50 protein-coding genes (1 of these 50 only partly in view) are annotated in these 57,097 nt (G+C 72.2%); 26 read left to right on the top strand and 24 right to left on the bottom strand.

Annotation, left to right across the window (positions count from 1 at the left end; translation table 11 throughout):
• Positions 1-157: 157 nt before the first annotated feature.
• From ACIBA9_RS17690 to ACIBA9_RS17700, 3 genes are all read right to left on the bottom strand, one after another.
• Positions 158-949, bottom strand: a complete 792-nt coding sequence (locus tag ACIBA9_RS17690) for a S1 family peptidase (RefSeq protein WP_399363905.1) — start codon at positions 947-949, stop codon at positions 158-160.
• Positions 950-1,156: 207 nt separating this feature from the next.
• Positions 1,157-4,036: an ATP-binding protein gene (locus ACIBA9_RS17695; protein WP_399363907.1), complete on the bottom strand. Its 2,880-nt coding sequence runs from the start codon at positions 4,034-4,036 to the stop codon at positions 1,157-1,159.
• Between the two features lie 178 nt (positions 4,037-4,214).
• Entirely contained in the window at positions 4,215-5,045 is an 831-nt protein-coding gene (locus tag ACIBA9_RS17700) for a response regulator transcription factor (protein WP_399363909.1), read from the bottom strand.
• Positions 5,046-5,231: 186 nt separating this feature from the next.
• Between ACIBA9_RS17700 and ACIBA9_RS17705 the strand changes: the two genes are divergently transcribed.
• Positions 5,232-6,905 carry an AMP-binding protein gene (locus ACIBA9_RS17705; RefSeq protein ID WP_399363911.1) on the top strand — a complete coding sequence of 558 codons (1,674 nt, stop codon included), beginning with the start codon at positions 5,232-5,234 and terminating at the stop codon, positions 6,903-6,905.
• Positions 6,902-8,509, top strand: a complete 1,608-nt coding sequence (locus ACIBA9_RS17710; RefSeq protein ID WP_399363913.1) for an AMP-binding protein — start codon at positions 6,902-6,904, stop codon at positions 8,507-8,509. Before ACIBA9_RS17705 ends, ACIBA9_RS17710 begins: the two co-directional genes overlap by 4 nt.
• A 23-nt stretch (positions 8,510-8,532) precedes the next feature.
• Here ACIBA9_RS17710 and ACIBA9_RS17715 read toward each other — a convergent pair whose 3' ends face one another.
• Positions 8,533-9,342 carry a hypothetical protein gene (locus ACIBA9_RS17715; protein WP_399363914.1) on the bottom strand — a complete coding sequence of 270 codons (810 nt, stop codon included), beginning with the start codon at positions 9,340-9,342 and terminating at the stop codon, positions 8,533-8,535.
• Between the two features lie 249 nt (positions 9,343-9,591).
• Here ACIBA9_RS17715 and gcl point away from each other — a divergent pair, with 249 nt between their 5' ends.
• On the top strand, positions 9,592-11,379 hold the full coding sequence (gcl, locus tag ACIBA9_RS17720; RefSeq protein WP_399363915.1) for a glyoxylate carboligase: 1,788 nt from the start codon (positions 9,592-9,594) through the stop codon (positions 11,377-11,379).
• A gap of 68 nt (positions 11,380-11,447) precedes the next feature.
• Here gcl and ACIBA9_RS17725 read toward each other — a convergent pair whose 3' ends face one another.
• From ACIBA9_RS17725 to ACIBA9_RS17745, 5 genes are all read right to left on the bottom strand, one after another.
• Positions 11,448-12,026, bottom strand: coding sequence for a TIGR04222 domain-containing membrane protein (locus ACIBA9_RS17725; protein WP_399363917.1), 579 nt, complete (start codon positions 12,024-12,026; stop codon positions 11,448-11,450).
• Between the two features lie 159 nt (positions 12,027-12,185).
• Entirely contained in the window at positions 12,186-12,419 is a 234-nt protein-coding gene (locus tag ACIBA9_RS17730; protein WP_362153247.1) for a hypothetical protein, read from the bottom strand.
• A 407-nt stretch (positions 12,420-12,826) separates the two neighbouring features.
• Positions 12,827-14,290, bottom strand: coding sequence for a catalase (locus ACIBA9_RS17735; RefSeq protein ID WP_399363919.1), 1,464 nt, complete (start codon positions 14,288-14,290; stop codon positions 12,827-12,829).
• A gap of 171 nt (positions 14,291-14,461) precedes the next feature.
• Positions 14,462-15,352, bottom strand: a complete 891-nt coding sequence (locus ACIBA9_RS17740) for a 2-hydroxy-3-oxopropionate reductase (protein ID WP_399363921.1) — start codon at positions 15,350-15,352, stop codon at positions 14,462-14,464.
• Between the two features lie 38 nt (positions 15,353-15,390).
• Positions 15,391-16,221, bottom strand: a complete 831-nt coding sequence (locus ACIBA9_RS17745; protein WP_399363923.1) for a TIM barrel protein — start codon at positions 16,219-16,221, stop codon at positions 15,391-15,393.
• 159 nt (positions 16,222-16,380) lie between these two features.
• Between ACIBA9_RS17745 and ACIBA9_RS17750 the strand changes: the two genes are divergently transcribed.
• The 8 genes from ACIBA9_RS17750 (at position 16,381) to ACIBA9_RS17785 (ending at position 23,578) form a co-directional block, all read left to right on the top strand.
• Entirely contained in the window at positions 16,381-16,644 is a 264-nt protein-coding gene (locus tag ACIBA9_RS17750) for a hypothetical protein (protein WP_399363925.1), read from the top strand.
• A complete protein-coding gene (locus tag ACIBA9_RS17755; protein WP_362153260.1) occupies positions 16,641-17,003 on the top strand; it encodes a helix-turn-helix domain-containing protein in 363 nt (120 codons plus the stop codon). Before ACIBA9_RS17750 ends, ACIBA9_RS17755 begins: the two co-directional genes overlap by 4 nt.
• Positions 17,004-17,163: 160 nt before the next feature.
• Positions 17,164-17,676, top strand: a complete 513-nt coding sequence (uraD, locus tag ACIBA9_RS17760; RefSeq protein WP_399363927.1) for a 2-oxo-4-hydroxy-4-carboxy-5-ureidoimidazoline decarboxylase — start codon at positions 17,164-17,166, stop codon at positions 17,674-17,676.
• A gap of 4 nt (positions 17,677-17,680) precedes the next feature.
• A complete protein-coding gene (gene uraH / locus ACIBA9_RS17765; RefSeq protein ID WP_399363929.1) occupies positions 17,681-18,085 on the top strand; it encodes a hydroxyisourate hydrolase in 405 nt (134 codons plus the stop codon).
• Positions 18,086-18,089: 4 nt separating this feature from the next.
• Positions 18,090-19,013, top strand: a complete 924-nt coding sequence (gene pucL, locus ACIBA9_RS17770) for a factor-independent urate hydroxylase (protein ID WP_399363931.1) — start codon at positions 18,090-18,092, stop codon at positions 19,011-19,013.
• 64 nt (positions 19,014-19,077) lie between these two features.
• Positions 19,078-20,493, top strand: coding sequence for a nucleobase:cation symporter-2 family protein (locus tag ACIBA9_RS17775; RefSeq protein WP_399363933.1), 1,416 nt, complete (start codon positions 19,078-19,080; stop codon positions 20,491-20,493).
• Positions 20,494-20,560: 67 nt separating this feature from the next.
• Positions 20,561-21,946, top strand: coding sequence for an 8-oxoguanine deaminase (locus tag ACIBA9_RS17780; RefSeq protein WP_399363935.1), 1,386 nt, complete (start codon positions 20,561-20,563; stop codon positions 21,944-21,946).
• Between the two features lie 264 nt (positions 21,947-22,210).
• Positions 22,211-23,578 carry a nucleobase:cation symporter-2 family protein gene (locus ACIBA9_RS17785; RefSeq protein WP_399363937.1) on the top strand — a complete coding sequence of 456 codons (1,368 nt, stop codon included), beginning with the start codon at positions 22,211-22,213 and terminating at the stop codon, positions 23,576-23,578.
• Between the two features lie 116 nt (positions 23,579-23,694).
• On the opposite strand, the gene ACIBA9_RS17790 is transcribed toward ACIBA9_RS17785, so the two are convergent.
• The 4 genes from ACIBA9_RS17790 to ACIBA9_RS17805 all read right to left on the bottom strand — a co-directional run bounded on the left by ACIBA9_RS17790 (position 23,695) and on the right by ACIBA9_RS17805 (position 28,473).
• The gene (locus ACIBA9_RS17790; RefSeq protein WP_362153278.1) at positions 23,695-24,309 is read right to left on the bottom strand and encodes a hypothetical protein; all 615 of its coding nucleotides are present in this window, start codon (positions 24,307-24,309) and stop codon (positions 23,695-23,697) included.
• Positions 24,310-24,558: 249 nt separating this feature from the next.
• Positions 24,559-25,158 (bottom strand): histidine phosphatase family protein, encoded by a 600-nt coding sequence (locus ACIBA9_RS17795; protein ID WP_399363939.1) that lies wholly within the window; start codon positions 25,156-25,158, stop codon positions 24,559-24,561.
• A gap of 123 nt (positions 25,159-25,281) precedes the next feature.
• On the bottom strand, positions 25,282-27,093 hold the full coding sequence (locus ACIBA9_RS17800; protein ID WP_399363941.1) for a trypsin-like serine peptidase: 1,812 nt from the start codon (positions 27,091-27,093) through the stop codon (positions 25,282-25,284).
• A gap of 171 nt (positions 27,094-27,264) precedes the next feature.
• The gene (locus ACIBA9_RS17805; RefSeq protein ID WP_362153286.1) at positions 27,265-28,473 is read right to left on the bottom strand and encodes a pyridoxal phosphate-dependent aminotransferase; all 1,209 of its coding nucleotides are present in this window, start codon (positions 28,471-28,473) and stop codon (positions 27,265-27,267) included.
• 87 nt (positions 28,474-28,560) lie between these two features.
• Here ACIBA9_RS17805 and ACIBA9_RS17810 point away from each other — a divergent pair, with 87 nt between their 5' ends.
• Positions 28,561-29,187: a winged helix-turn-helix transcriptional regulator gene (locus tag ACIBA9_RS17810; protein WP_399363944.1), complete on the top strand. Its 627-nt coding sequence runs from the start codon at positions 28,561-28,563 to the stop codon at positions 29,185-29,187.
• Between the two features lie 140 nt (positions 29,188-29,327).
• On the opposite strand, the gene ACIBA9_RS17815 is transcribed toward ACIBA9_RS17810, so the two are convergent.
• From ACIBA9_RS17815 to ACIBA9_RS17835, 5 genes are all read right to left on the bottom strand, one after another.
• The gene (locus ACIBA9_RS17815) at positions 29,328-30,128 is read right to left on the bottom strand and encodes a hypothetical protein (protein ID WP_399363946.1); all 801 of its coding nucleotides are present in this window, start codon (positions 30,126-30,128) and stop codon (positions 29,328-29,330) included.
• Positions 30,128-31,390, bottom strand: a complete 1,263-nt coding sequence (locus tag ACIBA9_RS17820) for a VWA domain-containing protein (protein WP_399363948.1) — start codon at positions 31,388-31,390, stop codon at positions 30,128-30,130. Before ACIBA9_RS17820 ends, ACIBA9_RS17815 begins: the two co-directional genes overlap by 1 nt.
• A 9-nt stretch (positions 31,391-31,399) precedes the next feature.
• Positions 31,400-32,164 (bottom strand): NUDIX hydrolase, encoded by a 765-nt coding sequence (locus ACIBA9_RS17825; RefSeq protein ID WP_399363950.1) that lies wholly within the window; start codon positions 32,162-32,164, stop codon positions 31,400-31,402.
• Positions 32,165-32,285: 121 nt separating this feature from the next.
• Positions 32,286-33,827, bottom strand: a complete 1,542-nt coding sequence (locus ACIBA9_RS17830) for a hypothetical protein (protein ID WP_399363952.1) — start codon at positions 33,825-33,827, stop codon at positions 32,286-32,288.
• Between the two features lie 104 nt (positions 33,828-33,931).
• Positions 33,932-35,455 (bottom strand): IucA/IucC family protein, encoded by a 1,524-nt coding sequence (locus tag ACIBA9_RS17835; protein WP_399363954.1) that lies wholly within the window; start codon positions 35,453-35,455, stop codon positions 33,932-33,934.
• 278 nt (positions 35,456-35,733) lie between these two features.
• On the opposite strand from ACIBA9_RS17835, the gene ACIBA9_RS17840 reads away from it, so the two are divergent.
• Positions 35,734-37,245 carry an IucA/IucC family protein gene (locus tag ACIBA9_RS17840; protein WP_399363956.1) on the top strand — a complete coding sequence of 504 codons (1,512 nt, stop codon included), beginning with the start codon at positions 35,734-35,736 and terminating at the stop codon, positions 37,243-37,245.
• 75 nt (positions 37,246-37,320) lie between these two features.
• Here ACIBA9_RS17840 and ACIBA9_RS17845 read toward each other — a convergent pair whose 3' ends face one another.
• Together ACIBA9_RS17845 and ACIBA9_RS17850 are read right to left on the bottom strand one after the other, a co-directional pair.
• Complete coding sequence (locus ACIBA9_RS17845; protein WP_399363958.1) at positions 37,321-38,667, bottom strand: APC family permease; 1,347 nt, start codon at positions 38,665-38,667, stop codon at positions 37,321-37,323.
• A 95-nt stretch (positions 38,668-38,762) separates the two neighbouring features.
• Complete coding sequence (locus ACIBA9_RS17850) at positions 38,763-39,605, bottom strand: MBL fold metallo-hydrolase (protein WP_399363960.1); 843 nt, start codon at positions 39,603-39,605, stop codon at positions 38,763-38,765.
• 209 nt (positions 39,606-39,814) lie between these two features.
• Here ACIBA9_RS17850 and ACIBA9_RS17855 point away from each other — a divergent pair, with 209 nt between their 5' ends.
• The 3 genes from ACIBA9_RS17855 (at position 39,815) to ACIBA9_RS17865 (ending at position 42,141) form a co-directional block, all read left to right on the top strand.
• A complete protein-coding gene (locus tag ACIBA9_RS17855) occupies positions 39,815-40,780 on the top strand; it encodes a Rieske 2Fe-2S domain-containing protein (protein WP_399363962.1) in 966 nt (321 codons plus the stop codon).
• Positions 40,781-40,921: 141 nt separating this feature from the next.
• Positions 40,922-41,836: a HipA family kinase gene (locus ACIBA9_RS17860; protein ID WP_399363964.1), complete on the top strand. Its 915-nt coding sequence runs from the start codon at positions 40,922-40,924 to the stop codon at positions 41,834-41,836.
• Entirely contained in the window at positions 41,833-42,141 is a 309-nt protein-coding gene (locus ACIBA9_RS17865; RefSeq protein WP_362153311.1) for a SelT/SelW/SelH family protein, read from the top strand. Before ACIBA9_RS17860 ends, ACIBA9_RS17865 begins: the two co-directional genes overlap by 4 nt.
• A gap of 25 nt (positions 42,142-42,166) precedes the next feature.
• Here the strand turns inward: ACIBA9_RS17865 and aceB are convergent, their stop codons facing one another.
• On the bottom strand, positions 42,167-43,792 hold the full coding sequence (gene aceB, locus ACIBA9_RS17870) for a malate synthase A (protein WP_399363966.1): 1,626 nt from the start codon (positions 43,790-43,792) through the stop codon (positions 42,167-42,169).
• A 184-nt stretch (positions 43,793-43,976) separates the two neighbouring features.
• Entirely contained in the window at positions 43,977-44,585 is a 609-nt protein-coding gene (locus ACIBA9_RS17875; RefSeq protein ID WP_362153315.1) for a nucleotidyltransferase family protein, read from the bottom strand.
• A 145-nt stretch (positions 44,586-44,730) separates the two neighbouring features.
• Here ACIBA9_RS17875 and ACIBA9_RS17880 point away from each other — a divergent pair, with 145 nt between their 5' ends.
• On the top strand, positions 44,731-45,078 hold the full coding sequence (locus ACIBA9_RS17880) for a DUF5955 family protein (RefSeq protein WP_399363969.1): 348 nt from the start codon (positions 44,731-44,733) through the stop codon (positions 45,076-45,078).
• A gap of 407 nt (positions 45,079-45,485) precedes the next feature.
• On the opposite strand, the gene ACIBA9_RS17885 is transcribed toward ACIBA9_RS17880, so the two are convergent.
• Positions 45,486-46,280 (bottom strand): IclR family transcriptional regulator, encoded by a 795-nt coding sequence (locus tag ACIBA9_RS17885; protein ID WP_393903220.1) that lies wholly within the window; start codon positions 46,278-46,280, stop codon positions 45,486-45,488.
• A 274-nt stretch (positions 46,281-46,554) separates the two neighbouring features.
• Here ACIBA9_RS17885 and allB point away from each other — a divergent pair, with 274 nt between their 5' ends.
• The 7 genes from allB (at position 46,555) to ACIBA9_RS17920 (ending at position 54,079) form a co-directional block, all read left to right on the top strand.
• Entirely contained in the window at positions 46,555-47,892 is a 1,338-nt protein-coding gene (allB, locus tag ACIBA9_RS17890; protein WP_399363971.1) for an allantoinase AllB, read from the top strand.
• A 52-nt stretch (positions 47,893-47,944) separates the two neighbouring features.
• Positions 47,945-49,060: an allantoicase gene (gene alc / locus ACIBA9_RS17895; protein ID WP_399363973.1), complete on the top strand. Its 1,116-nt coding sequence runs from the start codon at positions 47,945-47,947 to the stop codon at positions 49,058-49,060.
• A gap of 124 nt (positions 49,061-49,184) precedes the next feature.
• Positions 49,185-49,997: an AIM24 family protein gene (locus ACIBA9_RS17900; RefSeq protein ID WP_362153327.1), complete on the top strand. Its 813-nt coding sequence runs from the start codon at positions 49,185-49,187 to the stop codon at positions 49,995-49,997.
• A gap of 200 nt (positions 49,998-50,197) precedes the next feature.
• Positions 50,198-50,593, top strand: a complete 396-nt coding sequence (locus tag ACIBA9_RS17905; RefSeq protein WP_399363976.1) for a ribonuclease domain-containing protein — start codon at positions 50,198-50,200, stop codon at positions 50,591-50,593.
• Positions 50,594-50,771: 178 nt separating this feature from the next.
• On the top strand, positions 50,772-52,043 hold the full coding sequence (locus ACIBA9_RS17910) for a histidine kinase (RefSeq protein WP_399363978.1): 1,272 nt from the start codon (positions 50,772-50,774) through the stop codon (positions 52,041-52,043).
• Between the two features lie 82 nt (positions 52,044-52,125).
• Entirely contained in the window at positions 52,126-52,824 is a 699-nt protein-coding gene (locus ACIBA9_RS17915) for a response regulator (protein WP_399363980.1), read from the top strand.
• A 70-nt stretch (positions 52,825-52,894) separates the two neighbouring features.
• Positions 52,895-54,079 carry a cytochrome P450 gene (locus ACIBA9_RS17920; RefSeq protein ID WP_399363982.1) on the top strand — a complete coding sequence of 395 codons (1,185 nt, stop codon included), beginning with the start codon at positions 52,895-52,897 and terminating at the stop codon, positions 54,077-54,079.
• 10 nt (positions 54,080-54,089) lie between these two features.
• On the opposite strand, the gene ACIBA9_RS17925 is transcribed toward ACIBA9_RS17920, so the two are convergent.
• Positions 54,090-55,112 (bottom strand): Gfo/Idh/MocA family oxidoreductase, encoded by a 1,023-nt coding sequence (locus tag ACIBA9_RS17925; protein WP_399363984.1) that lies wholly within the window; start codon positions 55,110-55,112, stop codon positions 54,090-54,092.
• 130 nt (positions 55,113-55,242) lie between these two features.
• Here ACIBA9_RS17925 and ACIBA9_RS17930 point away from each other — a divergent pair, with 130 nt between their 5' ends.
• Together ACIBA9_RS17930 and ACIBA9_RS17935 are read left to right on the top strand one after the other, a co-directional pair.
• Positions 55,243-55,980: a GntR family transcriptional regulator gene (locus tag ACIBA9_RS17930; RefSeq protein WP_362153551.1), complete on the top strand. Its 738-nt coding sequence runs from the start codon at positions 55,243-55,245 to the stop codon at positions 55,978-55,980.
• Between the two features lie 197 nt (positions 55,981-56,177).
• A protein-coding gene (locus ACIBA9_RS17935) for a sugar ABC transporter substrate-binding protein (RefSeq protein WP_399363986.1) crosses the window boundary here: on the top strand, positions 56,178-57,097 show its 5' portion. Its footprint extends 85 nt past the window's final position; 920 of the gene's 1,005 nt are visible here — the first part of the coding sequence; it begins with the start codon at positions 56,178-56,180; its stop codon lies beyond the right edge, outside the window.

Here is a 57,097-nt window from a genome sequence, read left to right on the forward strand (position 1 = left end):
GGGGGCCCCCCCGGGGGGGGGGGGGGCCCCCCCCCCCCCCCCCCCCCCGGGCGCCGCGGGGGGGGGGGGGGGGGTGGGGGGGGGGGGGGGGCGGGGGGGCCCCCCCCCCCCCGCCCCCCTGGCATCTACCCGAGGGATGCTCGGGAGGACTTCCGGGTCACGAGTTGACCTGTGCGGTCACCAGGTCCGAGAAGGTGGTCAGCCGGGTGTACACACCCGGGTAACCCCCCTCCGCGCACCCCTCGCCCCAAGAAGTGATCCCTGCCAGGACGCCCCCGATGAGCAGGGGACCGCCGCTGTCGCCCTGGCAGGTGTCTACGCCGCCGGCCGGGTAGCCGGCGCACACCATGTCGGACTGGACGAAGTCCGAACCGTAGGAGGAACGGCAGCTGGAGTCGGACACGATCGGCACGGTCGCGGTCCGCAGCTGGTTGGAGGAGCTGCCGTTCTCCGAGGTGGTGCCCCAGCCGAGGATCCGGGCCGTGGTACCGGCCGCGTACACGCTCGTCTGGGAGGAGGAGACGTACGAGGCCGGGGTGTACGGCATCGACGTCGAGAGGGTCAGCACGGCCACGTCGTCGCCGTTGGTGGCGTCCGTGTAGTCCGGGTTGATCCAGATCTTGCTGACCCGGCTCACCGTGCCGTTGGTGCCGTTCAGATACGTCCGGCCACCGATGACGCGGACGCTGCTCGTGGACTCGCCGGCCATGCAGTGCGCGGCCGTCACGACCTTCTTGGGCGCCACCAGGGTGCCGCCGCAGAACTGGTTCTGGGAGGCGTCGGTGATCTGCATCGTGAACGGGTACGCGGTCGTCGTGGTCGTCGTCCCGCCGACGATGGGCTGGGGGGCGGCGCTCGCGGTGGGGGAGGCGAGCAGCGCGGTCACCGCCGCGGCGGCGGTGGCCACCAGGGTCGCGGCGGTCTGTCTGGCACGTCTTGGCCCGAACATGAGTCTCCTCAGTGGGGGTTGCACCGGTGGGGGGTCGCGCGGGTGTGGGGGGTGTGCACGGGGGGCGCGGGACCGACCCCCGTGTGCCCGGGCGAGCGGCACGCCCATTACGCTAGGACCCGGAACCCTTGGCTCCCAATGAGGGAACCCCCTAGGGGGTTGGGTGAGGGAAAACCCTCGGTCCGGTTCAGTTAACAAGGGCGGTGCTCAGTTCGCGCGCCGACCTGCCGCCAATCGGACGATGTCCACGCGCGATCGGATCCCCAGCTTGCGGTAGACCCGGGTCAGGGTCGCCTCCACCGTCTTCACACTGATGAACAACCGGGCCGCTATCTCCCGGTTGGTGGCGCCCTCCATCACGAGCGCGGCGACCTGACGCTCCATCGCGGCAAGCATGTCCAGCGCGTGCAGGGCGTCCGGTACGGCCGGCGCGGTGTCCGCCCCGGGGGTGGCGCGGATCTCGTCCACCTGGCGCAACCAGGGCAGCGCCCGGCACCGGCGGAACATCCGGGTGGCCTCCTCGAACGCGGCCGTGTTCTTCCGGACCGCCTCCACGCCTCCCGGGCCCCCCGTACCCGGGCCGCCCCCCGTTCGCTGCGGGCGGCGGACCGGCAGCCGGGCCAGCGCGAACGCGGCCCGTGCCTCCTCCAGCCCGTAGCCGAGCTTGCCGAGCCGGTCCTGAGCGGACGTCAGCTGGCCCAGCGCGGCCTCGTGGTCGCCCTGGGCGGCACGGACCAGGGCCTCGGCCCGGTCGAGGACGGCGAGGACGCTCTCCCGGCCGAGCCGCAGCGCGTGCTCGCGGCTCACGTCGATGACGTCCTGCGCCTCGGCGGGTTCACCGATGCGGACCAGCGCCTCGGCGAGGTCGCCCTGCCAGCGGCCGCGGGCCGGGTCGGTGATGCCGAGGCCCAGCTCCAGACTGCGCACCCGGCGCAGCGAGCGGACCGTGCCCGCGGGGTCCCCGGCCACCAACTGGGCGTACCCGAGGGCGCCCAGGGCCCGTGAGAGGTACATCTGGTCGCCGTCCTCCTCGGCGTGCTCCACCGCCTCCCGGGCGAGGGCCAGCGCCCGGTCCACGTCACCGCCGGAGGCCTCGGCGAGCGAGGTGAGCATCGCCGAGGCGGTCTCCCCGATCCCGGAGTCCCGGGCGAGCCGCAGGCTCTCGCGGGCCAGCTCCAGGGCCCGGCCGCAGTGCCCGGAGCGCAGCTCGGTCTCGGCGAGCCCGCGCAGGAAGTGCACCTCGCTCTCCACCGACCCGCGCCGGCGCACCTCGCGCAGCAGCGCGGTGACCGTGGTGCGGGCCTCGGCCAGCTGGTCGCCCATGACCAGCCAGCGGAACCGGGCGCTGCCCGCCCCGTTGTGATGCCAGGCCACCCGCGGATCCTGGGGTTCGCGCAGGGCGCGCTTGATCGTGCGGGGCGCCTGCGGATGGCCCATCAGGGTCTCGGTCTGGGCCTGGAAGGCAAGGGAGAGCAGTTCGGTGCGCCGGTCCGCGCCGCGCTCGGCCAGCTCGGCGGCGTGTGCGGCGGCCTGCCGTGCCTCGGTGAAGTCCCCCTCGACGATCAGCGCCCGCCAGGCCAGCTGGTAGTGCACCAGGGCCAGCAGCCGGGGGTCGTCGCCGGCGTCGGCGAGGGCCTGCGGGAAGACGGCGTCGACCTCCGCCATGGTGTGCCCCGCGGTGTCGATGACGATGATCCAGGCGCGCACCCGGTCGGCGGGCACGGTCGCCCGGGTGAGGACCTCCCGGGCGATGTCCCGGGCCAGGTCGACCTCGCCGGCGGTGATCGCGTCCTCGGCGGCCTGCAGCCGGCGTTCCTCCGGGCTCGGTACGCCGTCGGCCGGGGTGTGCCGGGCGGCGAGCAGCCCGAGGTGGGCGGCGACCGAGGGCGCCCCGCGGTCGCGGGCCAGGCTCGCGGCCGCGGCGAGCCGGGCGGCGACCTCCGGGTCGGTGCCGGTGGTGGCCAGCGCCAGGTGCCGGGCCCGTTCGATCGGGTCGCAGGCGGCGGTGGAGAGTGCCGCGTGTGCTGCCCGCCGTTCGTGTGCGGGCGCCTCCGCGTACAGGGCGGCGGAGATCAGTGGATGCGCGAACCGCAGGGTGGGAGCGTCCGGCTCGGTGGCCAGCAGGCCCAGTTCGGCGGCCTGGGCGCACTCGGCCTCGGCGTGCTCCCGGCCGGCCGCGTGCAGCAGTGCCGGGGTGGGGCGGGCGCCGGCGCTGGCCACCAGCAGGGTGCGACGGGCCTCGACGGAGAGCATGTCCAGGCGGCTGAGCACCAGGGCGCGCAGGGAGGTGGGCACCGGCAGCGGCTCGCCCGGCCGGGGTGGTGTGGGGCTCTCGGCGAGGGCCCGGCCGAGTTCGAGGGCGAAGAGCGGATTGCCGCCGCTGGTGCTGTGGATCTCGCGCACCGTGGAGCGGGGCAGGCCGCCGTGGCCGCGGTGGTCGAGCAGCTGGGCCACCTGGGTGCGGGAGAGCGGGCCCAGCCGGACGGCGCGTGTGCCCGGCGGGCAGGCCCGCAGATGGCGGTCGTACTCCTGGCTCTCCTGTCCCTCCGTGCGTACCGCGCACAGCAGTTGTACGGGGGTGCCCCCCAGGCGGCGGGCGGCGAAGCCGAGCAGTTCGGCGCTGGCCGGATCCAGCCACTGCAGATCGTCGGCGACGAGCAGTACGGGACCTCGGGCGGCCAGGGCGCGCAGGGCGGAGAGCACCGCGAGGCGCAGGGCGAGGCCGTCCCGCTGGAGGCTGGACTCGCCGCGGCCGGTGAGCGCCGACTCCAGTGCGGTGCGCTGGGCGGCGGGCAGCCGGGGCGAGACGTCGTCGAGGACCAGACCGAGCAGGTCGGCGAGGGCGAGAAACGGAAGATGCGATTCTGATTCGGTCGCCGAACAGCGCAGGACGGTGCGGGCGGTGGCCGCGTATTCCTCGGCCAATGTCCGCAGGACGGTGGATTTCCCTATTCCGGCGGGGCCGTGGAGCAGCACACTGCCGCCCGAGGCGAGTTGGTCGCGGGCGGCGGTGAACAGCTCCTCGCGGCCGATGACCAGGTCGGGGCGGCACCTGGCAGACTCCTGGAAGTCCCGTCGCACGGTCACCGCTCCCCTCGTGTGTCGTGTCCGGGCCAAATTCTAGGCAACGATCGTCGAAATTCGGACGGAAGCCGTGGTGAGGGAAATAACAACGGTCACGCATAACAAAATTCAGGTCCTCGCCGCATGAATGGGTGAGGTTCACCGCCGGGTTCCCGTCCGGGCCCCTTCCAGGCCCCGTGCCCTACGGCAGCAGTCCCGCCCTGCGGGCCGCCGTCACCGCCTCCCCTCGGGTGTGCGCGCCCAGCTTCCGCATCGCAGAGCGCAGATAGCTCTTGACCGTCTCCGGACGCAACCCCAGCCGCTCGGCGGCGGCCGCGTTGGTGGCACCCTCCGCCACCCAGGAGAGCACGTCGAGTTCGCGCGGCGCCAGGCTCGCGCCGTCCGCCCGTCGCTCCACGGTCAACAGGCCGCACGCGCTCAGCAGTTCGTCCCGCAGTCCGGGGTCGGTGATCCGCGGCGCCAGCGCCCGCAGCGCAGCGTGTGCCTCGCGCACCTGTTCCCAGGCGGCACCCCGGTCCGGGCCGGCCGGTTCCGGCCGGGCCACCGCCAGCAGCTCCCCCACCTCGTCCCGCACCACCAGCGCCTGTTCCACGTCCCGCGCCACCGCCATCGCCGCGCCCAGCGTGCGGTCGCCGAGCGGCCGGGCCGAGCGCAGGGCGCCGTACAGCACCCCGCGCACGCGCCGCCGTACGACGACCGGTACCGCCAGTACCGAGCGGATGCCCTCGGCGGCCACCGGCACGTCGTACTCGTGGCTGATCTGCCGGGAACTGGAGTAGTCCGTCACCGCGCACGGCCGGGCCAGCGCCACCGCCCTGCCGCCCAGCCCGTTGCCGGAGGTCACCGCGAGCGAGCGCAGGGCGGCCGTCGTCGTGCCGCTCAGCTCGCTGATGCGCACCCGCGGCCGGCCGGACTCGACCAGCCCGCCGAACGCGACCGGGAGCCCGGTGGCGTGTCGCAGCCGGGTCAGCGCACCGCTTATCTCCACCGCCGCGACGCCCTCTGCTGCCACCTCATCGCTCCTTCGGCACGGCTCACATGTGGACTGCACCCCCGTTCGGGGGTAGTGAGACCTGCATCACGGATTAGACGATGCCAGAGAGCGGCCCGGCAATGGTCCGGAAACACGGGAGTGAACCCGCGGGCGCGCGGCCGAGAGCGCCCGGGGTGGACGACCGAGGAAGCATGGAGGACACAGATGACGACGGCGACCGAGGCCTTCCGGAGCGCCCGGGACTTCCTGCTCGCGCACCGCGAGGACTACACCGGGGCCTACGAGGGCTTCCGCTGGCCGCGGCCCGCCCGGTTCAACTGGGCGCTGGACTGGTTCGACGTGATCGCCGCCGGCAACGACCGCACCGCCCTGCACATCGTCGAGGAGGACGGCACCGAGACCCGGCTGTCCTACGCGCAGATGTCCGAACGCTCCAACCGGGTCGCCCGCTGGCTGCACGAGCGGGGTGTCGCCGCCGAGGACCGCGTCCTCGTCATGCTCGGCAACCAGGCCGAACTGTGGGAGACCGCGCTGGCCGCCATGAAGCTGCGCGCGGTCGTCATTCCGGCCACCCCGCTGCTCGGCCCGGCCGACCTGCGCGACCGCGTCGAGCGGGGACGGGTCAAGCACGTCGTCACGCGGGCCGAGGACACCGCCAAGTTCGACGAGGTGCCCGGCACCTACACCCGGATCAGCGTGGGCGGTCTGCCGGAGGAGGGCTGGGAGCCGTACGAGGACGCCTACGCGGCCTCCGCCGAGTTCCTCCCCGAGGGGCCCACCCTGGCCGACGACCCGCTGATGCTCTACTTCACCTCGGGGACCACCGCCCGCCCCAAGCTGGTCGAGCACACCCACACCTCCTACCCCATCGGGCACCTGGCCACCATGTACTGGATCGGGCTGAAGCCGGGCGACGTGCACCTGAACATCTCCTCGCCCGGCTGGGCCAAGCACGCCTGGTCCAATCTGTTCGCGCCGTGGAACGCCGAGGCGACCGTCTTCCTCTTCAACTACGACCGCTTCGACGCGACCCGGCTGATGGCCGAGATGGACCGCGCGGGGGTCACCACCTTCTGCGCCCCGCCGACCGTCTGGCGCATGCTCATCCAGGCCGATCTCGGCCTGTTGCGCACCCGGCCCCGCGAGGTGGTCGCCGCGGGCGAACCGCTCAACCCCGAGGTCATCGAGCAGGTCCGCCGGGCCTGGGGCGTCACGATCCGGGACGGCTTCGGACAGACCGAGACCGCCGTGCAGGTGTCCAACAGCCCCGGACAGCCCCTGAAGACGGGCTCGATGGGCCGCCCCAGCCCCGGGTACCGCGTCGAACTCCTCGACCCGGTGTCCGGCGCGCCCGGCGCGGCCGAGGGGGAGATCGCCCTCGACCTCTCCGAGCGTCCGGTAGGCCTGATGACCGGGTACCACGGCGACCCCGACCGCACGGCCGAGGCCATGGCGGGCGGCTACTACCGCACCGGTGACATCGCCTCCCGCGACGAGGACGGCTATCTGACCTACGTCGGCCGCGCCGACGACGTCTTCAAGGCCTCCGACTACAAGATCAGCCCGTTCGAGCTGGAGAGCGCGCTGCTGGAGCACGCGGCGGTCGCCGAGGCCGCCGTCGTCCCCGCCCCGGACGGGCTGCGGCTCGCCGTACCCAAGGCGTACGTCGTCCTCGCCGAGGGCTGGGAGCCGGGACCCGGCACCGCGAAGGTCGTCTTCGAGCACTCCCGCGAGGTGCTCGCCCCCTACAAGCGCATCCGCCGGCTGGAGTTCGGCGCGCTGCCCAAGACCGTCTCCGGCAAGATCCGCCGCATCGAGCTGCGCGAGGCCACGGCCCAGGGCTCCGCGGACGAGTACCGCGAGGAGGACTTCCGGTGATCTCGCAACCGTCGTACACGCACGGCACCTCCGCCACCGCCCTGCTCGGCGACACCATCGGCGCGAACCTCGACCGGGCCGTCGCCGCCTGGCCCGACCGCGAGGTCCTGGTCGACGTCCCCTCCGGGCGGCGCTGGACCTACGCGCGTTTCGCCGCCGACGTCGACCGGCTGGCGAACGCGCTGCTCGCGAGCGGCATCGCCCAGGGCGACCGGGTGGGCATCTGGGCCGTCAACTGCGCCGAGTGGGTGCTGGTGCAGTACGCCACCGCCCGGATTGGCGCGATCATGGTCAACATCAACCCGGCGTACCGGACGCACGAGGTGGAGTTCGTCCTCCGCCAGGCCGGCGTCCGCCTGCTGTTCGCCTCGCTGAGCCACAAGGGCAGCGACTACCGGGCGATGGTGGAGGAAGTGCGCGGCGCGTGTCCGCTGTTGGGTGAGGTCGTGTACATCGGCGATCCGGGCTGGGACGCGCTGCTCGGCCGCTCGACGCCCGATCCGCACGAGGATCTGCGCTCCCGCGAGAGCGGGCTGTCCTGCGACGACCCCATCAACATCCAGTACACCTCGGGCACCACCGGCTTCCCCAAGGGCGCCACCCTCTCCCACCACAACATCCTCAACAACGGTTACTTCGTGGGGGAGTCGGTCGCCTACACGGAACAGGACCGGATCTGCGTCCCCGTGCCCTTCTACCACTGCTTCGGCATGGTGATGGGCAATCTGGCGGCCACCTCGCACGGCGCCTGCATAGTGATCCCGGCGCCGTCCTTCGACCCGGCGGCCACCCTGCGGGCCGTGCAGCGGGAGCGCTGCACCTCCCTGTACGGCGTCCCGACGATGTTCATCGCCGAGCTGAACCTGCCGGACTTCGCCTCCTACGACCTGTCCACCCTGCGCACCGGCATCATGGCGGGCTCCCCCTGCCCGGTGGAGGTGATGAAGCGGGTGGTCGCCGAGATGCACATGGCGGAGGTGTCCATCTGCTACGGCATGACGGAGACCTCGCCCGTGTCGCTGCAGACGCGGATCGAGGACGACCTGGAGCACCGCACCGCCACCGTCGGCCGCGTCCTGCCCCATCTGGAGGTCAAGGTCGTCGGCGCCGACGGCGTCACCCTGCCCCGTGGGACCGCCGGCGAGCTGTGCACCCGGGGATACAGCGTGATGCTCGGCTACTGGAACGAGCCGGAGAAGACCGCCGAGGCCGTCGACGCGGGCCGCTGGATGCACACCGGCGACCTCGCGGTGATGCGTGAGGACGGGTACGTCGAGATCGTCGGCCGTATCAAGGACATGATCATCCGGGGCGGCGAGAACATCTACCCGCGCGAGATCGAGGAGTTCCTCTACGCCCACCCCGGGATCAGGGACGTCCAGGTCGTCGGGGTGCCGCACGAGAGGTACGGCGAGGAGGTCCTCGCCTGTGTCATCCCGCGCGACGCCGACGACCCGCCCACCCTGGAGGAACTACGTGGCTTCTGCGAGGGCCGGCTCGCCCACTACAAGATCCCCAGCAGGCTCCGCATCCTCGACTCCTTCCCGATGACGGTGTCCGGAAAGGTGCGCAAGGTCGAACTGAGGGAGGAGTTCCGGGTGTGAGGCAAGCGCCGGGCCGGGGGCGATCAGATTCGTCCGTCCCGCGCCTTGGTCTCCCGCTCCGGCGCGCCCTCGGCCTCCAGCGTGCCGGCCGGGTCGTTCACCGGCCGCGGCACGCCCGCGAGGTCCAGGACGAACAGCGGGATCCCGAGTGCGGCGGCGCCGTCCCGGGCCTCGTCGGTGTAGCCGGCGAGGGAGAAGTACGCGCAGTTCGATGATTCCGTCATCGCCGTCAGCCACAGACACTCCACGTCCCGCGGCGCGGCCGGCCGCACGGTGGGGTCCACCTGCGCGAGCAGTCCACGGGCGGCGAGCCCGATGCCCCTCGGCGGCCGCTGGTCGGCTCGGCGGATGTCCCGGTAGCCGAGCCAGCGCAGATACAGCGCGGCGGCCGTGACGGCGTCACGGGCGGTACGGATGGTGTGGGGGCGGAAGGCGGTCCGGCGGACGACGGCTTCCGGGACGCTCGCCGGTGACCGCGTCCCGGTGCCGCGATCGGGGTCGGCGTCCGTGCCCTGGTCGACCCAGGCGTCCGCGTCCGTCTCCGTACCCGCGCCGGCGTCCCCGTCCGCAACCCCGTCCCTCACCGGGATGCGCAGTACCGTCCCGCAGGGGCAGCCCAGTTCCGGGTGGGGCCAGTGGTTGCGGCGGCCGCACTCGGCGCACGGCACGGTGAGCCACTCGTCGTCCCAGGCCCGGTGCGCCGCCACGGCCGGTTCGGTGGCCGGATCCAGCCGGGGCGCGGTGGGCGCCCCACACGCGCACGGATAGACCGGCGCGAGGTAGACGTGCTCGCGCCGACAGGCCGGGCAGCGCACCGGCACGCTCTGGGGCATGGCCCACTCCAAGGCGTCGCGACAAAGCAGTCCTCTCGGGACGGCGCCCCCCATCGTCCTCCTGCCACAGCCCGTTTGTCCGGCGCTTGCGGTGTCTCGACCTCTCTTGACGACATTGGCGCGCCCCCCTACATTGCTTCCAGATAGTAGAAGTTGCCTTCCGCAATGCGGAAAATGGATAGCTGGAGACTGTGCTCACCGCGGGGCGCGAGGGGAGTACGCATCCGACAGCCGAAGCAGGAGTACTCGATGGCTCGTATGACCGCTGCCCGCGCGGCAGTTGAGATCCTCAAGCGCGAGGGCGTCACCGACGCCTTCGGTGTGCCGGGCGCGGCGATCAACCCGTTCTACAAGGCCCTCCAGGAGGGCGGCGGGATCAACCACACCCTCGCCCGCCACGTCGAGGGCGCCTCGCACATGGCCGAGGGCTACACCCGTACCAAGCCGGGCAACATCGGCGTCTGCATCGGCACTTCCGGCCCCGCCGGCACCGACATGATCACCGGCCTGTACTCGGCCATCGGCGACTCCATCCCGATCCTGTGCATCACGGGCCAGGCGCCCACGAGCGTGATCCACAAGGAGGACTTCCAGGCCGTCGACATCGCCTCGATCGCCAAGCCGGTCACCAAGATGGCGGTCACCGTCCTGGAGGCCGCCCAGGTCCCCGGTGTCTTCCAGCAGGCCTTCCACCTGATGCGCTCCGGCCGCCCCGGCCCGGTCCTGATCGACCTGCCGATCGACGTCCAGCTCACCGAGATCGACTTCGACGTCGAGACCTACGAGCCGCTGCCCGTCTACAAGCCGGCCGCGACCCGCGCCCAGATCGACAAGGCCCTCTCCTTCCTCCTGGCCGCCGAGCGCCCGGTCATCGTCGCCGGTGGCGGCGTCATCGGCGCCGACGCGACCGACCTGCTGGTGGAGTTCGCCGAGCTGACCCAGACCCCGGTCATCCCCACCCTGATGGGCTGGGGCACCCTGCCCGACGACCACGAACTGAACGCCGGCATGGTCGGCGTGCAGACCTCGCACCGCTACGGCAACGCCAACTTCCTGGCATCGGACTGCGTCCTCGGCATCGGCAACCGCTGGGCCAACCGCCACACGGGCTACAAGCTCGACGTGTACCGCGGGGAGCGCACGTTCGTCCACGTCGACATCGAGCCCACGCAGATCGGCAAGATCTTCCCGCCGGACTACGGTGTCGTCTCCGACGCCAGGGCCGCGCTGGAGCTGTTCGTCGCCGCCGCCAAGGAGCTGAAGGCCGAGGGCCGGCTGCCCGACCGCACCGACTGGGTCGCCGACACCCAGGAGCGCAAGGCCGGCCTGCTGCGCCGCACGCACTTCGAGAACGTGCCGATGAAGCCGCAGCGCGTGTACGAGGAGATGAACAAGGCCTTCGGCCCGGACACCCGGTACGTCACCACCATCGGCCTGTCCCAGATCGCCGGCGCGCAGATGCTGCACGTCTACAAGCCGCGGCACTGGATCAACTGCGGTCAGGCCGGTCCGCTCGGCTGGACCATCCCGGCCGCGATCGGGGTCGCCAAGGCCGACCCGGACTCCCCGGTCGTCGCGCTCTCCGGCGACTACGACTTCCAGTTCCTGATCGAGGAGCTGGCGGTCGCCGCCCAGCACCGCATCCCCTACGTCCACGTGCTGGTCAACAACGCCTACCTGGGCCTGATCCGCCAGGCGCAGATCGGCCTGGACATCAACTTCCAGGTCAACCTGGAGTTCGAGAACATCAACGCGCCCGAGCTCGGCGTCTACGGCGTGGACCACGTCAAGGTCGCCGAGGGTCTGGGCTGCAAGGCCATCCGGGTCACCGAGCCGGACCAGCTGCGCGCGGCCTTCGAGCAGGCCAGGAAACTGGCCGCCGAGTACCGGGTGCCGGTCGTCGTCGAGGCGATCCTGGAGCGGATCACCAACATCTCGATGAGCCGCACCATGGACATCAGCGACATCTCCGAGTTCGAGGACCTGGCAACCGAGCCCGGCCACGCGCCGACGTCGATCAAGCCGCTGAAGGTCTGACCGGCCGACGCGCCGCGCCCCAGGGGCGGTCCCTCCGCGAGGAGGGGCCGCCCCTTCGCGCTGTCCGCTCACGCCGCTCCACGGCCGAGGCCGCCCTCGTCCGCGCCACCGCCCGAGGAGTGGCGCGGCACGTCCCGCGTGGCGCCGCCGCGGCCGAGGAGGTCCGCCTCGCGGGTGAAGCGCGCGGCCAGGGCGGTCAGCGCCCGGTCGCCGTGCAGGGCCACCAGGAGCAGCTTGTCGTCGACGGACAGGCCCGAGCGGTGGGCGGGGCCGGGCAGCGGATGGCCGCCGCGCAGGTCCCGCAGGGCCCGGCGGGCCCGGAAGGTGGGGCCCGGCAGGACCGTCCGCAGCAGTCCCGCCGTGCCCGGCTCGGCGCGCAGCTCGCCGAGCGCTTCGCGTACCGGCCGCCGCCGCGGCAACTGCCGTATGCCGGCGGGCCGGTGCAGGGCCGCGTGCACGGCCCGGGCCAGGGGGGACACGGACGCTCGGGGCACCGGGCCGCACGTGCGCATCACCCCCGTGCGGTCTGCCTCGACCACGCCCCGCAGATGCAGTTCCAGCACCGCCACCGTCACCGCGGCCCGGGCACCGCCGCGCAGCAGCGCGATCGCCTGCGGCTCGGCCGGGATCGTCGTCGTACCCCCCATGGCGCACCCCCGCGCGAAGCCCGCCGCCCCCGTGCCGGCGGGCCCCGCGTGTCGATAATCTGCCCCGGCGAGGGGGGTGTCGAAGCCTGCGCCACGATGTTCAGAGGTTGATTTGAGGGTTGCGCGGACCGGCTACGCCCGCTGCCGTACGCGCCGTCGCTACCACTCGTGCTCCGACAGGCCCGGCCAGTCGTCCGGGCCGCCGCCCTGCCACTCGATCAGATCGCTCTCCTCCACCTCGATCCGGTCCAGGTCGGCCAGCCGGAGGATCTCCACGACGTCGTCCAGATGCGAGGCGAGTCCCAGGGTCACGTCTCCTTCGGTCACCCGCCGGGAGCCGTCCAGGGCGGGCGGGTGGACCACGATGTGCGGATACTGCGTCGGATTGCCCATGCCCTCAAGCCTGCTGCGGAAGGCCCGGCCGCGCACCCCGGGCCCTCGACGCGCGAAGCGCCCCCTGGATCAGGGGGCGCTTCGGGTACCGCGGGTGATGACCGTCCGACGGCGCGAGGCTGGGCGCGACAGGTCGTTCGCGCCGCCGGACGGGGCGGGTGGCCCCCGCGAGGGGGCTGGGTGGGGATCGCGGCGGATGCGATGGAGCCGGGCGCCCCTCCCTCAGGTCGAGAAGGGCACACCGTTCCTTGACCACCGCACTGGCTCGCATACCGCCGCGATCCTCGCCCTGCCCGCGCTCGCGCCGACGGCAACCCCTCATCCGGGCCGTCCGGCGTGTCGCGCGGGCCGCGTGCGGACGTCATGACCTCCCGTCAGACGCCGTACGCTGCTTGGGTTCCCGGATCTCAGTCCTCGCGCAGGGCGCGGACCGCCTCCTCCACGCGCTTGCCGTAGTCCGGGTCGGCGGCGTGGAAGTGGGCCAGGTTCTTCTCGATCACGTCGTCGCGGCAGACCTGGGACAGGCCGCCGGCGATGTTCGCGACCAGACGGGACTTCTCCTCCTCGGTCATCAGGCGGTACAGCTCGCCCGCCTGGAAGAAGTGGTCGTCCTTGGTGTGCAGGGGAGCCTCGTGGGTGCCGGTGTGACCGGCGACCGCCAGGGGAGCCGCCAGCGGGCGGCCGGTCTCCGCCGGGCCGTCGTAGGAGTTGGGCTCGTAGTTCTTGGCGTGGCGGCCCTGGGCGTTGGACGCCATCAGTCCGTCACGGCCGTAGTTCGCCGCGCCGCCGGGGACCGCCTTCGGGGCGTTCACGGGGAGCAGGGTGTGGTTGACGCCCAGGCGGTAGCGGTGGGCGTCGGCGTAGGCGAACAGCCGGCCCTGGAGCATCTTGTCCGGGGACGGGCCGATGCCGGGCACGAAGTTGTTCGGGGAGAACGCGGCCTGCTCGACCTCGGCGAACACGTTGTCCGGGTTGCGGTCCAGCACCAGGCGGCCGACCCGCTGGAGCGGGTAGTCCTTGTGCGGCCACACCTTCGTCAGGTCGAACGGGTTGAAGCGGTAGTCCGCCGCCTCGGCCGCCGGCATGATCTGGACGTAGAGGGTCCAGGACGGGTGCACACCCCGCTCGATGGCCTGGAGCAGGTCCGTCTGGTGGGAGTTGGCGTCCTTGCCCGCGATCTCCGCGGCCTGCTCGCTGCTCAGGGAGCGGACGCCCTGGTTGGTCTTGAAGTGGTACTTGACGAAGAAGGCCTCGCCGGCGGCGTTCGTCCACTGGTACGTGTGCGAGCCGTAGCCGTTCATGTGGCGGTAGGACGCCGGTATGCCGCGGTCGCCCATCAGCCAGGTCACCTGGTGGGTTGCCTCGGGGGCGTGCGCCCAGAAGTCCCAGACGTTGTCCGGCTCCTGCTTTCCGGTGAACGGGTCCCGCTTCTGCGAGTGGATGAAGTCGGGGAACTTGATCGGGTCCTTGATGAAGAACACCGGGGTGTTGTTGCCGACGAGGTCGTAGTTGCCCTCCTGGGTGTAGAACTTCACCGCGAAGCCGCGCGGGTCGCGGACGGCGTCCGCGCCGCCGAGGGAGTCGGCGACCGTCGAGAAGCGCAGGAACACCTCGGTACGCCTGCCGACCTCGCCGAGGAAGTGGGCGTGGGTGTAACCGGTGACGTCGTCGGTCACCTCGAAGTGGCCGTACGCGCCGGAGCCACGGGCATGCACGACACGCTCCGGGATCCGCTCGCGGTTGAAGCGCGCGAGCTTCTCCAGCAGGTGCTGGTCCTGGATCAGGAGCGGGCCGCCGACGCCGGCGGAGGCGGAATTCTGGTTGTCGGCGACCGGGGCGCCGGACTCTGTCGTGAGCACGCGCTTCGACATCGTGGACCTTCCGTGCGGGAGTCAGCGGAAACTTGTTTCCGCTTTGTGGAGCCTAGAAGTGGGCCGTCTGAGCGTCAACAGTTTGTTGAAGTGGATTCCGGGCCGCGGCACCGCCTGGGCGCGACAGGACAGGTGTCAGCGGCGCCGCGACCCGGAAGTCTGGAGGAGCGGTCAGACCTGGGCGCCGGAGAGGCGCTCGACGGCCCGCAGCAGGGCCGAGTGGTCCAGGCCGCCGTCGCCCTGGGCGCGCAGCGACGCGACGAGCTGGGCGACCACGGCACCCACCGGCAGGGCGGCACCGACGTTGCGGGCGGCGTCGGTGACGATGCCCATGTCCTTGTGGTGCAGGTCGATGCGGAAGCCCGGCTTGAAGTCGCGGTTCAGGAAGTTGTCCTTCTTGCGCGTGAGCACGGTGGAGCCCGCGAGACCGCCGTTGAGGACGTCGAGCGCGGCCGCGAGGTCGACGCCGGACTTCTCCAGGAAGACCACGGCCTCGGCGCACGCCTGGATGTTCACGGCGACGATCAGCTGGTTGGCGGCCTTCACGGTCTGGCCGGAGCCGTGCGGACCGCACAGCACGATGGTCTTGCCGAGCGCGTCGAAGATCGGCTTGGCCTCGTCGAAGTCGGCCTGCTCGCCGCCGACCATGATCGACAGTACGGCCTCCACGGCACCGGCCTCGCCGCCGGACACGGGGGCGTCCAGCACCCGGATGCCCTTGTCCTTGGCGGCCTTGGCCAGGTCGACGGAGGTCTGCGGGGTGATCGAGGACATGTCGATCAACAGGGCGCCCTGGCGGGCGTTGTCCAGGATGCCGTCCGGGCCGTAGGCGATGGCCTCGACGTGCGGGGAGGCGGGCACCATCGTGATGATCACGTCGGCGTCGCGCACGGCCTCGGCGATCGAGCCGGCCGCGGTGCCGCCGGCGCCGGCCAGGCGGTCCAGCTTGTCCTGCTCCAGGGTGTAGCCGGTGACGCCGTAACCCGCCTTGATCAGGTTCTCGGACATGGGGGAGCCCATGATGCCGAGGCCGATCCACGCGATCTTGGGAAGGTTGCTCATTGGGGGTGCCTCTCTGACTGCTGACTTACGTCGGGGGTTCAGCGCGCGTCGCGCGGGAGCCACTCGAAGGCCTCGGCGCTCGGGCGGTCGCCCGGCTTGTACTCCAGGCCGACCAGGCCGTCGTAACCGGCCTTCCTCAGCTGGTCGAGCAGCTCCTCCAGCGGCAGCGAGCCCGTGCCCGGGGCGCCGCGGCCGGGGTTGTCGGCGATCTGCACGTGCCCGGTCTTCGCCGCGTACCGCTCGATGACCGAGGGCAGGTCCTCGCCGTTCATGGACAGGTGGTACAGGTCCATCAGGAACCTCGCGTTCCCGAGGCCTGTCGCCGCGTTGACCTTGTCCACGATCTCCACGGCCCTGGGCGCGCTCACGATCGGGTACTTCGGCGACTCGGGCCGGTTGAGGGCCTCGATCAGCAGGATCGCGCCGACCCGGTCGGCCGCTCGGGCCGCGAGGGTCAGGTTCTCAAGGGCGAGTGCGTCCTGCTCGGCCGGGTCCACACCGTCGACGCGGTTGCCGTACAGGGCGTTGAGCGCCCCGCAGCCGAGGGAGGCGGCGAAGTCGGCGGCCACGTCGATGTTGGCGCGGAACCTCTCCGACTCCTCGCCCGGGATCGACAGGGCGCCGCGGTCCGGGCCCGGCAGCTGCCCGGCGTAGAAGTTCAGCCCCGTGAGCCGGACGCCCGCGTCCTCGATCGCCTTCTTCAGGGCGTCCAGTTCGGACTGCTCGGGGGTGGGGGAGTCGACCCAGGGCCACCACAGCTCGACCGCCGTGAAGCCCGCCGCGGCGGCGGCCGCGGGGCGCTCCAGGAGCGGGAGTTCCGTGAAGAGGATCGACAGGTTGACGTTGAAGCGCTGGTCTGCGAATCCCATTCGGGCCGCGCTCCCTTCCCTGGTTGGAATTCCATATTGCGGAAGTTCGTTTCTGCTTAACGGAAGATTGCCGTCGTGTGTCGGCGCTTGTCAAGGGGGACAAGTGGCCGGTCTCCGCCGGGCGGTCCCAAAACCGGTGGCGCGCGTTAGGTTGAGCGCGTGCGATTGAGAGTGGAGTTCACGACCGAACCCTTCGACCTGGACGAGGCGCCCGCGCACGCCCTGGCGGCGCGTGAGGTCATCGAGACGGCCGAGCTGGACGCCGTGGACGTCGGCCCCTTCGGCAACACCGCCGAGGGGAGTACGGACGGCGTGCTGGAGGCCGTCGACACCCTGCTGCGCAAGTCCCTGGAGGCCGGTGCCACCCGGATCTCGCTCCAGGTCAGCGTGATCGGGGACGGGAACGGGGAGGGCGGTAGATGACCAGGGACGAGCCCTTCATCGCGGCCGTGAAGCCGCTGGTCGACGCCATGGGGGGAGTGATACTCCCGCCCGACGAGGCCGGTGCCGAGGACGTCGTCCTCGCCTGGGAGGGCGTCGACGTCGTCGCCGTACGCCTGCCCCAGCTCGCCGACTCCCTCGACCACATCCTGGCCGCCATGGAGCGCCGGCAGGGCCGGCCGCTGGCCGACCTGGACCGCAAGGCCAAGCAGGAGGTCGTCCGGAAACTGGAGGCGCGGGGCGCCTTCGCCGTGCGGCACGGGGTGGAGACCGTGGCGGGCGCGCTGGGCGTCAGCCGCTTCACGGTCTACAACTACCTCAACCGGGAAAAGGGCGTCTGAGGGGCCCCGTCGCCCGGGCGGCTCCCGTCCGGGCGGCCCTGGCGGCCTCCGTTGCTTGTTACGCGGATTTTTCAACAAAGTGTTGACGTGGTGTTTCCAAGGGCGTTAGCTATCGGCAGCCCGTTCAGCACGACGGCCGTTTCCGGCCACGGAGGCTTCCGTGACTACGACTTCCACGCCCCCGGGTCTGACCCGGTTCAACGATCTGGAGGAGCACGCGGCCCTCGCGGCCCTCCACGAGGCGTGCGCCTCCACCGGGTGGGCCCGGCGCGTGCTCGTCGCCCGCCCGTACCCCACCATGGAGCACCTCCTCGCCGCCAGCGACGCCGCCATGGCCGAGCTGACCGCCGCGGACCTCGAAGAGGCGATGGCCGGGCACCCGCCGATCGGGCGCCCCAAGCCCGGCGACCCGACCTCCGCTCGCGAACAGCGCGGCATGGCCGACGCCTCCGAGGAACTCAAGGCCGAGCTGCTCGAGCTCAACCTCGCCTATCAGGACAGGTTCGGACATGTGTTCCTGATCTGTGCCACCGGCAGAACGGGCGAGCAGATGCGCGACGCGGTCAAGGAGCGGCTCGGCAACGCGCCGGAGCAGGAGCGGGAGATCGTCCGCACCGAGCTGGGCAAGATCAACCGCATCCGACTGGCCCGACTCGTCGAAGAGGACGCCTGACACCATGAGCACCAGCACCACCGCCTCCGTGTCCACGCACATCCTGGACACCTCTGTCGGCCGCCCCGCCGAGGGCGTCGCCGTCCGGCTCCACGCCCGTAGCGGTACGGCGGGGGACTGGCAGGCGCTCGGCGGCTCCGCGACCGACGCCGACGGCCGGTGCAAGGACCTGCCGGCACTGCCGGAGGGGACCACCCACGTACGGCTGGACTTCGCCGTCGAGCCGTACTTCGAAATGTCTGCGAAGAAGCAAGCCGATGCGCAGCAGGACGCCCCCGCGAATCGGGACAGCGGGCCGGCGGTGTTCTTCCCGGAGGTGGCGATCACGTTCGCCGTCGTACCGGGCGAGCACTACCACGTACCGCTGCTGCTCAACCCGTTCGGCTACTCCGTTTACCGAGGGAGCTAGCTAAATGCCCACCATCCTGGGACAGAACCAGTACGGCAAGGCCGAGAACCGAGTCGTCAAGATCACGCGGGACGGCGCCACCCACCACATCAAGGACCTCAACGTGTCCGTGGCGCTGAGCGGCGACATGGAGGAGGTCCACTACTCCGGCTCCAACGCCAACGTCCTGCCGACCGACACCACCAAGAACACGGTGTACGCGTTCGCCAAGGAGTACGGCATAGAGTCCGCCGAGCAGTTCGGCATCCACCTCGCCCGCCACTTCGTCACCTCGCAGGAGCCGATCCACCAGGCCCGCATCCGCATCGAGGAGTACGCCTGGGAGCGGATCGCCACCTCCGACGCCAACTCCAAGTTCATCGGCGCGGACGACGTCAAGCACTCCTTCGTCCGCAAGGGCCAGGAGACCCGGGTCACCCAGATCACCTACGACGGTGAGAAGTGGGAGGTCGTCTCGGGCCTGAAGGACCTGGTCGTGATGAACTCGACCAACTCCGAGTTCTGGGGCTACGTCAAGGACAAGTACACCACCCTGCGGGAGGCGTACGACCGCATCCTCGCCACCCAGGTCTCCGGCCGCTGGCGGTTCAACTGGACCGACGACGAGCAGAAGATGCCCAACTGGGAGAAGTCCTACGAGCAGGTCAAGAAGCACATGCTCCAGGCCTTCGCCGAGACCTACTCCCTCTCGCTGCAGCAGACGCTGTACCAGATGGGCTCGCGCATCATCAACAACCGCGGCGAGATCGACGAGGTCCGCTTCTCGCTGCCGAACAAGCACCACTTCCTGGTCGACCTGGAGCCGTTCGGACTGAAGAACGACAACGAGGTCTACTACGCCGCCGACCGCCCCTACGGCCTCATCGAGGCCACCATCCTGCGGGACGGCTGTGAGGCCCTTATCCCGGTCGACATGACCAACCTCTGACGCGGGACGCGCGCCCCCGGCCCCGCCACCCGGGCCGGGGGCCCGCCACACCGGAGGGAACGAAATGGCACAGCCTGCGAAGGGGCCCGCCAAAGCCCCGTGTTCCACCCCGCCGGTGCACACCGAGGACGCCGTCACGTCCGTGCACCCGGTGGACGAGAAGCTCGGCTTCTCGCGGCTCGTCCCCGCCGCGCTCCAGCACATCGCCGCGATGTACGCGGGCGTGGTCACTCCTCCGCTCATCATCGGCCAGGCCTGCGGGCTCGACATCGCGGCCCGCACCCGGCTCATCGCCGCGAGCCTGCTCATCGCGGGCGTCGCGACCGTCCTCCAGACCATCGGCGTCAAGGGCCTCGTCGGCAACCGACTGCCCTTCGTCAACGCCGCCTCCTCCGCCGGCATCGCGCCGATCCTCGCGATCGCCGAGACCAACGGCGGCGGCCACCAACTCCCCGCGATCTACGGCGCGGTGATGGTCGCCGGCGTCTTCTGCCTGGCCGTCGGCCCGTTCTTCGGACGCCTGCTGCGCTTCTTCCCGCCCCTGGTCACCGGCGTGGTCATCACGCTGATCGGCGTCACGCTGATGCCCGTCCCGGTGGGCTGGGCGCAGGGCGGCGACAAGACCGCCGCCGACTTCGGCGCCATGCGCCACCTCGCGCTGGCCGCCTTCACCCTCGCCGTCATCCTGCTGATCCAGCGTTTCGGCCGCGGCTTCGTCAAGCAGATCGCCCTGCTGCTCGGGCTGCTCATCGGCACCCTGGCCGCCATCCCGTTCCACATGGCCGACTTCAGCGGACTCCACTCGGCGCCCGTCGCCGCGCTGCCCGCGCCGTTCGCGTTCGGCGCCCCCGAGTTCCAGCCCGCGGCCATCCTGTCGCTGTGCATCGTGATGCTGGTGCTGATGACCGAGTCGTCCGCCGGCATGCTCGCGCTCGGCGAGATCTGCGACCGCCAGGCCACCGCCCGGACCATCACCCGCGGCCTGCGCACCGACGGCCTCGCCACCCTGATCGGCCCGGTCTTCGGCGGCTTCCCCACCTCCGCCTTCGCACAGAACGTCGGCGTCGTCTCGCTGACCCGGGTGCGCAGCCGCTACGTCGTCGCCGTCGCCGGCGCCACCCTGCTGGTCCTCGGCGCCTTCCCGGTCCTCGGCGCGGTCGTCTCCCTGGTCCCCATGCCGGTCCTCGGCGGCGCGGGCATCGTGCTGTTCGGCTCGATCGCCGTCAGCGGGATCCGAACGCTGTCGGAGGCGGGGCTGGACGACAGCTCCAACATCATCCTGGTCGCCGTCGCGCTCGGCGCCGGCATCATCCCGCTGGCCGCGCCGACCTTCTACGCCGACTTCCCGGCCTGGGCACAGACGGTGCTCGGCTCCGGCATCAGCGCCGGCGCGCTCGTCGCGGTCTCGCTCAATCTGTTCTTCCACCATCTCGGCACCCGGAGCGCGCCCCGGCCCGCTCCGGCACTCAAATCCTCCTAGGGTCCTGCCGTGCCCTCCCCGTGGACGACACCCGTCCCCGGGCCGCCACTGAAGACAAGGAAGCACCATGGCAGCATCGGCAGCCCAGCGCGTCGTCATCGAGAACTGCGCGATCGCGACCGTGGACGCGGGCGACACGGAGTACGCCTCCGGATACCTGGTCCTGGCCGGCAACCGGATCGAGTCGCTCGGCGCGGGCAAGGCCCCGGAGGGCCTGGAGAACGTGGTACGGCGGATCGACGCGAGCGGTCATCTGGCCACACCCGGCCTGGTCAACACCCACCACCACTTCTACCAGTGGATCACCCGCGGTCTGGCCACCGACCACAACCTGTTCAACTGGCTCGTCGCCCTCTACCCCACCTGGGCGCGCATCGACGAGCGGATGACCTACGCGGCGGCACAGGGGTCCCTCGCCACGATGGCCCGCGGCGGCGTCACCACCGCCATGGACCACCACTACGTTTTCCCGCAGGGCTCCGGCGACCTGTCCGGCTCGATCATCAAGGCCGCGGCCGAGATGGGCGTCCGCTTCACGCTGGCGCGCGGCTCGATGGACCGCAGCGAGAAGGACGGCGGCCTGCCGCCGGACTTCGCCGTGGAGACGCTGGAAGGCGCGCTCGCCGCGACCGAGGAGACCGTCAAGAAGCACCACGACGCCTCCTTCGACGCCATGACCCAGGTGGCCGTCGCCCCCTGCTCGCCCTTCTCCGTCTCCACCGAACTCATGCGGGAGGGCGCCCGGTTGGCCCGCCGGCTGGGCGTACGGCTGCACACCCACGGTTCGGAGACCGTGGAGGAGGAGAAGTTCTGCCACGAGCTGTTCGGCATGGGCCCGACCGACTACTTCGAGTCCACGGGCTGGCTCGGTGAGGACGTGTGGATGGCGCACTGCGTCCACATGAACGACTCCGACATCGCCGCGTTCGCCCGCACCCGGACCGGTGTCGCCCACTGTCCCTCCTCCAACGCCCGCCTCGCGGCCGGTATCGCCCGCGTCCCCGACATGCTCGCCTCGGGTGTCCCGGTCGGCCTCGGCGTCGACGGCACCGCCTCCAACGAGTCCGGCGAACTCCACACCGAACTGCGCAACGCCCTGCTGATCAACCGTCTCGGCGCCCACCGCGAGGCCGCCCTGAACGCTCGCCAGGCGCTGCGGCTCGGCACCTACGGCGGTGCCCAGGTCCTCGGCCGCGCGGACCAGATCGGCTCGCTGGAACCCGGCAAGCTGGCCGACGTGGTGCTGTGGAAGATGGACACGCTCGCGCACGCCTCCATCACCGACCCGGTGACCGCGCTCGTCTTCGGCGCCGCCGCACCGGTCACGGCGTCCTTCGTCAACGGCCGGCAGATCGTCGAAGGCGGCCGCCTGCTCACCGCCGACGAGGACACCATCGCCCGCTCCACCCGCGAGGAGGCCCAGCGCCTCGCCCGGATCGCCGCCCAGGGCTGATCCGTCACCCCCTACTCCGACGCCCGCCGCACCGGCGGGGCGCCGGGCAGACTCCGGCCGGGAGGGACGGCTCACGGCCGGAGCCGTGGATCCGAGCGGGATTCACGGCAAGCCGTCTCCGGGGCACGTGCACACGCGCGTGTCCCGGAGACGGCACCCCACCACACCGCTCATGCGTCATCTCCGTCACGGTCCCGCACGACCACACGCACCACCTCCCTGAAACCCGCGTCGCCGACGTGTTAACCGTCCGGAGGACCAGCCGTGGCCGCCCATCCCGTAGACGAAAAACTCCCCGCCCTCAAAATGGCGACCAGCGGCCTGCAGCACGTGGCCGCCATGTACGCCGGAGTCGTCGCCCCACCCCTGATCGTCGGAGCGGCCGTTGGCCTGTCCGCGACGGAACTGACCTTCCTCACCGGCGCCTGCCTGTTCACCGCGGGCCTCGCCACCTTCCTGCAGACCCTGGGCATCTGGAAGATCGGTGCCCGACTGCCCTTCGTCAACGGCGTCACCTTCGCCGGTGTCGCCCCCATGACCGCGATCGTCGCCTCCGCCCACGACAAGTCCGACGCGCTGCCGATCATCTTCGGCGCGGTCATCGTCGCCGGTGTCCTCGGCTTCCTCGCCGCCCCCTTCTTCAGCAAGGCGATTCGCTTCTTCCCGCCCGTCGTCACCGGGTCCGTCATCACCCTGATAGGCGTGTCCCTGCTGCCGGTCGCCTTCGGCTGGGCCCAGGGCCCCGACCCGAGGGCCCACGACTACGGTTCGACGACCTACCTCACCCTCGCCGGTCTCACCCTGCTCATCGTGCTGCTGCTGCGCCGCTTCACCCGCGGTTTCGTCAAGCAGATCGCCGTCCTGCTCGGCCTGGTCATCGGCACCCTCCTCGCGATCCCGTTCGGCGTCACGGACTTCGGCCCGGTCGTCCACGCCGACGTGGTGGGCTTCCCGACCCCGTTCCACTTCGGCGCCCCGCGGTTCCAGCTCGCCGCGATCCTCTCCATGTGCGTGGTGATGGTGGTCTCGATGACCGAGTCGACCGCCGACATGCTGGCACTGGGCGAGATCGTCGAACGCCCCGCCGACGAACGGACCATCGCGGCCGGCCTGCGCGCCGACACCCTCGGCTCGGCGCTCAGCCCCCTCTTCAACGGCTTCATGTGCAGCGCCTTCGCCCAGAACATCGGCCTGGTGGCCATGACCCGGATCCGCAGCAGGTACGTCGTCGCGGCCGGCGGCGGCTTCCTGGTCCTGATGGGCCTGTGTCCGATGGCCGCCTCGCTCATCGCGGTCGTGCCCCGCCCGGTCCTCGGCGGCGCCGGTGTCGTCCTGTTCGGCTCGGTCGCCGCTAGTGGCATCCAGACCCTGGTCCGGGCCGGCCTGGACAAGGACAACAACGTCCTGATCGTGGCCGTCTCCCTCGCCGTCGGGATCGTCCCGATCACCGCGCCGGGCTTCTACCACGCCTTCCCCGAGACCGCCAAGATCGTCCTGGACTCGGGTATCTCCACGGGCTGTGTGACCGCCGTGGTCCTCAACCTGCTCTTCAACCACCTGGGCAAGGGCAGCGAGGCGCAGGACGTCACCCATCCCATGGAACCGGGCAAGGAGATCGCCGCCGCCCACTGAACGGTCCCGGGCCCCTCGTGCCCCGGGGATGACGTGAGGCGCCGGACCCGGCCGGTGGCACCGCCGGTTCGGCGCCTCGCCGCTCGCTTCCCCGGCAGCCGGGCCGGACCCGTCGTTCAGGCCCGGCGCGGGGAGGCCAGCAGATAACGTGCCCTCGTGCGCGGCTCGGTGTACTCGCCCGCCTGCCAGCCGGCCCCGTCCAGCGTCGCCGCGCAGGCCGCCAGCGACCCCGCGTCCGGCGCGTACACCGCGACGGCCTCCGGCTGCGGAGTCGCCCGCACCCGGTACCCGTCCGCGTCCCCGCTCGCGGGGCGGTGGCCCGCCGCCTCCAGGGCCAGCGCCGCCGCCCGTACCAGATGCGTACGCTCCCAGCCGCACGGCCGGTCCGCCGCGCCGTCGGGGTTGGTCATCCGGCGCAGCTCCAGCAGCCCCTGCCAGGCGCTGTGCACCTCGCGCGGCCGCGCCGGACCCGGCGGCTCCTCCTCGCCGCCGACGCGGGCCGCGAACACCCCGGTGGCCGGCTCGGCCGCCTTCACCGGCTCCGGCACCGCCTCGCGTATCCGATGCCCGGCGGGGGTCAGGAAGTGGGCGTGCGGCGGCCGCGGGTGCCGGAAGGCGAGGCCCTGTTTCACCAGCGCCGCGAGCTGCGCCCCCGTACCCCGCAGCCGGCCGGTGACCGGATCGGCGGCCTCGATCAGCCGCCGCTGGGCGGCGGTGGGCGGTCGTGTCACGGCGCTCCTTCCGATGCCGATGCCGATGCCGATGCCGACGCTACGCCGAGCCGCCCGACGAGCGGCCGGTGAGCGGCCTGTTCGCAGGCTACGACGCGGGACTGACAACGGCCGGAGCGGCGACAACGGCCGGAGCGGAATGACGGCCGAGGCGGGGACGGCGGCCGGGCAGGGGCGAGGCGGGGACAGTGGCCGGGGCGGGGATCCCGTCGGCGTGCAGCGGTCGAGCGCGTGTGCTCCCTCGACGCCCTACCCAAGTGGCCGGATGTTCCACCCCGCGATCACCGGGCGGCCGTGTTCCGTGCCGAGCCGGCACAACGTGCCCGTGGCCAGCTGGAACAGGGCCCCGTGCCGTGCTGGGAGCCCCAGGCGGCGGGCGGTGAGGACGCGCAGGAAGTGGCCGTGGGCGATCAGCACGACGGCACCCTCGGTGTCGGCGAGGGCGGCGTCGACCTTGCCCAGCATCCGGTCGGCGCGCTCGCCGACCTGCTCCGGGGTCTCGCCCGGGTGCTCCGGCGGCCCGGGCGCGACCCCGTCCGTGAACAGGAACCAGCCGGGCCTGGTCCGCTGGATCTCCGCGGTGGTCACGCCCTCGTACCCGCCGTAGTCCCATTCGCGCAGGTCCGCGTCGACCCGGGCATCGGGGATGCCGATGAGTTCGGCCGTCTCCCGGGCCCGCTGCGAGGGGCTGACGAAGGCGGCGCCGATCCGGTGTGAGCGGATCAGCGGCGCCAGCGCGCGCGCCTCCTCCCGCCCGTGCTCGGTGAGGGGTACGTCGGTCCAGCCGGTGTGCCGTCCGGACCGGGACCACTCGGTCTCACCGTGCCGGACGAGAAAGAGGTCACTCACCACAGCGCCCTTCCCGCTCGCCTGCCAGCACGGTGTCACAGGGCGGTCGCCCCCCGCAGGACGGACTGCGCCAGACGGCGGCCCGCCGCGGCCACGCCCGGCCCGGGGGAGAACCGGTGCCGGTCAGGTGCCGTGGTGGACCAGGGTGTGTTCGGTGCCGAGGGTCTTGGCGCGGGTGTCGGCGTACAGGGTGGTCTCGCCGTCGGACCAGCGGACGACCAGGTCGTTGGCGTAGCCGTCGGCGGTGAGGTCGCCGGCCGTCATGGCCTGGGCGTGCTTCCACAGGCCGCTCGGGCCGAGCACCCGCGTCCGCGGGCCCGCCTTGGTGGCCGAGGTGGCCGGGTAACTGTCGAGGCCGCCGTCCGTCCGGCGCACCAGGACGTCCCAGTTGGCGGTGCGGCCGAAGGCGCCGGCGGTCAGCAGGGCGGCCTTGGTCCAGGTGCCGTTGGCCGCGACGATCTGTCTGCCGGTGCCGAAACTCCCCTCGCGTACCGCGGTGTTCACCGTGACGTGGCCGTCGGACCAGCGCGCCAGCAGGTCGGTGGCGCCCTGGGTACCGTGGAACTGCCCGGCCGCGAGCTGGGTCGCGCCCTTCCAGCGGGGGCCCGGCTCCGCCATCCGTGTCTCCGGGCCCAGCCCGGAGGTGCCGAGGTCCGGGTACAGGCTGACCTCGCCGTCGGACCAGCGCACCAGCAGCCCCGGGTGGTCGGCGCCCGCGAAGGTCCCGCCGGTGAGGCTCCGTGCGTGCGTCCAGGTGGTGTTGGCCTTGAGCAGCCGCTTCTCGGCGCGGAAACCGCCCTTGCCGTCACCGGGATGCAGGGTGACGCCGCCGTCGGACCAGACCACGAGGAGGTCGTCGTGGCGATCGCCGGTGTAGTCGGCGCAGGCCATGAGGGCGGCATTGCGCCAGCGGCTCGCGCCACCCGCCAGTTTCTCCCCCAGGCCCTGGTAGGGCGGCAGATCGGCCGGGGGCGTGCGGTTGGCCACGGCGTAGCCGAGGAGGTTCTCGGCGTCCGCGCCGAACGCGGGGGCGTAGCTGATGTAGTCGACGTCCGCGTCGTTGCCGCCGCCGTTGTAGCCGCCGAGGTTGCCGATGACGTGACCGGTGCGGCCGTCGTCCTCGTAGTCGGTGATCCACGGGCTGCCGGACACGCCACCGTAGTAGCCGCCGCAGGTCATCGACATCTGCCGGTAGCCGCGCAGTTGAGTCGTCGGCACGGTGCACTTGACGGCGCGTCCGGCGCCGTTGTGCCCGTACGCCGGGTATCCGACGACGGTGACCTTCCGCTGGGCGTAACCGGTCGGCCGGGTGAAGGTCAGCCCGCCGCCCACGGCGTCCTGGAGGGAGGTGCCGTGCTGGTTGGGCGACACGCGCGCGAACGCGGTGTCCAGGTCGGACGAGGGCTTCTTGGTGGTCGAAGCCCCCTGGTCGGGCTGGTAGCGGGGGTCGGTGAACACGCGCTGGATGTGGAAGATGCCGTAGGGCTGCTGGTCCGGGCTCGCGCCCTTCACGAACTTCGGCACGAAGATGTAGTCGCTCTTCATGCCCATCGCGCAGTGGGCCGCGGTGAGCACGATGTCGCGCGCCGGGGTGTCGATGACGCTGCCCGTGCAGTGCCAGGTGGTGCCGCCCGGCCCGTCGGAGCCGAAGAACGTCCCCACCAGACGTGTCCCGTTGAACAGCGTGCCCTGGGGACGGCGCGCCGCCACGCTGCCCGCCCGCACCGCCGCCGACGGCGCGGTGCGGACCGCGTCGAGCGGCCGGGCGTCCGCCATGCGCTCGGCGGTCCAGAACCGGGCGGCGTCCCGCGCCTCCTGCCCGCCGCCGGCCGGCGCCGGCGACGACGCACCGGCCCGGGCGGCCGGGGCGGCGAATCCGAGCGCCACCGAGCAGATGGCGGCGACGGCCGACCGGCGTCTTCCGTAAGAGAACAAGGCACTCCCCCTGATCGATGGAATCTGATCGATGGAACCGGACAGGGCGGAACGGCGGTGCGGCGCGGCACTCGTCGGGCGCGCACCGAGGGCTCCACGCCCCCCCCACGTCACGCCGGTCCCCCCGGTCAGGCCGGGCGATCTTCGCACAAACGCGCGAGAGGGGGCCACTTACTGTCGGTACCCGCCGAGGAACCGCCCGATCCGGCCGATCGCCGCCTCCAGGTCGTCCGCGTACGGCAGCGTGAGGATGCGGAAGTGGTCGGGGGAGGGCCAGTTGAAGCCGGTGCCCTGGACCACCTGGATCTTCTCGCGCAGCAGCAGGTCGAGCACGAACCTCTCGTCGTCGTGGATCGGGTGGACCTTGGGGTCGAGGCGCGCGAAGGCGTACAGCGCCCCCTTGGGCTTGACGCAGGACACGCCGGGGATCTCGTTCAGCTTCTCCCAGGCCACGTTCCGCTGTTCGTACAACCGCCCGCCGGGCAGCGTGAGTTCACGGATGGACTGACGGCCGCCGAGCGCGGCCTGGATGGCGTACTGGGCCGGCGCGTTGGGACACAGACGCATGGAGGCCAGCATGGTCAGGCCCTCCAGATAGTTCCGCGCGTGCTGCTTCGGCCCCGTGACGACCAGCCACCCGGAGCGGAAGCCCGCCACCCGGTACGTCTTCGACAGGCCGCAGAAGGTCAGCACCACCAGGTCGGGGGCGAGCGCGGCGGCCGAGTGGTGGACCGCGTCGTCGTACAGGATCTGGTCGTAGATCTCGTCGGCGAACACCATCAGGCCGTGCCGGCGGGCGAGGTCCAGGATGCCCTCGACGACCTCCTTCGGATACACCGCGCCCGTCGGGTTGTTGGGGTTGATGATGACCACGGCCTTCGTCCGGTCCGTGATCTTCGACGCCATGTCGGCCAGGTCCGGGTTCCAGTCGGCCTGTTCGTCGCACAGGTAGTGGACCGCCGTGCCGCCCGCCAGGGTCGTCGCGGCCGTCCAGAGGGGGAAGTCCGGCGCGGGTACGAGGATCTCGTCACCGTCCTCGACCAGGGCCTGCACGGCCATGGAGACCAGTTCCGAGACGCCGTTGCCCAGATAGACGTCGTCCACGCCGACTTCGATGCCGAGGGCCTGGTAGCGCTGGGCGACCGCGCGGCGGGCGGAGAGGACACCGCGGGAATCCGTGTAGCCGTGCGCCCGCGGCAGCATCCGGATCATGTCCTGGACGATCTCCTCCGGCGCCTCGAAGCCGAAGGCCGCGGGGTTGCCGGTGTTCAGGCGCAGCACGCTGTGCCCCGCCTCCTCCAGCGCGTCGGCGTGCTCGATGACCGGGCCGCGGATCTCGTAGCAGACCTCGCTGAGCTTGTTCGACTGCCGGAACTCCATGCGCAGCTACCCCTTTGCCGACTTGTGTTGCTTGGTTTTACCAAGTGGGAGCTTGGAAAGTCCAACAACGTGTCTAGACTGCGTCGCATGTCACCACGCCGAAGCTACGACCAGTACTGCTCCGCGGCCCGCGCCCTCGACCTGGTCGGCGACCGCTGGACGCTGCTGATCGTCAGGGAGTTGCTGGCCGGTCCCCGCCGCTACACGGATCTGCACGCGGACCTGCCCGGCGTGAGCACGGACGTCCTCGCCTCCCGGCTGAAGGACATGGAGCGCGACGGGCTCGCCGCCCGGCGCCGGCTGCCCCCGCCGGGCGCCTCCTTCGTGTACGAACTCACGCCACGCGGCCGGCAATTGCTGCCGGTACTGCAAGCACTCGGGACCTGGGGCGCGGCCGAGCTCGGGGAGCGGCGCCCCACCGACGCGGTGCGCGCCCACTGGTTCGCGCTGCCGCTGCTGCGCGCCCTGGAAGGCGAAGGGCTGGTGGAAGTGCGGCTGGAGGAAGGGGAGTTCCATCTGCGGGTCGGCGCCCAGGAGGCTCCGGTGTACGGCGACGGGCCCGCGCCGGGCGAGGCCGATGCACGGCTCACCTTGGACGCGGGGACCTGTGAGGCGGTGGCCCGGGGGCAGTTGAGCCTCGCGGACGCCGTCCGGGCCGGGCGGGTGACGGTGACCGGCGATGGGCAGATCGCGAAGGTGCTGCGGGAGGGGTGAACCCGGGGCGGGGAACGGACGGGCAAGGCAAGGCGGGCGTGGGTATGCCGAAGGCCCGCCACGGGGGCGGGCCTTCGGTTCCCGGACCCTTGGGCCGGGGTCCCCGCGGGTTCCGACGCGGAAGGCGGGGGAGGTGCGGGTCAGGCCCCCGGGGGTACCCGGGACGGCCGTCCCGAGCCGCGCGTCAGCACGTACCCGCCGATGCCGGCGAGCGCCGCCAGGATGCCGCCGATCGCCGTCCACACCCAGCGGTCGGACCACCAGCCGGAGGACCAGCCGTCGTCCGAGCCGAAGCTGGACAGCACGGCCGCCTTCGAACCGTCCTTCCGCTCACCGGACGTGACGGCGATACCGGGGACGAGCGGCTTGCCGAGCGAGCCGTCGACCGCCGCCGCCCCGCCGATGTCCTTGGAGTCGACCCGGACCTCGGCGCTCACCGGAAGCCCGAGGTCGGCGGAGCCGAGGTCCACCACGGTCAGCCGGACGTAGTAGGTGCCCGGCAGCGGGTCGTTCGCCCACGGCTCCGACCAGCCGCGCACCGTGCGCAGTACACAGGCCAGCTCGACCGTGGCGGCCCCCTGACCGGCGGTGCGGGACTGCGCGCCGTACTGGCAGGCCTGCCGGCGCCGCAGCCCGTCGTACACGTCCAGTTGCCAGGTCTGCGTGCCGTGCGTGTCGGGCAGCTTCACCGTCGCCTTCACGGTGGGACGCTGCCCGGTGTCCGCGGGGAACGACCAGTAGAGGTAGTCACCGGCGGAGCCGGATGCCGTGGCCTGCTGCCCCTGCTCGAGCTCCGTGGCCGTACGGAAGGAGGTGCCCGCCCGGGTGGCTGCCTTGCCGTCGCCGGAGGCGCCGGGGGAGGGTGAGGCATCGGCTGCGGCCGGACCGGCGGCCAGTCCCAGCGCCAGCAGCGCGGCGCCCAACGCTCGTGTGATCCGCATCAGTTCGTCCTCCAGACGGCGACCCGCCAGCGCGACAGCCAGCCCCACAGCACACCCGCCAGGAAGCCGATCAGTACCAGGGCGCCCAGCAGCCACCAGCCGCGGCCGAGCCCGAAGGAGGCCACGTCGTGGTGGCCCGAGGGGCCGTCCACCACGTCGACGGTCAGCTCCAGCGGCAGTCCGGGCGTGGTCTTCACCCCGGCGGCCGCCGCGAAGGAGTTGGTGACCTGCAGACACACCGTCTCCGGAGTCGCGTCGTCATCGTCGCTCGACGGCCGGGGATAGCGCAGCCCGGTGGAGATCACGTCCGTACGGCCGGTGCCGGCGGCCTCACCGCGGACGATCTCCCGCCCGTGCGAGGTCACCGCCCGCAGCAGCAGCCCGTAGTCGGGGCCGACGGCCCGGTCGGCGGCCACGCTCACCGAGGCGCGCAGCTCCTGCCCCGGCTCGACCTGCGCCTTGTACCAGCGCTGCTGCCCGAACTCCTCGCGGTCGGTGTACAGCCCCGACTTGAGCGCCGGCGCCTTCTCGCACGCGGCCGCGCCCTCGGTCGCCACCGGCGTCACCACCGGATCCGCCGCCCGGTCGACCAACTGGCCCACGCGGTCGCTCAGTTCCTCCTTGTGCCGTACGGAGGTGTAGGTGCCGCCGGTCGCGTCGGCGATGCAGCGGAGCTGGTCGCGGGTCTTGGCGTCCGGCACCAGGCCGAGGGTGTCGATGGTCAGCCCGATGCCCTTGGCGGCTATCTCCCGGGCCACCACGCACGGGTCGAGCGGCTGGCAGGTGTCCTCGCCGTCGCTGATCAGGACGATACGGCGGGTGCCGGCACCGCCGTTCAGATCGTCCGCCGCCTTCAGCAGCGCGGGCCCGATCGGCGTCCAGCCGGTCGGCGCCAGCGTGGCCACGGCCGTCTTCGCGTCGGTCCGGTTCAACGGGCCGACCGGGTAGAGCCGCTCCGTGTCCCTGCAGCCCTCCTTGCGGTCGTTGCCGCGGTAGTTGGCGCCGAGCGTGCGGATGCCGAGCCGGACCTCCTCGGGGGTCGCGTCGAGCACCTCGTTGAACGCCTGCTTCGCCGCGGCCATCCGGGTGCCGCCGTCGATGTCCCGGGCCCGCATGGAACCGCTGACGTCCAGCACCAGTTCGACCTTGGGGGCGGACTGTTCGGTCCCGTCGGCGACCGCTCCGGCGGGGAACGCGATCCCGGCCGTCAGGGCGGCGAGCAGAGCACAGACTCCCGCCGCCAGCCGTTGTCTTCTGATCATCGCCGGATCCTATTGATCAGATGTACCGGACTCCAAAACGTCGCCCGGCGGCCCCGCCTCGAACACGCCCGCCAGCCGGGCCCGGTAGAGGGCGGCGATGGTGAAGCCGTCGGTGATCCGTCCGTCGGCCACCATCCGTTCCGCCTCGTCCGGCGTCACCGTGATGGCCCGCCGGATCGCCTCCCCCTTCTCGATCTCGCCGATGCCGTCCACCCGGGCCGCGTACAGGGCGACCCTGTGTCCCAAGAGACCGGTGTCGGGGTGCACTTCGCCCAGGGGCACCATGGTGGTCGGCGTGGCGGCGATCTCCTCCCGCAGTTCCCGGGCGACGTTCTCGGCGGCCGTGGCACCCGGATCGCCGAAGCCGCGCACCGTCTCCCAGTGCCGGTCGCGGGTGGCGTGGCGGTAGTGCTCGATCAGCACCACCCGCGCCTCGGGCCCCACCAGCGGCAGGACCACCACGCCGGGCGAGGAGCCCGGGGGCGGCAGCACACGGTCGTACAGACCGAGCCGGCCGTCGGGGAAGCGCACCGCATCCCGGAGATACCACAGGTGCCGACCGGCCGACACGACTCCGGCCGGGATCGGCCGCAGCACGACCCGCAGCCGCGCCCACAGGGCCCCGAACCGGCCGCCCCGGCCGGGGTCGAGGGCCGCCGTCACCTGGCGCCGGGCGGCACGGACGGACGCCGGGTCCGTGAGGATCCGGATCCCCTCGGGATCTTCCCGGAACCACTCCGGGACATCCCGGCGCAGGGCCTTATAGCGGTTCATCGGGGGCTCGACAGGCTGGGCAAGGAGGGTGCTCCCGGTTCGGGCTCTCGGTTTCTCGTGCTCTCAGGTCTCGGGTTCCCGTGTTCCCGTGTTCCCGTGTTCCCGTGTTCCCGTGTACTCCTCAGTACTCTGGCAGGTCCTCGTTGTCCTGGGTGGTTGCCGAGGCCGTGCCCGTCGCGGCCGGCCCGGCCGTGTCCTGGTAGCCGGGCAGCCGCCGTACCAGGTCGTGGAACTGCGCCCATTCTCGTTCACTCGCCAGCCGCACGGTGGCGATCTCGCGGGCAAACCTCTGTTCCTGTCGGCCGGCCATCCGGTTGCGCAGCACCAGCTGCACGGAACCGGTCAGCGATCCGCTCACCGTGAGCGGCAGGACCGAACCGGCCACCTGCCAGAGTTCGTTGCCGCTGACGGCCGTGAACACGGCCGCGCCCACGGTGACGACGACCTCGACCACCGGCCGCCAGGCGGAAGGCCTGGCCTGCCGGCGCTCCCGCGCCAGCTTCAGGATCTCGGAGTTGAGCCGGACGTAGCAGTCGAAGACCCGTCCGACGCCGTCGTGGAACGCTTCCGGGGCGGCGGTCAGGGCCCCGAACGCCTGGATGTAGGCGTTCCAGACGGGGGTCTGCCGCAGCCGCCAGATGTCGTGCAGGCTCAGGTCGTTCACCGCCGCCGGCGTCAGATGGTCCTGCACGGCGGCGAAGCTCTGCCGGCGCAGGAACGTCAGCAGTTGTTCCGGATCCTGGACGACGCCGACGGTGGCCGCCCGGGCCTCGCGGGCCTCCTGAAGCACCACCCGCCGCAGGCTGCCGACGGGGGTGAGGGGGTAACGCCCGAGGGCGTCGGCCAGGTTGACGTTGTAGATCAGGTCCAGGAGCTGCTTTATCTCCGCCGCGAAGGGCTTGGCGCGGTCGTACCTGCCCTCCGCCACGTTCGTCCCGGGAACGGAGACGAACTCCTCGTACAGGGTGTTGCGCACCACCGGCTGCCGGCTGACGCTGAGCCCGTTGCTGAAGCCGACGACCTCGCCGAGCCGTGCGCCGAACCGGTCGGTGTCCTCGCGGGCCACCCCGACCTGGGCCGCGAGGACGTCGATGTCCTTCGCGGTGAGCCCCTGGACCTTCTCGGTGAAGGGCTGGAAGAGCCGGATCCGGGCGCGCTCCCGGTTCTCCTTGTCGCCCTGGGAGTCGTCCCACGACATCCGCACACAGCGCACCCGGTCGCTCGCGGACATCCCCGCGAGCGTCTCCTGCCAGGCGGTGAACCCCTGGCGCCGTACATGGAGATGGGCGGGCGGCTCCTCCGCCGGGTGCCGCTCGCCGAGGAGGAAGGGAACGATCGCCCCCGAGGCGAGGAGCCTGCGGTGTGCCGCGCGCGCCTCGTCCTCCTCCATGAGGTCGCGGTTGATCGCGTCGTTGTTGTAGAAGTAGGCGCGGTTGATCACGACCTGGCTGGCGTTGATGAGGCTGCGGAAGTACTCGGCGCGCACCTCCCGCACACGACGCCGGTCGACCTGGTCAAGGGACCGGCCACTCTCGATCATGTCCCTGGTGAGCTGGGCGGGAACCCACTGGTTGTCCAGCGACTGCGCGATCACGGCGCCCGGGTCCAGCTGTTCGGGCTGGATCGGCGACATCAGGCTGTCACTGCGGTCGGCGTCAGTCATCTGCTCTCTCGGGGTCTCGGGTCCGGGCCGGTTCCTCAGAGGTACACCGCCGGGCGGTGGTGGTGGAGCCAACGTGCTTTTCGGACACTCAATATGACGCGAAATCAGCCTAGTTCCGGTTCCGGTTCCGGTACCGGTGGTACGCAGGGATGCGGCAGCGCGGTCCAGATGTCGCCGGGGTGATCCGGTGAGAGACGCATCAGGGTCAACGCCTTCACCGGCAGCGGATCCGTGCGCAGGGCCGTCAGGTCCGCGGTGGCCGGCAGCTCGGGCAGTGCGGTCCGCAGGGCCGCGGCCAGTGCCGGGCCGGAACCCGCCGTGGTCGCGAGGGCGCCCCCCACCAGGGAGCCGAACAGCTTGCGGCGCAGCGCGGTCTCGTCGTCGGTGACCAGACGGCCCGCGAGGGCGGGCGGGGCGATGCCGTGCCGGGCCAGCCGGGCGGGACTGATCCGCATGTCGGCGAGGTCGCGGTAGACCAGGCGTCGGGGAGTGCCGTCGTCGGCCAGGACCACCAGGAGGTTCTGGCCATGCGCCTCCAGGGCGACGCCGAGATCGAGCAGGCGCAACCCCACCGTGAGCGCCAGCCGGGTGAACGCGGCCAGCCAGGCGGGAGAGGCGGGCAGCGTCGTGGTGGCGAGCGCGGCCACCGGCAGGACGCGTTCGCCGGGCGCCGCGTACACCTCGGGCGACTCCCGCAGCAGCGCGGCCAGATCGGGGGAGTGGGCCGTGGCCGCGCCCAGCGTGCGGGTGATGTGCAGCAGACCGCCGGTGCGGGCCGCCAGATCCTCGGCGAGCGCGGACAGCGGCATGGCGGAGCGCACCGAGTACTCGGAGATGTCCCGCACCGACGAGGTCAGCCGGGTGCTCAACGCGGTCTTCACATGCCGGCCGCCGGGCAACGCCAGGGTCCGCAGGGACATCAGGGGGTGCGCCGGCTGCCAGGGCGCGCAGGACCGCTGGAGGACGTGCGCCGTCTGCCAGGGATGCACCGGCAGCAACACCGTTCCCCCGTCCCGGAGTTCGTCCGGCCAGTCCCCGGCCACCAGACACTCCCGCGCCGGCACGGGAACCGTCCCCAACTCCACCACCGGCCGGTGCTCCGGGCCGTACGCCAGCTGCTCCGCGACCGAGAAGCCCGGCCTGGCACGGCAGTTGGGGTGGAACGGGTGCCCGTCCACCACTCTCTGCTCCCATTGCCAGTCCCGCTCCGGCCACTCCTTCGGGTGTTCCGCCCCGGCCCGTGACAGAGCCAACGAGGAGACGGAGAGGTCGAGTTCGACGGCGAACGCCGGGGCGTGCGGCACCGCGAGGTCCCGCATCAGCCGCACCGGATCGTCGTACCGTTCCCGGTCGAGGCGGACACCGGTGACGTACGCGCTTGTGGCGTACGGATCCGCGTGCGGCCCGCGCAGGGCCCGTCCGTCGGCCAGCCGCAGCGTGAGCCCGTGCGCGCCCGGCTCCCGTGCCGTGATCCACGGCAGCGGCTCGTGGACGAGGGCCCGCCACAGCCGCGTCAGCACGGCGGCGCGAGCACCCGGCAGCTCCGCCGTGTACCGGGGGAGCAGGGCGGGCCGGACGACGGCCAGCTCTTCGGCGACCTCCGCCTCGGCGGTGGGGGGTCGGTGCACGGTCGGCTCCTCGGCTCCTCGGGTACACGCGGCACGGGGCACGATTGTCACGGACGACGGAGATACTGATCACCAGCGGCACCCGGACGGCACGGTCGGGCCGCGTGCCACCCGCGGCAGGTACGACTATGGGGGGGCGGAGACGGGCGACGGCCGCACGGACGTACGGGCCGCACCGCCCGGCTCCGGACACGGCGCCCGGCCCCCGGACGAAGAACGACCAGAATCGATCCCGCCTGCTGGACAGTGAACGCTCCGGCCCCCTGGACGAAGAACGAATGGATCGCGTGGACCTCACATCCCACCACCCACCCCCCTCCGGCGCCGTCGGCCGCCGCGCCGACGCGTACGCGACCGCGCCGCTGCTCAACTGTCTGCTGCGTGAGGTGGCCGAGGCCCTTCCGGGCGCCGGGACACGGCGTGTGCACCGGCTGCCCAGCGGGCGGCTGCTGCGCGTGCGCGCCGGGCGGCGCCCCGCCGAGCCGGAGGTGCGCCGGGCCGGGGCCTGGCACCCGGTCGGCCACACCGAACTGGTCAAGCTGGTCGCCGACGAACTGCGCCGGCGCACCGGGCTGTCCGGCGGAGACCTGTCCGCCGAGATGATCGACAGCAGGGACGCCGTCGCCGCCCTGCTCGCCGCACGCGAACGGGCGACGGCGCCCGCGGACCCGTACGTGCGCTCCGAGCAGTCCCTGCTCACCGGCCACCCGTACCACCCGGCGCCCAAGGCGCGCGGTGGCGGCCCGGTCGCGTCCTGGCTGCCGTACGCCCCCGAGGCCCACGCCCGCTTTCCCCTCGTGCTGCTCGGGGTCCGCGAGGACCTGGTCGCCGAGGAGGGCGACACCCGCGCCCTGGACGCCCTGGGCGCCGCCCCGCCCGGCTACCGGCTGCTGCCCGCCCACCCCTGGCAGCTCGCCCTCGCCGCCCGCTCCCTCGACCCCGCGTTCGCCGACGGCCGCCTGCTCCGGCTCGGCACGACCGGCTTCGACGTGTGGCCGACGGCGGCGATCCGCACGGTGTACGAACCCCGCGACGACCTGTTCCTGAAGTTCAGCCTGGACGTGCGCATCACCAACGACGTCCGCCGGCTCTGGCGCCACGACCTGCGCGTACTGCGCCGCACCGACCGGGCGGCCGAACACGCCTTCGCCGCGCTGGACGGGCCCGCGGCCTGGCTGAGCGACCGGGGCTACCGCACGGCCGTCTTCGCCTTCGAGGAACTGGCCGTCCTGGTCCGCGACGGCCTGCGCGGCCATCTGGTGCAAGGCGCCACCCCCCTGCTCGCCGCGGGCCTCGCCGAGGGCTTCGACGGCAGCCCGCTGGCCACGGCGGCCGATCCGGCGGCCTGGTGGGAGGCGTATCTGCGGCAGGTCGTCCCGCCCGCCCTGACCGTCTTCGACGACCACGGCGTCGTCCTGGAGGCCCATCTGCAGAACACCCTCGTGGCCGTGGACGCGACCGGTACGCCGGTACAGGCGCTGTTCCGGGACGCCGAGGGAGCCAAGCTGCTGCCGGACGTCTCCCGGGCCGCGGGCTGGCAGCGGCTGGTGTACTGCCTGCTGGTCAACCACCTCGGGGAGATCGCCGCAGCCCTCGCCGAGCACCACCACGGCTTCGACCCGTGGCCCGCCGCCCGCCGCGAACTCGCCCGGCACTCCCTGCCCGAGGTTTCCGCCCTGCTCCGCGCGCCCACCCTGCCCGGCAAGACCAACCTGCTGCTGCGCTGGACCGGCGCGGACGGCGCGGACGCCCGCTATCTGCCCCTGCCCAATCCGCTGGCCGCCGACTGACCCGAGGCGGCCGGGGACCGGGGCGCGCGCCCGGACCGAGGGCGGGGCCGGCTCCGCAGCGGTACGCCGGCCTTCTCAGGTGGCGCTCCGCTCCCGCCCGCGGCGCTGTACGGCGGCGACGGCGCTCAGGGCCACGCCGACCGCGATGACGATGAGCCCGCGTGTCCACACCCCGGCCTCGACCTGCGTCGCGAGCAGCACGCAGGACCCCGCGCCGAGGACCGGGACGGCGGTGAAGGCCCGGAAGTGCGGCGAGGAGGGGCGGTCGCGCCGCTGGACGAGGGCGGCGGTGTTGACGAGGAAGAACACCACGAGGAGCAGCAGCACCAGGGTGGAGGCGAGGGTCGCCACGTCTCCGGTGAGCGCCAGGAGGAAGGCCAGGGTGGTCGTGGCCGCGATCGAGGCCCACGGGGTACGCCGCCCGGGAAGCACACGGGTCAGGAAGCGGGGGAGCAGGCCGTCCCGCGCCATGCCGTAGGCCAGGCGCGAACTCATGATGCCGGTGAGCAGCGCGCCGTTGGCGACGGCGACGAGGGCGACGGCGCTGAACAGCTTCGGCGGCACCCCGCCCGCCTCCTTCACCACTTCGAGCAGCGGGCCGCTGGAGCGGGCCAGAGTGCTCGTGGGGACGGCGGCCGAGGCGACGACCCCGACGAGGACGTAGACGGCCCCCGCCGTCGCCAGGGCGCCGAAGAGGGCGCGCGGATACGAGCGACGCGGGTCGCGGGTCTCCTCGGCGACGTTGACGGACGTCTCGAAGCCGACGAAGGAGTAGTAGGCGAGAACGGTCCCGCCCAGGATGCCGGTGGCGGCTCCCGTGTCGGGGGTGCCGAGCTGGACGAGCCTGCCGGGGTCGCCGTCCCCCCGCAGGAGCAGCCAGCCCCCGAGGCCAGCCACGAGGAGGAGGCCGCCCACCTCGACGACCGTGGCGGCCACGTTGGCGCGGGTGGACTCGCTGATGCCCCGCGCGTTGAGGAGGGCCAGGGCGCACAGGAAGACGGCCGCCACCAGTACGACGGGCAGGCTGACGAAGCTGCTCAGATAGTCGCCCGCGAAACCGCGGGCGAGTGCGGCCACGGAGACGATGCCCGCGGCGAGCATGCAGAAGCCCGCGAGGAAGCCGACGAAAGGCCCGTAGGCGAGGGTGGCGTAGTGGGAGGCGCCGCCGGCTCGCGGGTACTTCGTGGCGAGTTCGGCGTACGAGGCGGCCGTGAGGAGCGACAGCAGCAGGGCGAGGAGGAGGGGCACCCACACCGCGCCGCCCGACTTCGCGGCGACCTGGCCCACGAGGACGTACACGCCGGCGCCCAGCACGTCGCCGAGGATGAAGAAGTAGAGCAGCGGGGTCGTCAGGGCCTTCTTGAGCGCGGGGGGCCCGCCCTGGGGCGGACCGCCGGGCGCCGGCGCGGAGGAGGTGATCACGGTTGTCCCCTACCCCTGCGGCCCGGCCGCAGGCGCCCCGCCGTTCGGCGGCCGCCGGCGCGAGGCGGCCGGGCCGTGGAGCGGCGGCGGAGGGGTCAGCGGACCGTGGGCGGCCCGCCCCCGGGCGCCAGGAGCGCGTGCTGCCCGCGGCCGCAGTGGACCAGCCGCTCCCGCAGCCCCAGCCGGTCGGCTTCGGCCAGGAAGTCCTCGAGCGGCGAGCGGAAGACGGTGTAGTCGTCGTAGTGGACCGGCAGAGTGCGGGGGCGTCCGAGACGGCGGACGAGGCCGGCGCCTTGTGCACCGTCCATGGTGACGACGAAGCCGCCGGGCAGCTGCGTACCCCCCAGGTGGAGCACGGCCAGGTCGGCTCGGGGGAAACGACGTACGATCTCGTCCAGTCCGTCGTAGAGAAGCGTGTCGCCCGAGATGTACAGGCGGAGCGCCACCGGGCCGTCACGACGGCCGAACTCCAGCATGCTGCCCATCACCGGCGGCAGCAGCCGGCGCAGCACGGGCTGCAGGGAGTGCGCGCCGGGCAGCGCGGTGACGCGGACCTGCGAGCGGCCCTTGCGGACCGTGTGGTTCTCCCACGTCCGCAGCCCGCCGGCCTGGCCGAACCCCTGCCATGTGCGCAGGCGGCGGGCGGCATGCGGGGTGGTGACGATCGGCACCGAACGGTCCAGCTCTCGTCTCGCCCTGCGGTCGAAGTGATCACCGTGCAGGTGGGAGAGGATCACCGCGTCCAGGGCCGGGAGTTCCGCCGGGTGCAGAGCCGGCTCGGTCAGACGCCTGCTCGTCAGTCCGTATCCCAGGTGGGCGCGCTCGCCGCGGTGCAGGAAATTGGGGTCGGTGAGCAGGACGAGATCGCCGTATCGCAGGAGCACGGTCGCGGTACCGATGAAGTACAGATCCAGAGCATCGTCGTCGAAGGCAGCCATGGTGGTCCTTGCCCGAGGTGTCGTACACGCGAGGGGGAACCGGCGCGTTCTGCCGACCGGGGTGGTCCGCCTGGTCTGCCGGACCCCTCCGCCGGAGTACCCCCGCACGGCCCGGGCCACTCGGCTGCCGGCTCGGCAGGGTTGCGTCTTCTGGGTGGCCGGGTGTTCCGCCCCGTTTGCCGCCCGGGCCGAAGGGGACCCGGCTGCCCATGAGCACACCACCTCCTCGTCGCCGCGCGGGACAGAACAGGATGCTGTGGCTGCTGGACCGCCTGGAGCGCGAGCCGCGGGCGGATACGGCGATCGACGCGCTCGGCACCGGCGTACGGTCCCTGCCGCTCGGGCGTGCCCGTGACTGGCTGCACGGCAGGTGGCTGGGTCACCCGGTGCACCCGTTGACGGTCCAGGTGCCGATCGGCTGCTGGCTCTCCGCCGGGCTGCTGGACCTGCGTCCCGGTCGCTCCCGCGAGGCCGACCTGCTGATCGCGGCCGGATTGGCGGCGGCCGCCCCGGCGGCGCTGACGGGGGCCGTCGACTGGGCGGAACTGCACCGGCGGCAGCAGCGTGTCGGCCTGGTGCACGCCCTGGCGAACACGGCGGCCGTGGGCCTGTACGCCGCCTCGATGGCCTGCCGCGTCAAGGGAACCACCGGAGTCGGTCGCGCCCTCGGCTTCCTGGGCCTGACGGCGGTCGGAGCCGGGGGCATGCTGGGCGGTCACCTGGCCTGTCGGCAGGCGTCCGGCGCCAACCACGCCGAGGAGGTCCCGCAGGTCGTCTCGGACGGCTGGCACCGGATCGGGGCGGTTTCCGAGTTCCCGGCAGGCCGGCCGGTGCGGCGCAGCGTGGACGACGTACCGGTGCTGGTGGTGCGCGAACCCGGCGGGGCCGTGCACGCGCTGGCCGACCGCTGCAGCCATCTGGCGGGTCCGCTGTCCGAGGGCACCGTTTCCGACGGGTGTGTCGAGTGCCCGTGGCACGGCAGCACCTTCCGGCTGTCGGACGGCTGGGTCGTACGCGGCCCCGCCACCGCCCCGCAGCCCGCCTTCGACACCCGGACCGTGGACGGCCACGTGGAAGTGCGGCTGCGCGACCGGGAGCCGGAACCGGACCGTCGGGCCGACGGACGGCCGGACGGTCCGCAGGAGGAGGCAGCGCCGTCCGAGACACGGCCTTGACGGCCCGCGAGGCGTGACAGCTCGAATATTCCTCCCCGGCTGTCACGCTTGGTTACTATGCTCACTTCATACCGGAGGCCGGACGCAAGGGCCGCGCCGCGCTCAACGGACTGCCGGGGAGAGAGGGAGGGGCCTTCCGAGATGTTGAGAGAGGTCTCCGCGACCCGGTACATCGAGCCCCTGCGGTCCGGCGGTTCCGTCCCCGGCGTCGTCGAGGCCGACGACCTGGGCACCTACGTCGTGAAGTTCACCGGCTCGGCGCAGGGGCGCAAGGCGCTGGTCGCCGAGGTGATCGTCGGCGAGCTCGCCCGCGCGCTCGGTCTGCGCTTCCCCGAACTGGTGCTGGTCCGCTTCGATCCGGCCATCGCCGCCGACGAGCCGCACCAGGAGGTGCGCGAACTGCACGCCGCGAGCGCCGGCGTGAACCTGGGCATGGACTACCTGCCGGGCGCCCGGGACTTCACTCCGGACATCGCGAAGGTGTTCCCGGTGGACGCGCTGGAGGCGGGCCGGATCGTCTGGCTGGACGCGCTGACCGTCAACGTGGACCGCACGGTCCACAGCTCCAACCTGATGGTCTGGCCCACGCTCGGCGTCACACCGCCGCGCCTGTGGCTCATCGACCACGGCGCCGCCCTCGTCTTCCACCACCGCTGGGACACCAGGGCGCCCGGGAAGAAGTACGACTTCCGCCACCACGCGCTCGGCCACTACGGCCCCGACGTCCGGGCCGCCGACGCCGAACTGGCGCCCCGGGTGACCGAGGAGCTGCTGCGCGGGATCCTCGCGGAGGTGCCGGACGCCTGGCTGGCCGAGGACGCCGCCTTCGCCACGCCCGACGACGTCCGCGACGCCTACGTGGACCACCTGCTGGCCCGCGCCCGGCTCTCGCACGAGTGGCTGCCCACCGATTTCCCGGGCCGCGAGGAACTCGCGGCCGAGGAGGCCGCCCGCGCGGCCAGGACACAGGCGGACCGACCGGACTGGCTCAAGCGGGTTCCCGACCTGCACGGCAAGCCGGCGGCGGAGCAGGATTGGTCGGTGCATCTGAAATGACCGATGTGCGACGGGTGGAGATCGAGTACTGCACCCAGTGCCGGTGGCTGCCGCGCGCGGCCTGGCTGGCGCAGGAACTGCTGACCACGTTCGAGTCGGAACTGACCGAACTGGCGCTCAAGCCCGGCACCGGCGGCGTCTTCGTCGTCCGGGTGGGCGACGAAGTGGTCTGGGACCGCCGTGAGCAGGGCTTTCCCGAGCCCACGGCGGTCAAGCGCCTGGTGCGCGACCGAGTGGCCCCGGGCAAGCCCCTGGGCCACTCGGAGCGCTCCGGGCACTCGGACGACTCGCCCGAGCGCCCCTGAGGCCAGCGCCCGAGCGCCCCAGACGTCAGCGGCCGAGCTGCTCGTACGCCGGCAGGGTGAGGAAGTCGGCGTAGTCCTCGTCCAGGGACACCCGCAGCAGCAGGTCGTGCGCCTCCTGCCAGCGGCCGGCGGCGAAGGCCTGCTCGCCGATCTCCTTGCGGATGGCGTCCAGTTCCTCGGCGGCGACCTTGCGGGCCAGTTCGGGGGTGGCCGTCTCGCCGTTGTCGAACTCGACACCCGCGTTGATCCACTGCCAGATCTGGGAGCGGGAGATCTCGGCGGTGGCCGCGTCCTCCATCAGGTTGAAGATGGCGACCGCGCCGAGCCCGCGCAGCCAGGCCTCGATGTAACGGATGCCGACCTGCACGGCGTTGACCAGACCGGCGTACGTCGGCCGGGCGTCCAGCGAGTCGATCGCGATCAGGTCGGCGGCCTCGACGTGCACGTCCTCGCGCAGCCGGTCCTTCTGGTGGGGCCGGTCGCCGAGGACCTTGTCGAAGGACTCCATGGCGATCGGCACCAGGTCGGGGTGGGCGACCCAGGAGCCGTCGAAACCGTCGTTCGCCTCACGGTCCTTGTCGGCCCGGACCTTCTCGAAGGCCACCTTGTTGACCTCGGCGTCCTTGCGGGACGGGATGAACGCCGCCATGCCGCCGATTGCGTGTGCGCCGCGCTTGTGGCAGGTGCGGACGAGCAGTTCGGTGTACGCCCGCATGAACGGGGCGGTCATCGTCACCGCGTTGCGGTCCGGGAGGACGAACCTCGCCCCGCCGTCACGGAAGTTCTTCACGATGGAGAACAGGTAGTCCCAGCGGCCGGCGTTCAACCCCGAGGCGTGGTCGCGCAGTTCGTAGAGGATCTCCTCCATCTCGTACGCGGCCGTGATCGTCTCGATCAGCACGGTGGCGCGGACGGTGCCCTGCGGGATGCCGACGTAGTCCTGTGCGAAGACGAACACCTCGTTCCACAGGCGGGCCTCCAGGTGCGACTCCGTCTTCGGCAGGTAGAAGTACGGACCCTTGCCGAGGTCGAGCAGCCGCTGCGCGTTGTGGAAGAAGTACAGGCCGAAGTCGACCAGCGCGCCCGGCACTTGCCCACCCTCGGCGTCGACGAGGTGGCGCTCGTTCAGGTGCCAGCCGCGCGGCCGCATGACGACGGTCGCCAGCTCCTCGGCGGGGCGCAGGGCGTACGACTTGCCGCTGCGCTCGTCGGTGAAGTCGATGGCGCGCGTGTAGGCGTCGATCAGGTTGGCCTGCCCGAGGATCACGTTCTCCCAGGTGGGAGCGGAGGCGTCCTCGAAGTCGGCGAGCCAGATCCGCGCGCCGGAGTTGAGCGCGTTGATGGTCATCTTGCGGTCGGTCGGCCCGGTGATCTCGACGCGCCGGTCGTTCAGCGCGGCCGGGGCCGGGGCGACCCGCCAGGAGTCGTCCGCGCGGATGGCGGCCGTCTCCGGGAGGAAGTCGAGCGTGGAGGTGCGGGCGATCTCGGCGCGTCGCTCGGCCCGGCGGGCCAGGAGTTCGTCACGGCGCGGGGTGAACCGTCGGTGCAGCTCCGCCACGAAGGCGAGCGCCGCGTCCGTGAGTACCTCTTCCTGCCGGGGCAGGGGCTCGGCGTCGACGATGGCCAGCGGGGACGGCGCTGGTGCGGACATGAGCTGTCACTTCCTTCAGCGGTGGCACCGGGTGCCAAGAGGCACGAACAGGGCAATCAGCGCCCGCTGTGCGGTCAGGCGCTTCTGAACAGTGGATAGTAGTTTCCTCATCGTGGAATCTCAATGGTTTGTTGATGTCGAGATTCTCTGAGTCGAGGCAAGATGGCGCTGGGTGCCACCTCGTTCACTCAAGGTGGCTCAGGTCGGCCTCGGTGTCGATGTCGTAGGGCTCGGCCACGTCGGCGCACTCCACGAGGCGGACGGCCGCCGCGTGTTCCTTCAGATAGGCGCGTGCCCCCCGGTCTCCGGTGGCAGTCGCCGCGATGCCGCTCCAATGGGCCGCGCCGAACAGCACCGGGTGACCGCGGGACCCGTCGTAGGCGGCGGAGACCAGCGAGTTCTCGCCCTCGTAGGCGCCTAGTACCCGGGTGAACGCGGCGGGGCCGATGCCGGGCTGGTCCACGAGGCTCACCAGGGCCGCGCACGCGCCCGTACCGGCGAGCGACGCAAGTCCGGCGCGCAGGGACGATCCCATGCCCTCGGACCAGTGCGGGTTGTCCACGAGCACGCATCCGCCGAGTTCGGCGCGCCGTCTCACCTCGTCGGAGCGGGCGCCCAGGACCACATGGATCCGCTCGCATCCGGCCGCACGCAGCACCCCGACCGCGTGTTCGACCAGGGGCCGCCCCCGGTGCTCCAGCAGTGCCTTGGGGCGCCCGCCGAGCCGCCTGCCGCCGCCGGCGGCGAGCAGCAGCCCGGCGACATTCCCCCGATGATCCTGGTTGTCCGTCATGGGTCCTGCATACCCGACGGCGGCGGAAGCGTCCGGATTTCCGGTGCCGAGTCCGTTGGGCTGAATTTCGGTCCGCGCTGTGGCGCTGCCGTGCGGGGTGGCGTTTACTGGCCCGCGCACGACGGGGGTGTCAGGGGGGAGGGCTGTGTTGCGGAGCTTGGGGCAGCGGCCGGTGACCGGCAGCGACGAGGACCCTAGGGTGGTGGAACTGCGGACGGCCGTGTCCCGGCTGCGCCGCGAACTCGCCGCGCTTCCGACGGAGTTCCCCGACCGGGTCATCGCCGAGGACGAACTGGCAGCCCTGGCCGCGATGGCCGGCGGCGGCCTCCCCGAGATACCCCGCCTGCGCCGCTCCCTGCTAGTGATCGCCGGCGCGATCGGCTCGGTGAGCGCCCTGACGAGAGCCCTGACAGAGGTACGCGAAGCGGTAGACCTCTTCGGCCAACCTCCCCAGCCACCCCCCGCCCTTCCCGGAGGGCTCTCCCGGGTCTAACCCAGGGCCGCGTGCAACCGCGCGAACCCCCACCTCACCCAGACGCCGGCCCTTCCCGGAGGGGTCTCACCGGTCCACCCCAGGGGCGCGGGGAACTGCGCGAACAACCCATACGCCGGAGCCTCCCGGAGGGGTCTCACCGGCCCCACCCAGGGGCGCGGGGAACTGCGCGAACAACCCATACGCCGGTCCCTCCCGGAGGGGTCTCACCGGCCCCACCCAGGGGCGCGGGGAACTGCGCGAACGCCCCCGCCGGCCCGCACTCTTCCACTCCACCCGGACGCCGGTCCCTCCCGGAGGGGGTCCCACCGGCCCACCACAGGGGCGCGGGGAACTGCGCGAACGCCCCCGCCGGCCCGCAGCCGCCGGACAATCCGCCAGTCTCCACCCCGGGCCACGCCCGGCCCTTACGCGCCCGAGCTGGCCAGCGCCTGGGACAGCTCCCGGGCGACCTGCTGCAGCATCGGCACGATCCTCTCGGTCGCCGCCTCCGTCACCCGCCCCGCCGGCCCCGAGATGGAGATCGCCGCGGCCGTCGGAGACTCCGGCACGGACACCGCGAGGCACCGCACCCCGACCTCCTGCTCGCTGTCGTCGATCGCGTAACCGGCACGTCGTACCTCCGCCAGCGCCGCCAGGAAACCGTCCGGCGTGGTGATGGTCTTGTCCGTCGCGGCCGGCATCCCCGTACGGGACAGCAGCGCACGCACCTCCTCGTCCGGCACGCTCGCCAGCAGCGCCTTGCCCACGCCGGTGGAGTGCGGCAGCACCCGGCGCCCCACCTCCGTGAACATCCGCATCGAGTGCTTGGACGGCACCTGCGCCACGTAGACGATCTCGTCGCCGTCCAGCAGTGCCATGTTCGCCGTCTCGCCGGTCTCCTCGACCAGACGGGCCAGGTACGGCCGCGCCCAGGTGCCGAGCAGCCGGGACGCGGACTCCCCGAGCCGGATCAACCGCGGGCCGAGCGCGTACCGCCGGTTCGGCTGCTGTCGTACGTACCCGCACGCGACCAGCGTGCGCATCAGCCGGTGGATGGTGGGCAGCGGCAGTCCACTGGTCGCGGACAGCTCGCTCAGGCCGACCTCGCCACCCGCGTCCGCCATCCGCTCGAGCAGATCGAAGGCGCGCTCCAGGGACTGGACCCCGCCTCCGTTGGAGGGCCTGGCGGAGTCGGTGGTGCTGGCGCTGGACGTCGGCACGGCACGTTCCTTTCGGGGCTGACAGGAAGAGCAGCAGCCTACCCGCCGGCCGGTTGACTCCCCGCTGGTACGTAGCTACGTTCTGCTTGCTGGAATTCTAATTCCGCTTTGTGGAAACGTCCAGACCGGGCGCCCCCGCGCCTGCCGTCCGGTGACGTGCCCTTGACTGCGGTGGGGTGGGAGTGAAGACTCCTTCAACAGAACGTTGAATTCCGTTACGTGGGTATTAATCCCGTTTCCAGGGCGTAAAACGGTCGTACAGAGAGGGGTCCGGGTGTCCGACGCTGAACTGGTGCTGCGCTCGACGCGCGTCATCACCCCGGAAGGGACGCGGGCCGCCACCGTCACCGTGTCCGCCGGGAAGATCACGGCCGTACTGCCGTACGACGCCGAGGCCCCGGCCGCGGCCCGGCTGGAGGACGTCGGCGACCACGTCCTGCTGCCCGGACTGGTCGACACCCACGTGCACGTCAACGACCCCGGCCGCACCGAGTGGGAGGGCTTCTGGACGGCCACCCGCGCCGCCGCCGCCGGCGGCATCACCACGCTGGTCGACATGCCGCTCAACTCCCTGCCGCCGACCACGACCGTCGACCATCTGCGGGTCAAGCAGCAGGTCGCCGCCGACAAGGCGCACATCGACGTCGGCTTCTGGGGCGGCGCCCTGCCCGACAACCTCAAGGACCTGCGCCCGCTGCACGACGCCGGCGTCTTCGGATTCAAGGCGTTCCTGTCCCCGTCCGGCGTGGACGAGTTCCCGCACCTCGACCAGAACCGGCTCGCCCGGTCCCTGGCGGAGATCGCGGGGTTCGACGGGCTGCTGATCGTGCACGCCGAGGACCCGCACCACCTGGCCGCCGCCCCCCAGCACGGCGGGCCACGGTACGCCGACTTCCTCGCCTCCCGCCCGCGCGACGCCGAGGACACCGCGATCGCGAACCTCGTCGCCCAGGCCCGGCGCCTGAACGCGCGCGTGCACGTGCTGCACCTGTCCTCCAGCGACGCGCTGCCGCTGATCCGCGCGGCCCGCGCCGAGGGCGTCCGCGTCACCGTGGAGACCTGCCCGCACTACCTCACGCTGACCGCCGAGGAAGTCCCGGACGGCGCGAGCGAGTTCAAGTGCTGCCCGCCCATCCGCGAGGCCGCCAACCAGGACCTGCTGTGGGAGGCCCTCGCCGACGGCACCATCGACTGCGTCGTCACCGACCACTCGCCTTCCACCGCCGATCTGAAGACCGACGACTTCGCCACCGCCTGGGGCGGCATATCCGGCCTCCAGCTGAGCCTGCCGACGGTGTGGACCGCGGCCCGGAACCGCGGTCACACACTGGAGGACGTCGTGCGCTGGATGTCCACCCGGACCGCGGCCCTGGTCGGCCTCGGGCAGAAGGGCGCGATCGAGGCCGGCCGCGACGCCGACTTCGCCGTCCTCGCCCCCGACGAGACCTTCACCGTCGACCCGGCCGGCCTCCAGCACCGCAACCGGGTCACCGCCTACGCCGGAAAGACCCTGCACGGCGTCGTGAAGTCCACCTGGCTGCGCGGCGAGCGCATCGTCACCGGCGGCGAGTTCACCGAACCGAGGGGCAGACGGCTCAGCCGCCCCAAGTGAGCCACACCCCCGCACCCGCACCCCGTCGACCCGAAAGGAACCCCTGATCACCGTGACGGCGATACCCAGCTTCACCGGCGACGCGAACCCCTACGGAGGCGGCGACCCGTACGCGGACTACCGCACCGCCGACTTCCCCTTCACCCAGTACGCCAACCTCGCCGACCGGCAGCTCGGAGCCGGTGTCATCGCCGCCAACGACGAGTTCTTCGCCCAGCGGGAGAACCTGCTGGTCCCCGAGCCCGCCGAGTTCGACCCCGAGCACTTCGGGCACAAGGGCAAGATCATGGACGGCTGGGAGACCCGCCGCCGGCGCGGAACCGACGCCGAGCACCCCTGGCCGACCGCCGAGGACCACGACTGGGCGCTGGTCCGGCTCGGCGCGCCCGGGGTGATCCGCGGGATCGTCGTCGACACCGCCCACTTCCGCGGCAACTACCCGCAGGCGGTCTCGGTCGAGGGCGCGTCCGTACCCGGCTCCCCCTCCCCGGAGGAGCTGCTGGGCGACGACGTGAAGTGGACGACCCTCGTCCCGCGCACCCCCGTCGGCGGGCACGCGGCGAACGGCTTCGCGATCACCGCCGAGCAGCGCTTCACGCACCTGCGCGTCAACCAGCACCCGGACGGCGGCGTCGCGCGCCTGCGCGTGTACGGCGAGGTCGTGCCCGACCCGCGGTGGCTGGCGGTCCTCGGCACCTTCGACGTGGTCGCGCTGGAGAACGGCGGCCAGGTCGAGGACGCCTCCAACCGCTTCTACTCCCCGCCCACCAACACCATCCAGCCGGGCCGCTCCCGCAAGATGGACGACGGCTGGGAGACGCGCCGCCGACGGGACCAGGGCAACGACTGGATCGCCTACCGGCTGGTGTCCCAGTCCCGGATCCGCGCGGTCGAGATCGACACCGCCTATCTGAAGGGCAACAGCGCCGGCTGGGCCTCGGTCTCCGTGCGGGACGGGGAGGACGGCGACTGGACCGAGATCCTGCCGCGCACCCGCCTCCAGCCCGACACCAACCACCGCTTCGTGCTGCCGGAGTCGGCCGTGGGCACCCACGCGCGTGTCGACATCTTCCCCGACGGTGGCATCTCCCGGCTGCGTCTGTTCGGCTCCCTGACCGAGGAGGGCGCGAGCCGGCTCGCCGCCCGCCACCAGGAGCTGGGCGGCTGATCCGCCCCCACGCGCGCGTGGGGCACCCCGGCCGGACAGCACCGGGGTGCCCCACGCGTCATTCGCCCGAACGAGGTCCGCGGGTCGCGGAACTCTTCCCGTCGTCTCCCGCGTTCTCTTCCATGTGACCCTTCAGCAAGAGATCGTCGGCAACGCCATGCAGATGGCGGTCGTCAACCTGCACCCCGGCCAGACCGTGTACTGCGAGGCCGGGAAGTTCCTGTTCAAGACGACGAACGTGACCATGGAGACCCGGCTGTCCGGCCCGTCGGGCAACGGCGGGCAGCAGAGCGGCTCGGGCGGCGGCATGGGCGGCCTGCTGCGACAGGCCATGGGCACGGCCATGCAGGCCGGCCAGCGGATGCTCGCCGGCGAGTCGCTGGCCTTCCAGTACTTCACGGCCCAGGGCGGTGAGGGCACGGTCGGCTTCGCCGGCGTGCTGCCCGGCGAGATGCGCGCGCTGGAGCTTGACGGCACCCGAGCGTGGTTCGCGGAGAAGGACGCGTTCGTGGCCGCCGAGTCCAGCGTCGACTTCGGTATCGCGTTCGCCGGCGGGCGCACCGGCATGAGCGGCGGTGAGGGCTTCGTCCTGGAGAAGTTCACCGGGCACGGCACGGTGATCATCGCCGGGGCGGGCAACTTCATCGACCTGAACCCGGCGGACTTCGGCGGCCGTATCGAGGTCGACACGGGCTGTGTGGTCGCCTTCGAGGAAGGCATCCGGTACGGCGTCCAGCGGATCGGGGGCCTCAACCGCCAGGGGATCATGAACGCCGTGTTCGGCGGCGAGGGCCTGTCCCTGGCGACCCTGGAGGGCGACGGCCGGGTGATCCTGCAGTCCCTCACCATCGAGAGCCTCGCCAACGCCCTGAAGAAGGCCCAGGGCGGCGACAAGCAGGGCCCGACCGGCGGACTGTTCTCCACGAACGCCGGCTGAACCGATGGGTCCGGACGCGGCACCGGCCCGGGCGTCTCCCTCCGGCCCCCCGTGTGAGGACGGCTCTCGCCGGATCGTGTGAGGGCGGTGTGGGGACGCCGGGCGGCAGGTTAAATCCGTGAAGCTCCAGGGGACTTGATGGGTAAATCCTCAACCTTGTCGTTGACATGCCAACCTCTACGCGCGTCATCATGTGGCTCATGCGATTCCCCCCACGAACCACCCGCACCGCGGCCGCCGCCGCGCTCCTGTCCGCTCTCCTGGTCGGCGGCACCGTCTCCGCCACGACGGCGGACGCCGCCGCGGCGTCGGTCGGTGACATCTGCCAAAGCGCCCTGCCGCCGCAGGCCGACGACACCCTGAACCTGATCGACCAGGGTGGCCCCTTCCCGTACAGCCAGGACGGCATCGTCTTCTCCAACCGCGAAGGCGTGCTGCCCAGCCGGCAGTCGGGCTACTACCACGAGTACACGGTCAAGACCCCCGGCTCCTCCACCCGCGGTGCACGGCGCATCGTCACCGGTGAGGAGAGCCAGGAGGACTACTACACGGGTGACCACTACGCGACGTTCGACCTGATCGACTTCGGCTGCTGAGCCGTCCGGCCCCCGGGCGGCGGTGAGTCCGGCCGGGGGTCGCGTCCCGTACTGTCCCACGGGGATGCTGCCCGGCGCCCCCGCACCACCGCCCCGCACCACCGAAAGTCCACAGTGGTACGACTTTGGTCGGTGATCCCGCGCTTGGCACCGCCCCGGGCCGCGGCCCTGCGTAGTTTTGTCGACCGTGAGCGATGACGAGCCGGTAGCGGTGACACAGGATTTCACGGGCCGCCGGTGGCTGTTCCCGTCCGCACTGATCCACGAACTGGACCAGGACGCCCGCGCCTCCGGGCGGCGGCCGCGACGCACCGCGCGCGACTGGGCCGTGGACCTCTCCTGCTTCCTGCTGGCCGTCGTCATCGGCCTGGTGGCCTCGCGGTCCCTGCCCGACGAACGCGACCTGCCGCACTCCCTCGCCGTCCTCGACCAGACGCTCGGCGCCCTGTCCTGCGTGGCGGTCTGGCTGCGGCGCCGGTGGCCGGTCGGGCTGGCCGTCGCGATGATCCCCGTCGGCCTGCTGTCCGACACCTCCGGCGGCGCGGCGATGGTCGCCCTGTTCACGCTCGCCGTGCACCGGCCCTTCCGCTACGTCGCCTGGATCGGCGGTGCCCAGCTCGCGCTGATCCCGCTCTTCTTCTGGCTGCGGCCCGACCCGGACCTGCCCTACGCCGGCGTCGTCGCGTTCACCGCGCTGATCACCGTGTCGATCACCGGCTGGGGCATGTTCGTACGCTCCAAGCGGATGCTGATGCTGAGCCTGAGAGACCGCGCCCACCGGGCCGAGACCGAGGCACGGCTGCGCGCCGAGCAGGCCCAGCGCCTGGCCCGCGAGGCCATCGCGCGCGAGATGCACGACGTCCTCGCCCACCGGCTCACCCTGCTCAGCGTGCACGCGGGCGCCCTGGAGTTCCGGCCGGACGCGCCCCGGGAGGAGATCGTGCGGGCAGCGGGGGTCATCCGCGAGAGCGCCCACGAGGCACTCCAGGACCTGCGGGAGATCATCGGCGTGCTGCGGGCCGGCGAGTCCGACGACGCGGCGGGCGGCCGCCCCCAGCCCACGCTCGCCGCGCTGGACGCCCTCGTCGCCGAGAGCCGTGAGGCGGGCATGAAGGTCAGCCTCGACCACCGCGTCGCCGATCCCGCCGCCGTCCCCGCCTCCGTCGGCCGCACCGCCTACCGCATCGCCCAGGAAGCCCTGACCAACGCCCGCAAGCACGCCCCGGGCACCGAGGTCACGGTCCGCCTCACCGGAACCCCCGGCGACGGCCTGACCGTCACCGTCGCCAACCCCGCCCCGCCGTCGCGGGTGCCACCCGTCCCCGGCTCCGGCCAGGGTCTGATCGGCCTCTCCGAACGCGCCACCCTGACCGGCGGTCACCTCGACCACGGCACCACGCCCGACGGCGGCTTCGAGGTGCGCGCGTGGCTGCCGTGGGGGGAGCCCTGAGGGGTCCGTGCGCGGGGCGGGCGGGCCGGGGGCTTTCGGCGGGCGCCGTCCGCCGAACGCCCGACCGTGATTACGTGAGCCCATGACTGCGACGACGCCGATCAGACTGCTCCTCGTCGACGACGACCCCCTCGTGCGGGCCGGACTCGCGCTGATGCTGGGCGGGGCCGAGGACATCGAGATCGTCGGGGAGGCCGCCGACGGCGCCGAGGCCGAGGAGGTCGTACGGCGCACCCGGCCGGACGTCGTGCTGATGGACATCCGTATGCCGTCGGTCGACGGGCTCACCGCCACCGAGCGGCTGCGCTCGCGCACCGGCGCACCGCAGGTCGTGGTGCTCACCACCTTCCACGCGGACGAACAGGTGCTGCAGGCCCTGCGCGCGGGCGCCGCCGGATTCGTCCTCAAGGACACGCCGCCCGCCGAGATCGTGGCCGCCGTACGCCGGGTCGCGGCGGGCGATCCGGTCCTCTCGCCCGCCGTCACCCGCCAGTTGATGCGGCACGCCGCGGGCACCGCGGCCGGCACCCGGCACGCACGCGCGCGTGAACGGCTCGCGGTGCTCAACGACCGCGAGCGCGAGGTCGCCGTCGCGGTCGGCCGCGGGCTCGCCAACGCCCGCATCGCCACCGAACTCTTCATGAGCGTGGCCACCGTCAAAGCCCACGTCTCCCGCGTCCTCGCCAAACTCGACCTCGACAACCGCGTGCAGATCGCCTTGCTGGCGTACGACGCCGGGCTGCTCGAAGACGACGACGGCGACAGCGGCGACGGGCACTAGTCGCACGCCGCGCGCGTTGTCCGGGTACCGGCCGCTCACCGGGCCTCGGGGGAGTCGTCAAGGAGATGACATGGAGAGCGTGATCGACCTGACCCAGTCCGGCGACGTACTCCGGCGCGATCCGCACCCGGTGTACGCGCGGCTGCGCGAGCAAGGCCCCGTCCACCGGGTCCGGCTCCACACACCGGAGGGCGCCTACGAGACCTGGCTGGTCGTGGGGTACGACGAGGCCCGGGCCGCCCTCGCCGACCACCGCCTGGCCAAGGACGGCGCCAAGATCGGCGCGACCTTTCTGGAGGAGCGGCTGATCGGCAAGCACCTGCTGGCGGCCGACCCACCGCAGCACGCCCGCCTGCGCGCCCTCGTCACCCGCGCCTTCACCACGCGCCGGGTCGCGCAACTGCGCCCGCGCATCCAGCGGATCACCGACGACCTGCTCGACGAGATGCTGCCGCGCGGCCGCGCCGACCTCATCGCTTCCCTCGCCTATCCGCTGCCCATCGCGGTCATCTGCGAACTGCTCGGCGTCCCGGAGATGGACCGCTCGGAGTTCCGCCGGATCTCCACCGAGGTGGTCGCGCCGACCGGCCCGGACGCCGAACACGCCGCGGTCGTCCGCCTCGCCGAGTACCTCACCGAACTGATCGAGGACAAGCGCCGCGCCGGCCCGACGGGCGATCTGCTCGGCGACCTGATCCGCACCACCGCAGAGGACGGCGACCGGCTCTCCGCGGAGGAACTGCGGGGCATGGCCTTCCTCCTGCTCGTCGCCGGACACGAGACGACGGTCAACCTCATCGGCAACGGTGTCCTCGCCCTGCTCACGCACCCCGCCCAACTGGCCGCGCTGCGCGCCGACCCGACCCTCCTCGACGGGGCCGTGGAGGAGACGCTGCGCTGGGAGGGCCCGGTGGAGAACGCCACCTTCCGGTACGCCGCCGAACCCCTGGAGATCGCCGGCGCCAGGATCGGACCGGGCGAACACGTGCTGATCGGCCTCACCGCCGCCCAGCGCGACGGCATGCGCTACGCCGATCCCGACCGCTTCGACATCCGCCGCGACACCCGCGGCCATCTCGCCTTCGGCCACGGCATCCACTTCTGCCTCGGAGCGCCCCTGGCCCGGCTGGAGGGCCGTACCGCGATCGGCACGCTCCTGGAGCGCGCCCCCGGTCTCGCCCTGGACGGAGCGCCGGGGGAGTGGCTGCCGGGCATGCTCATGCGTGGGGTGCGCAGTCTGCCGGTGCGCTGGTAGGGCCGCCCGCTCACTGCTGCAGGGGCCGGGTCCGGTCCGCGATCTCCGTGAGCGCGACCGGCCTCCGCTCCCGGCGGGAGACCTCGCAGGCCTCGGCGATCCGCAGCGCCTGCAACGCCTCGCCGCCGTCGCACGGATTGGCCCGCTCACCGCGCACCACCTCGACGAAGGCGGCCAGTTCGGCCTCGTAGGCGGGGCCGAACCGCTCCAGGAACCCCGTCCACGGCTTGTCCGCGGGCGGGGGCCCGGTCGGCTCGGTGGAGGCGAGCGGCGTACGGTCGTCCAGACCCACCACGACCGTGTCCCGCTCGCCGGCCAGCTCCATGCGGACGTCGTATCCCGCGCCGTTCAGCCGGGTCGCCGACGCCGTGGCCAGCGTGCCGTCGTCCAGCGTGAGCAGCGCCGCCCCGGTGTCGACGTCACCGGCCTCGCGGAACATCGCGGGACCGCGGTCGGAGCCGGTGGCGTACACGTCGGTCACCTCGCGGCCCGTCACCCAGCGCAGCACGTCGAAGTCGTGGATCAGCGTGTCCCGGAACAGTCCGCCGGACAGCGGCAGCCACCGTGCCGGCGGCGGGGACTGGTCGCAGGTCATGGCCCGCACGGTGTGCAGACGCCCGAGCCGTCCGGCGCGCACCGCCTCCCGCGCACCCGAGTAGCCCGCGTCGAACCGGCGCTGGAAGCCCATCTGCAGAACCGTCCCCGCGGCCTCGACCTCGGCCAGCGCCTGCAGCGTGCCCGGCAGGTCGAGAGCGATCGGCTTCTCGCAGAAGACCGGCAGCGCCGAACGGGCCGCCCGGCCGATCAGCTCGGCATGGGCCGCCGTGGCCGCCGTGATCACCACCGCGTCCACGCCCCACCGGAAGACCTCGTCCACGCCGGGCGCCGCCGTCTCGCCGAGCCGGTGCGCGAGCCCCTGCGCCCGCGCCGGATCCGCGTCCGTCAGGATCAGGGATCCGACCTCGCGGTGACGGCTGAGCGTGCTCGCGTGGATGGTGCCGATACGGCCCGTGCCGATGACCCCGATGCGCATGGAAACAAAGTGAGGGCGCACCCCCCGACCTGTCAATGCGTATGTCCTGACAATCGGACTACACAACTTCCCGTCAACCCGTCACCGGACTACGCTCGGGGCCGTGCCGAAACCAGATGTGGACCCGACCGTGCCGCTCGACCTCCGTGTGGACCGTAGCTCCCCGGTGCCGTTGTACTTCCAGCTCTCGCAGCAGCTGGAGGCGGCCATCGAGCACGGCGGCCTCACACCGGGCAGCCTCCTGGGCAACGAGATCGAGCTGGCCGGGCGGCTCGGCCTGTCCCGGCCGACGGTCCGGCAGGCGATCCAGTCGCTCGTCGACAAGGGGCTCCTCGTCCGTCGCCGGGGCGTCGGCACCCAGGTCGTGCACAGCAGGGTCAAGCGCCCACTGGAGCTGAGCAGCCTGTACGACGACCTGGAGGCGGCGGGCCAGCGCCCCGCGACCAAGGTCCTGGTCAACTCCCTCGTCCCGGCCTCCGCAGGGATCGCCGCCGCGCTCGGGGTCGCCGAGGGCGCCGACGTCCACCGCGTCGAACGCCTCCGGCTCGCCCACGACGAGCCCATGGCCTATCTGATCAACCATCTGCCGACCGGCCTGCTGGACCTGGAGACCGACCAGCTGGAGGCCACCGGCCTGTACCGGCTGATGCGCTCGGCAGGGATCACCCTGCACAGCGCCCGCCAGTCCATCGGCGCGCGCGGTGCCACGGCCGCCGAGGCCGACCGGCTCGCCGAGGCGGAGGGGGCCCCGCTGCTCACCATGCAGCGCACCACCTTCGACGACACCGGCCGCGCGGTCGAGTTCGGCGACCACACCTACCGCCCCGCGCGCTACTCCTTCGAGTTCCAGCTGCTCGTACGGCCCTGACGCCGCCCGCATTCGTCGCAATGACCTGACAATCTGACCGGTGACGGGTCCCCCGGTCGTGTCATGGGTGTTCCCTGTGTTCGATACTGAAGTGTTTGGGGCTGGTGAGGACGCCGCCGGGACGCGCCGACGGTGAGGTCGCCCGCCCCTTACGCATGTCGGAGCAGAGCAGAGCACAGCGAGAAGGGCACGGCCTCGTGGCACGGTTTCGGACCTGGGTAGGCATAGCGCTGGCGGGGGCACTCTCCATGTCCCTGGCGGGGTGCAGCAGCACCGGCGGGAAGCGGGCCGAGGACGCCCGCAAGGCCGCCGCGGCCCAGGGCAGGGCGGCGGTGAACACGCCCCGCTGGACCTTCGCGATGATCACCCACTCGGGAGACGGCGACACCTTCTGGGACATCGTGCAGAGCGGCGCCAAGCAGGCCGCCGTCAAGGACAACATCAACTTCCTGTACTCGCACGACGACCAGGCCCAGCAGCAGGCGCAGCTGGTGGACGCGGCCGTGGACAAGAAGGTCGACGGCATCATCGTCACCCTCGCCAAGCCGGACGCCATGAAGGCCGCACTGGCCCGCGCCGAGAAGGCCGGCATCCCGGTGGTCACGGTCAACTCCGGTTCGGCCCAGTCCAAGGCCTTCGGCGCCCTCACCCACATCGGGCAGGACGAGACCATCGCCGGCGAGGCGGTGGGCGAGGAGCTGAACAAGCGCGGCAGGAAGAAGGCCCTGTGCGTCCTGCACGAGCAGGGCAACGTCGGCCACGAGCAGCGCTGCGACGGTGTGGCCAAGACCTTCCACGGCACCCTGCGCAAGCTTTACGTCAACGGCACCAGCATGCCCGACGTGCAGTCCTCGATCGGCGCCAAGCTCCAGGCGGACCCGTCCCTGGACGCCATCGTCACCCTCGGCGCCCCCTACGCCGACACGGCCGTGAAGGCGAGGACGGACGCGGGCAGCAAGGCCGAGATCGACACCTTCGACCTCAACGCCAAGGTGGCCGCCGAACTGAAGGACGGCACCCTCGGCTTCGCGGTGGACCAGCAGCCCTACCTCCAGGGCTACCAGGCGGTCGACCTGCTGTGGCTGTACAAGTACAACGGCGACGTCCTCGGCGGCGG

The organism is Streptomyces sp. NPDC051452, assembly GCF_044454765.1.
GTDB lineage: Bacteria > Actinomycetota > Actinomycetes > Streptomycetales > Streptomycetaceae > Streptomyces.

Coding starts and splice junctions, on each gene's coding strand:
- ACIBA9_RS17820 (WP_399363948.1), bottom strand. CDS start 31,390: ATGATCAGAAGACAACGGCTGGCGGCGGGAGTCTGTGCTCTGCTCGCC.
- ACIBA9_RS17810 (WP_399363944.1), top strand. CDS start 28,561: ATGTCACCACGCCGAAGCTACGACCAGTACTGCTCCGCGGCCCGCGCC.
- ACIBA9_RS17920 (WP_399363982.1), top strand. CDS start 52,895: ATGGAGAGCGTGATCGACCTGACCCAGTCCGGCGACGTACTCCGGCGC.
- ACIBA9_RS17855 (WP_399363962.1), top strand. CDS start 39,815: ATGAGCACACCACCTCCTCGTCGCCGCGCGGGACAGAACAGGATGCTG.
- ACIBA9_RS17705 (WP_399363911.1), top strand. CDS start 5,232: ATGACGACGGCGACCGAGGCCTTCCGGAGCGCCCGGGACTTCCTGCTC.
- ACIBA9_RS17755 (WP_362153260.1), top strand. CDS start 16,641: ATGACCAGGGACGAGCCCTTCATCGCGGCCGTGAAGCCGCTGGTCGAC.
- ACIBA9_RS17925 (WP_399363984.1), bottom strand. CDS start 55,112: ATGCGCATCGGGGTCATCGGCACGGGCCGTATCGGCACCATCCACGCG.
- ACIBA9_RS17825 (WP_399363950.1), bottom strand. CDS start 32,164: ATGAACCGCTATAAGGCCCTGCGCCGGGATGTCCCGGAGTGGTTCCGG.
- ACIBA9_RS17690 (WP_399363905.1), bottom strand. CDS start 949: ATGTTCGGGCCAAGACGTGCCAGACAGACCGCCGCGACCCTGGTGGCC.
- ACIBA9_RS17775 (WP_399363933.1), top strand. CDS start 19,078: ATGGCACAGCCTGCGAAGGGGCCCGCCAAAGCCCCGTGTTCCACCCCG.
- ACIBA9_RS17905 (WP_399363976.1), top strand. CDS start 50,198: ATGCGATTCCCCCCACGAACCACCCGCACCGCGGCCGCCGCCGCGCTC.
- ACIBA9_RS17715 (WP_399363914.1), bottom strand. CDS start 9,342: ATGCCCCAGAGCGTGCCGGTGCGCTGCCCGGCCTGTCGGCGCGAGCAC.
- ACIBA9_RS17730 (WP_362153247.1), bottom strand. CDS start 12,419: ATGGGCAATCCGACGCAGTATCCGCACATCGTGGTCCACCCGCCCGCC.
- ACIBA9_RS17840 (WP_399363956.1), top strand. CDS start 35,734: ATGGATCGCGTGGACCTCACATCCCACCACCCACCCCCCTCCGGCGCC.
- ACIBA9_RS17780 (WP_399363935.1), top strand. CDS start 20,561: ATGGCAGCATCGGCAGCCCAGCGCGTCGTCATCGAGAACTGCGCGATC.
- aceB (WP_399363966.1), bottom strand. CDS start 43,792: ATGTCCGCACCAGCGCCGTCCCCGCTGGCCATCGTCGACGCCGAGCCC.
- pucL (WP_399363931.1), top strand. CDS start 18,090: ATGCCCACCATCCTGGGACAGAACCAGTACGGCAAGGCCGAGAACCGA.
- ACIBA9_RS17860 (WP_399363964.1), top strand. CDS start 40,922: ATGTTGAGAGAGGTCTCCGCGACCCGGTACATCGAGCCCCTGCGGTCC.
- ACIBA9_RS17725 (WP_399363917.1), bottom strand. CDS start 12,026: ATGGGGGGTACGACGACGATCCCGGCCGAGCCGCAGGCGATCGCGCTG.
- ACIBA9_RS17875 (WP_362153315.1), bottom strand. CDS start 44,585: ATGACGGACAACCAGGATCATCGGGGGAATGTCGCCGGGCTGCTGCTC.
- ACIBA9_RS17915 (WP_399363980.1), top strand. CDS start 52,126: ATGACTGCGACGACGCCGATCAGACTGCTCCTCGTCGACGACGACCCC.
- gcl (WP_399363915.1), top strand. CDS start 9,592: ATGGCTCGTATGACCGCTGCCCGCGCGGCAGTTGAGATCCTCAAGCGC.
- ACIBA9_RS17815 (WP_399363946.1), bottom strand. CDS start 30,128: ATGCGGATCACACGAGCGTTGGGCGCCGCGCTGCTGGCGCTGGGACTG.
- uraH (WP_399363929.1), top strand. CDS start 17,681: ATGAGCACCAGCACCACCGCCTCCGTGTCCACGCACATCCTGGACACC.
- ACIBA9_RS17830 (WP_399363952.1), bottom strand. CDS start 33,827: ATGACTGACGCCGACCGCAGTGACAGCCTGATGTCGCCGATCCAGCCC.
- ACIBA9_RS17850 (WP_399363960.1), bottom strand. CDS start 39,605: ATGGCTGCCTTCGACGACGATGCTCTGGATCTGTACTTCATCGGTACC.
- ACIBA9_RS17740 (WP_399363921.1), bottom strand. CDS start 15,352: ATGAGCAACCTTCCCAAGATCGCGTGGATCGGCCTCGGCATCATGGGC.
- ACIBA9_RS17745 (WP_399363923.1), bottom strand. CDS start 16,221: ATGGGATTCGCAGACCAGCGCTTCAACGTCAACCTGTCGATCCTCTTC.
- ACIBA9_RS17805 (WP_362153286.1), bottom strand. CDS start 28,473: ATGGAGTTCCGGCAGTCGAACAAGCTCAGCGAGGTCTGCTACGAGATC.
- ACIBA9_RS17735 (WP_399363919.1), bottom strand. CDS start 14,290: ATGTCGAAGCGCGTGCTCACGACAGAGTCCGGCGCCCCGGTCGCCGAC.
- ACIBA9_RS17865 (WP_362153311.1), top strand. CDS start 41,833: ATGACCGATGTGCGACGGGTGGAGATCGAGTACTGCACCCAGTGCCGG.